This is a genomic window from Streptomyces sp. NPDC059398, assembly GCF_042751845.1.
Classification (GTDB): Bacteria; Actinomycetota; Actinomycetes; order Streptomycetales; family Streptomycetaceae; genus Streptomyces.
The window spans coordinates 27,581-68,182 of the sequence record NZ_JBHYWP010000022.1; the positions used below are offsets into that span (position 1 = coordinate 27,581).

The following is a 40,602-nucleotide window of genomic DNA, read 5'->3' on the forward strand; positions in this document are numbered from 1 at the left end:
CGCACCCCCACCCCCCGAGAGCCCCACACCCACTCCCCGGTCGGGCCCCCCCCCCCCCCCCCCCCCCCCCCCCCCCCCCCCCGCGCCCCCCCCCCCCGCGGTGCGTCCGAGGACGCTTGGTGGTACAACGCCCGGGGAGAGCCCCCGGGGTCAGAACGTCTGGAGCGTCACCAGCGTGACCCGCGGGGCGCTGCCACCGTCACCGCTGCTCTCCGCGGTCTCGATCCGTACGCGCTGTCCGGGCCGCAGCAGTCGCAGGCCCCCCGCGTCGAAGGCCGCGGCGCCGAAATCCACCGGGGTGCCGTCGTCGAGCAGCACACTGCCGCTGCGGGTCTCGGGGTCGTACGTGTACGCGGTCGCCTGCATGTGCGCAGCTTACGGCGTCCGGTCACGGCTCTCCCGGCTGCGGGCGGGGCGGCTGCGGGCAGGGCGGGCACGGACGGATAGGGGCGAGGCGGCTACGCGCGGGCCGCAGGATCCGCCGGGGGCGGCCCCGCGGTCCCGGTGTCCACGGGGCCGCCCGGCGGGCCCGTGATCCCCTGCTCCCCGGTGAACGCCGCGTACCGGCGGGCCGTGTAAGGGCCGAGCCCGAGGGCGGCAGCGGCCAGCAGATCCGCACCGGTGTCCACGTCCTGGCGGACCGAGTGGACGTCCCCGAGCAGAATTTCCACCGCCCCCGACGCGGAATGCCGGGCCCGTGACAGCCCGCCGAATGCCGGGCTCAATTCCGTACCGGGCCGCGCCGTCAGCAAAGTCGTACCGATTCCGGCGGCATCCGTGAGAAATGCACGGGGGAATTCAGCGGCCCGGTCGAGCACCCGCCGCAATTCCGCCGGGCGCAGCGCGGGGAGGTCGGCGTTCAGTGCCGCCACGGCGGCCCCGGGGCGCACCGCGCGGACCGCACGCGCGCCGTGTGCCAGTGCGGGGTTCAGGCCCGGCGCCGCCGTATCCGGCACAATCCGGGCACCCAGCGCGGTCAGTTCGGCGGCGGCCACCGCGTCGTTGGTGACGACGGCCACATCGCGCACGGCGGAACAGGCAAGCGCCGCCGCCACGGTGTCCTGTGCGAAGGCCAGCGCGAGTCCGGGACGCACCGTGTCGGAGGCGGTCGGCGCGAGTCTGCTCTTCGCCAGCGACAAGGGCTTCAGGGGTACGACCAGGGACCAGTTGACGGTCCGCTCCGTGTTCGGCATCGGCCCCATTGTCGCCCGGGCCCGCGATACCGGGCGGGCCGGGCCGGGCGTACGGTGTTCTCGACAGAGCAGGGGCCTGGGGCGACAGACGGTGTCCGGCAGCCAGGCAGCGTTGAGGTTCAAGAGGAAGGTGTCCGAGTGTCCGGCCGCAGAATCGGCTTCTGGTACCGCCTCGCGGCGGTCATTGCTAAACCGCCGCTGCTGGTTCTGTTCAAGCGGGACTGGAGCGGAATGGAACACATTCCGGATGATGGCGGATTCATCACCGCTGTCAATCACAACTCGTATCTCGACATGTTCTCCTACGGCCACTTCCAGTACAACACCGGCAAGGTCCCCCGGTTCCTGGCCAAATCGGCGCTCTTCAAGGTGCCCGTCGTCGGAACGCTGCTGCGCGGCACCGGCCAGATCCCCGTCTACCGCGAGTCCTCCAACGCCTTCGGCGCCTTCCGGGCCGCCGTGACGGCGGTCGAGAAGGGACAGTGCGTCGCCTTCTACCCCGAGGGCACCCTCACCCGCGACCCGGGTCAGTGGCCGATGACCGCCAAGAGCGGGGTCGCACGGGCGGCGCTGCTCACCAAGGCGCCGGTCATCCCGGTGGCCCAGTGGGGCGCCAACCTCGCGATGCCGCCGTACGCCAAGGAGAAGAAGCTCCGGCTCTTCCCGCGGAAGACCCTCCAGGTCAAGGCGGGGCCGCCGGTGGACCTGGCGCGGTTCTACGGCAAGGACCCGACGCCCGAGGTGCTGCGGGAGGCGACCGAGGCCATCATGGCTGCCGTCACCGCCCTGTTGGAGGAGCTGCGGGGCGAGCAGGCCCCCGCCGAACCGTACGACCACCGCAAGGCCCGCGCCGCAGAGCGCCGCAAGGCCGCAGGAGAGGGCACCACGTGACGCGAGCAGCGGTCTTCGGCAACGGATCCTGGGGCACGGCCTTCGCCATGGTCCTCGCCGACGCGGGATGCGAGGTGGCCCTCTGGGGCCGCCGTGCCGCTCTCGCCGACGCCATCAACACCACCCGCACCAACCCCGACTATCTGCCGGGGATCGAACTCCCCGCGTCGGTACGGGCCACCGCCGACCCCGCGGAGGCCGCCCGCGACGCGGAGTTCACCGTGCTCGCCGTGCCCTCGCAGACGCTCCGCGCCAACCTGGCCGACTGGACCGGGCTGCTGCACCCCGGCACCGTCCTCGTCTCGCTGATGAAGGGCGTCGAACTCGGCACGGCCAAGCGGATGAGCGAGGTCATCGAGGAGGTCGGCAAGGTCCCCGCCGAGCGCGTCGCCGTACTCACCGGGCCCAACCTGGCCAAGGAGATCGCCGGCCGGATGCCCGCCGCCGCCGTCGTCGCCTGCAGCGACGAGGCGGTCGCGCAGCGGCTCCAGACCGCCTGCCACACCGCGTACTTCCGCCCGTACACCAACACCGACGTCGTCGGCTGCGAGCTGGGCGGCGCCGTCAAGAACGTGATCGGCCTCGCCGTCGGCATCGCCGACGGCATGGGGCTCGGTGACAACGCCAAGGGTTCGCTGATCACCCGGGGACTCGCCGAGACCACCCGTCTGGGCCTGGCGATGGGCGCGGATCCGCTGACCTTCTCCGGACTCGCGGGTCTGGGCGACCTGGTGGCCACCTGCTCGTCGCCGCTCTCCCGCAACCACACCTTCGGCACCAACCTCGGCCGGGGCATGACGCTCCAGCAGACCATCGAGGCCACCAGCCAGACGGCCGAGGGCGTCAAGTCCTGTGAGTCGGTGGCCGATCTGGCCCGCAGGCACGGCGTCGAAATGCCCATCACGGAAACGGTGGTGGACATCGTCCACCACGGGAAGGCGCCGGTCGTCGCGCTGAGGGAACTGATGTCCCGCAGCGCCAAGGCCGAGCGGCGCTGACTCGGCAGGTACCAGCAGGTACCCTCAACGCGATATGAGCAGCGAGAACTCATCCCAGAGCCCTGAGCAGCAGCGTCGTAAGCCGCGTGTGGCGGTTGTCTTCGGCGGGCGCAGCTCCGAACACGCCATCTCGGTGGTCACAGCGGGCGCCGTCCTGCGCGCCATCGACCGGACGAAGTACGACGTACTGCCCATCGGCATCACCACGGACGGCCGCTGGGCGCTGACCGCGGACGATCCCGAGCGGATGGCCATCACCGACCGCGCCATGCCGTCGGTGGCCGCGATCGCCGAGGGTGCCGAGGGCGCCGTGGTGCTCTCCGTCGACCCCGGCAACCGCGAAGTCGTCTACAGCGAGCCGGGCGCGGTGCCCAAGGCGCTGGGCGAAGTCGACGTGGTCTTCCCGGTGCTGCACGGCCCCTACGGCGAGGACGGCACCCTGCAGGGGCTGCTCGAACTCTCCGGAGTGCCCTATGTCGGCGCGGGTGTCCTCGCCTCCGCCGTGGGCCAGGACAAGGAGTACATGAAGCGGGTCTTCCTCTCCTGCGGGCTGCCGGTCGGCCCGTACGAGGTGATCCGCCCCCGCGAGTGGAGCCTGGACCCGGCCGCCGCCCGCAAGAAGATCGTGGACTTCGCGGGTGAACACGGCTGGCCGCTCTTCATCAAGCCTGCCCGCGGCGGTTCCTCGATGGGCATCACCAAGGTCGACTCACTGGCCGGTCTCGACGAGGCCGTCGAGGAGGCCCGGCGCCACGACCCCAAGGTGCTGGTCGAGGCGCTGCTGCGCGGCCGAGAGATCGAGTGCGGGGTGCTGGAGTTCGAAGACGGGCCCCGGGCCAGCGTGCCCGCCGAGATCCCCCCGGTCACCTCCCACGACTTCTACGACTTCGAGGCGAAGTACATCCCCGGTGAGTCGGCGCAGGGCATGGTGCCCGCACCGCTGACCGCGGAGGAGACCGCCGAGGTGCAGCGGCTCGCGGTCGAGGCGTTCGACGCGGTGTCCTGCGAGGGCCTGGTGCGCGCCGACTTCTTCCTCACCGAGGACGGCGGGTTCGTCATCAACGAGATCAACACCATGCCGGGCTTCACACCGATCTCGATGTACCCGCGGATGTGGCAGGAGAGCGGCGTCGGCTACCCGGAGCTGGTGGACCGGCTGATCCAGGCCGCGGTCAGCCGCTCCACGGGGCTGCGCTGAGACCGTCCGCCGCCCTGCCCTCAGAGGCTGGACGGATCCGTCTTCCTGACGGCCGCCGCGAACTCCGAGAGCGGGGTGGCGTCATGGGCGTACTTCTGCCCGAGGGTCACCTCGACGTACGCCTTGCGGTATGTGGTCGTGAACCGGGGTCCGCTGTCCCGCTGCTCCAGCAGCCAGTTGACCCCGTTCGCGTCCACGGCCTTGGCCTGGGAGTCGTCCATCTCCGCGGGGCGCGGTACCCCGCAGCGCAGTACGATCGCCGCATCCCCCCAGGCGGCGGTCAGTTCGGACGCGGGCTCCGGATCGCCGCGGGTCAGCCCCGCGACGGTCTTCGGCAGCTCCTTGTCGAGCGCCCGGCAGAGCTTCACCTGGGCCGCGGGAGGTTCGGGAACCGCGACGGACGCCCTGTCGTCGGTCGAGGAACAGCCCGCGGCCGCCAGCAGCAGGGCAGCGGCGGAAAGGGACAGGAGCCGGAGGCGACGGAACTTCACCGGCTCAGCGTAGAGGGGGCTACAGATGGACGACCGGGCAGGTCAGGGTGCGGGTGATGCCTTCCACTTGCTGGACTCTGGCGACCACCATGCGGCCGAGCTCGTCGACGGTGTCGGCCTGGGCGCGCACGATCACGTCGTACGGGCCGGTCACGTCCTCGGCCTGGATCACCCCGGGGAGCTTCGCCACCAGCCCGGCGACGGCTGTCGCCTTGCCCACTTCGGTCTGAATGAGGATGTACGCCTGTACCACGGAACCTCCAAGGCGGCCACGAGGATCATGTGGGGGAGAGAAAGGGACGCCACGGTATCGCGTCCTTCCGGGCGGCGGGGAGACCCGCGCACCCGGCAGTCACACGCGTACGGGGCGCAAGGGATACAGAGTTGACGTACCTGATTGACGGTACCCACGGCGGTGGGGGCCCGCGAGCGCAAGCCGACCGGGGCGTACCGGGCACAGGGGCACATCCCCTGGCAGACAGGCCGGCGGGCGGCCCGGACACGAGGTCCGGATCATGAGGAGAGGCGACGGGCGATGAAGGGCACTGTGGGGGAGCTCGGGGAGTTCGGGCTGATCGGAGAGCTCACCTCCCGGCTCACGACGACCCCGGCGGTACGGCTGGGGCCCGGCGACGACGCCGCGGTTGTCTCCGCCCCCGACCGGCGGGTCGTGGCGAGCACGGACATCCTGCTGGAGGGGCGGCACTTCCGCCGGGACTGGTCCACCGCGTACGACGTGGGCCGCAAGGCCGCGGCGCAGAACCTCGCGGACATCGCGGCCATGGGCGCGGTCCCCACCGCGATCCTCCTCGGGCTCGTCGTGCCGGCCGACCTCCCGGTCACCTGGCCCACCGAGCTGATGGACGGGATCCGCGACGAGTGCCAGGTGGCGGGGGCGGCCGTGGTCGGGGGCGATGTCGTACGCGGAGAGACGATCACCGTCTCCATCACCGCACTCGGCGATCTGCGCGGCCATGAACCGGTCACCAGATCAGGCGCCGGGCCGGGCGACGTGGTGGCCGTCACCGGATGGCTCGGCTGGTCCGCCGCCGGGTTCGCGGTGCTCTCCCGCGGATTCCGCTCGCCCCGCGCCTTCGTGGAGGCGCACCGGCGCCCCGAACCGCCGTACCACGCGGGCCCCGCGGCCGCCGGACTCGGCGCCACCGCCATGACCGATGTCAGCGACGGGCTGGTGGCCGACCTCGGGCACATCGCCGAGGCCAGCAAGGTCCGGATCGACCTGCGGGCGGGGCTCATCGACATCCCCACGCAGATGAGCGACATCGGCCAGGCCGTCGGTGTGGACCCGCTCCAGTGGGTGCTCACCGGGGGAGAGGACCACGCGATCGTCGCGACCTTCCCGCCGGAGGTGAAACTGCCCGCACGCTGGAAGGTGATCGGCGAGGTGGTCAACCCCTCCGCGCTGCCCCATGTGACGGTCGACGGTGCGCCGTGGACCAGCAAGGGCGGCTGGGACCACTTCGGGGAGGACCCGTCATGACCGCGCCACCGCTGGTCCTCACCGTCGCCGGATCGGACTCCGGCGGCGGCGCCGGCATCCAGGCCGACCTGAAGACGATGCTGGCACTCGGGGTGCACGGCATGAGCGTGCTCACCGCGGTCACGGCCCAGAACTCACAGGGCGTGCAGGGTGCGTGGGAGCTGCCGGCCGACGCCGTACGCGCCCAGTACCGCGCGGTCGTCGACGACATCGGCGTCGACGCGGTGAAGACCGGGATGCTGGCGTCGGCCGAACTGGTGGAGACCGTGGCCGGTCTGCTGGCCGGGACCCGCGCCCCGGTGGTCGTCGACCCGGTGGGGGTCTCCAAGCACGGCGACCCGCTGCTCGCCGCTTCGGCGCTCGACTCGGTACGGAAGCTGCTGCTGCCGGTGGCCACCGTCGCCACCCCCAACCTGGACGAGGTGGCGCAGCTCACCGGGGTCCGGGTGGAGAGCGAGGCCGATCTGCCGCGGGCGGCCGCGGCCGTGCTCGCCCACGGCCCGGACTGGGTGCTGGTCAAGGGCGGTCATCTCGCGGGTGACGCGGTGGACCTGCTCACCGACGGCAGCGAGGAGCACTGGCTGCGGGCGCCCCGGTTCGACAACCGCCATACGCACGGCACCGGATGCACACTCGCCTCGGCGATCGCAGCGCAGCTGGCACACGGTCTGACCGTGCCCGGCGCGGTGGCCGCCGCCAAGGAGTACGTCACCGGCGCCATCGCGGCCGGATTCCCGCTCGGCTCGGGCATCGGACCGGTCGACCACGGCTGGCGGTTCCGCCGGTGAAGCGCTGAATTCCCCGCACGGGCACGCGAAAAAGCCGGTCCACCGAGGTGGACCGGCTTTTCAAGGCAACCGCAAGGGGCTGCGCTACGACGAAACGTCGGCGGGGCCAGTCCCCGCACAGGCGGGGAGCACCACGAATTAGCGCGAGACCTTGCCGGCCTTGATGCACGAGGTGCAGACGTTGAGCCGCTTCGGCGTCCGACCGACCACTGCACGCACGCGCTGGATGTTGGGATTCCAGCGACGCGGAGTACGGCGGTGCGAGTGCGAAATGTTGTTGCCGAAGCCCGGCCCCTTGCCGCAGACGTCGCAGTTGGCAGCCACGGGTCACTCCAAAGACTTCAGGTGCACTTACAGTGAATTCCGGCGCGCCGGAATCATTGACTGAAGTGGCGGTACCGGAGGAATGGCCCGATTCTCATCGGGCAACCGAAGCAGCATACAACGACTGCGCCGGTGGAACGAAACTACCATGGCCGGCACCGCCCCCTTCCCGGTCCTGGCCCCGTCCCGCCTCCCGGCCGGGGGCTACCCTGCGGTGCAACCCCGCTGCTCAAGGAGGTTCAGGTGCCGCAGCCGCCCGACACCATGGACGCGGTCGTGGTCCGCACCTGGTGCTCACTGGCGCTGGAGGCGCTGGGCAGGGACCGCGAGGAGATCGACGCGATCAACGTCTATCCGGTCGCCGACGGGGACACCGGGACCAACCTCTACCTGACCATGGAATCCGCGGCCCAGGCGGTGGAGGCGGTCTTCGTGGCACACGGGACCGTGGGCGGTTCCGGCACCGCCGACGGTCCCGGCGCCGGAGGCTCGGTCCCCGCACTCGCGGACGCGGTACGGGCGATGGCACACGGCGCGCTCATCGGGGCCCGCGGCAACTCGGGCACGATCCTGGCCCAGCTGCTGCGCGGAATGGCCGAGGTGCTCGGAGCGCCCCGGGGGGAACCCGGGTCCCCGGGCGGTGATGATGATCACGCGGGGCTGCTGGGCGAGGCGCTCCGGCGGGCGGCGGAATCGGCGTACCGGGCGGTCGCGCACCCGGTGGAGGGCACGGTCCTGACCGTGGCCACCGCGGCGGCCGAAGCCGCTGCGGCCGCCGGTACGGGCACCTCCTCCGCCGCCTCCCGTACGGACACCGCCGCCCTCGCCTCTGCCCCCGTCCTTGCTCCCGTCCCTGCTCCTGCGTCCGCTCCCGTCCCTGCTCCCGGGTCCGCTCCCGCACGTACCCGCGCCGGCTGCACGGCGGTGGCGCGGGCGGCGTACGAAGGGGCGCGCACGGCGCTGGAAGCCACCCCCGGACAGCTCGCCGTGCTCGGCCGCGCGGGCGTCGTGGACGCCGGCGGCCGGGGACTTGTGGACGTGCTCGCCGCGCTGGCCGGGGCGTTCTCCGGCGAGACCCCGGCACCCGAGCGGCGGCGCGCCCCCGCCGTGCTGCCCCCGCACTTCACCGACGAGTGCCCGGCCGACGGCGGCCCCGCCTTCGAGGTGATCTACCTCCTGGAGGCCGGCGACGACGCCGTGGACCGGCTCCGCACCCGGCTGGACGGCCTCGGCGACTCCCTCGTCGTCGTCGGCGGCGACGGCCTCTGGAACGTCCATGTCCATGTGGACGACGCCGGGGCGGCTGTGGAGGCCGGAGTCGACGCGGGCCGTCCGTACCGGATCCGCATCACCCACTTCGGCGCGGCCGGGACCCCGGCGCCCGAGCGGGTCCAGCGCGCGGTGGTCGCCGTCGTCCCCGGCGAAGGGCTGGCGGCCCTGTGCCAGGAGGCCGGGGCCGCCACCGTGCTGGCCCGCCCGGGGGAGCCGCCCGCCAGCGGCGAACTGGTCGACGCGATCCGCCGCGCGCACGCCCGCGAGGTGGTGCTGCTGCCCAACGACGCCGAGCTGCGCCACACGGCGGCAGCGGCGGCCGAACAGGCCAGGGCGGAGGGCGTACGGGTGGCCCTCGTCCCCACCCGGGCCGCGGTCCAGGGCGTCGCCGCGCTGGCCGTGCACGAGCCCGAGCGGCGCTTCGACGAGGACGTCGTCGCGATGACCGCGGCGGCCGGCGCCACCCGCTACGCCGAACTGGCCCTCGCCGAGCGGCAGTCCTGGACGTCGGCGGGCATCTGCCAGGCCGGCGACGTACTGGGGCTGATCGACGGCGATGTGGCGGTGATCGGCGCGGACCTGGCCACCACGGCGGAGACCGTCCTCCACCGGATGCTCTCCGCGGGCGGCGAACTGGTCACGCTGGTCCTGGGCGACGGGGTGCCGGCCTCGCTCGCCGACCGCCTTGAGGGGTTCGTTCGCGGCGGGCACCTGGCGGTCGACACGGTGGTCTACGACGGCGGCCGCCAGGCGGCCCCGCTGCTGATCGGGGTCGAGTAGCGGCAATCCGCGGCCGCCGCACCCCCGCTGTCGGACCCATGGTGTGCAATGGACCGCGTGCCCGCGCTCGATGAACCTCTCAAGAACACGCTCGGCGCCCCCACCGCCAAGGTGATGGCCGACCAGCTCGACCTGCACACGGTCGGCGACCTCCTCCACCACTACCCGCGCAGATACGCGGAGCGCGGTGAGCTGACCCGGCTCACCGAACTGCCCCTGGACGAACACGTCACCGTCTTCGCCCAGGTCGCCGACGCCCGGGTGCTCACCTTCAACCAGGGCAGGGGGCGGCGCCTGGAGGTCAACATCACCGACGGCAGCGGCCGGCTGCAGCTCGTCTTCTTCGGCAAGGGCATCCACAAGCCCCACAAGGAGCTGCTCCCCGGCCGCCGTGCGATGTTCGCGGGCAAGGTCTCCCAGTTCAACCAGAGGTTCCAGCTCGCCCACCCCACGTACGAACTGCTGGACGCCGACACCGACGCGGGCGCCGTCGAGGCCTGGGCGAACGAGCTGATCCCCATCTATCCGGCCTGCAAGGGCCTGGAGTCCTGGAAGATCGCCAAGGCCGTCGACGCCGTACTGCCCGCGGCCCTGGAGGCCGCCGACCCGCTGCCGCCCGCGCTGCGCGACGGGCGTGGGCTGACCACACTGCCCGACGCGCTGCAGAAGGTGCACCGCCCGCGGTCGAAGGCCGATGTCGCGACGGCGCGGTCCCGGCTGAAGTGGGACGAGGCCTTCGTCCTCCAGGTCGCGCTGGCCCGGCGGCGCCACGCCGAGACCCAGCTGCCCGCGGTGGCGAGGAAGCCCGTACCGGGCGGGCTGCTCGACGCCTTCGACGCCAGGCTCCCCTTCACTCTCACTGAGGGACAGCGGAAGGTCACCGCGGAGATCTTCACCGGTCTCGCGACCGAGCACCCGATGCACCGGCTGCTCCAGGGGGAGGTCGGCTCGGGCAAGACCATGGTCGCCCTGCGGGCGATGCTCGCGGTCGTCGACGCCGGCGGCCAGGCCGCCCTGCTCGCGCCCACCGAGGTGCTCGCCCAGCAGCACCACCGCTCCATCACCGAGATGATGGGCGAGCTGGCCGAAGGCGGGATGCTCGGCGGGGCCGAGCACTCCACCAGGGTCGTGCTGCTGACCGGTTCCATGGGGGCCGCCGCCCGCCGCAAGGCGCTGCTCGATCTGGTCACCGGCGATGCGGGGCTCGTCATCGGCACCCATGCGCTCATCGAGGACAAGGTCCAGTTCCACGATCTCGGCCTGGTCGTCGTGGACGAGCAGCACCGCTTCGGTGTGGAGCAGCGCGACGCACTGCGGGGCAAGGGGAAGCAGCCGCCCCATCTGCTGGTCATGACGGCCACGCCCATTCCCCGTACGGTCGCCATGACGGTCTTCGGGGACCTGGAGACCTCCGTGCTCGACCAGCTCCCGGCGGGCCGTTCACCGATCGCCACCCATGTCGTACCGGCCAGCGACAAACCCCACTTCCTGGCCCGCGCCTGGGAGCGGGTGCGCGAGGAGACGGAGAACGGCCACCAGGCGTATGTGGTGTGCCCGCGCATCGGGGACGGCGACGACGAGCCCGGGAAGCGGAAGCCCGCGTCCGAGGAGGTGACCGAGGCGCCCGACGCCGGCCCGGACGCCGACAAACGGCCCCCGCTCGCGGTGGTCGAGACCGCCGGGAAGCTCAGGTCCGGGCCGCTCGAAGGGCTGCGCGTCGAGGTGCTGCACGGGCGGATGGCGCCGGACGACAAGGACGACGTCATGCGCCGCTTCGCGGCCGGCGAGGTGGATGTACTGGTCGCGACGACCGTCATCGAGGTCGGGGTCAACGTGCCCAACGCCACCGTCATGGTGATCATGGACGCCGACCGGTTCGGCGTATCGCAACTGCACCAGCTGCGCGGCCGGGTGGGCCGGGGCTCGGCGCCCGGCCTCTGCCTCCTGGTGACCGAGGCCCACGAGGCCGGTCCCGCGCGTGCCAGGCTCGGTGCGGTCGCCGCCACGCTCGACGGCTTCGAGCTGTCCCGTATCGACCTCGAACAGCGCCGCGAGGGCGATGTGCTGGGCCAGGCCCAGTCCGGGGTGCGCTCATCGCTGCGGATGCTCGCCGTCATCGACGACGAGGAGATCATCGCGGCGGCCCGCGAGGAGGCCGCCCAGGTCGTCGCCGCCGACCCGGAGCTCACCGGGCTGCCCGCCCTGCGCACCGCCCTGGACGCCCTCCTCGACCAGGAGCGCGAGCGGTACCTCGACAAGGGCTGAGACACTGGCCGGGACAGGAGCCCCACCAGGAGAGACTCCGCCCCACCGAGAAGGACTGAGATGACCCGCGTGATCGCCGGTACGGCAGGCGGGCGCCGCCTCGCCGTACCGCCGGGCAACGGCACCCGCCCCACATCCGACCGTGCGCGCGAAGGGCTCTTCTCCACCTGGGGAGCGCTGCTCGGCACCCTGGACGGGGCCCGGATCGCCGATCTGTACGCCGGGTCGGGCGCCGTCGGCCTTGAGGCACTCTCCCGTGGTGCGGCGCACGCCCTGCTGGTCGAGGCGGACCCCCGGGCCGTGGCCACGGTCCGCGACAACGTCCGCACGCTCGGTCTCCCCGGGGCCGAGGTGCGGACCGGCAAAGCGGAGCAGATCGTGACGGGACCGGCACCGGAGGCCCCGTACGACGTGGTCTTCCTGGATCCGCCGTACGCCGTCACCGATGACGATCTTCGCGAGATCCTGCTCACACTCCGTGCCCAGGGGTGGCTCACCGAGGGCGCCCTCGGCACGGTGGAACGGAGCACAAGAGGCGGGGAGTTCACGTGGCCCAGGGGATTTGAGCCGCTGCGGGCCCGCCGGTACGGCGAGGCCACGCTTTGGTACGGTCGCGCCGCCTCTCCGTGCGAAGACGCACGATGACCGGACCCGGGAGCGAGGGACTTCAGTTGCGCCGCGCCGTCTGTCCGGGGTCATTCGACCCCATCACCAATGGACACCTCGACATCATCGCCCGTGCCTCCAGGCTGTACGACGTCGTACACGTGGCCGTGATGATCAACCAGTCGAAGCAGGGTCTCTTCTCCGTCGAGGAGCGGATGGACCTGATCCGGGAGGTCACGGCCGACTTCGGGAACGTCGAGGTCGAGTCGTTCCACGGCCTCCTCGTCGACTTCTGCAAGCAGCGCGACATCCCCGCCATCGTGAAGGGGCTCCGCGCGGTCAGCGACTTCGACTACGAGCTGCAGATGGCCCAGATGAACAACGGGCTCTCCGGCGTCGAGACGCTCTTCGTCCCCACCAACCCGACGTACAGCTTCCTCTCCTCCAGCCTGGTCAAGGAGGTCGCGACCTGGGGCGGCGACGTCTCGCACCTGCTGCCCCCGCTGGTCCGCGAGGCCCTCACCCAGCGGCTCCGTGAGAAGCGGGACGCCGGCTGACGGCCGGCGGCGGCCCGGATGACGGCCGCACGGTGAACTGACGAACCGTCACCAGGTGTCGGGCGGGCGCCCACTGGCCGTACAGTCGTCCCCGTCCGTCTCCAGGCCGGAAGAACAGGTGGCGCACACGGTGGACGTGCAGAAGAAGCTCGACGAGATCGTCGACACGGTCGGCAGTGCCAGGTCCATGCCCATGTCCGCCTCCTGCGTGGTCAACCGCGCCGAGCTGCTGGCGATGCTCCAGGAGGTGCGGGACGCCCTGCCGGGCTCCCTGGCCCAGGCCGAGGAGCTGATCGGCGGCCGCGAGCAGCTGGTCGAGCAGGCCAGGGACGAGGCCGAGCGGATCATCGAGGCGGCGCACGCCCAGCGCGGCTCCCTCATCTCCGACACCGAGGTCGCCCGGCAGTCCCAGGACGAGGCCGACCGGGTGCTCGCCGAGGCCCGCAGGGAGGCCGAGGAGATCCGCGCCGAGGCCGACGACTACGTCGACTCCAAGCTGGCGAACTTCGAGGTCGTCCTCACCAAGACCATCGGCTCCGTCGACCGCGGCCGCGAGAAGCTGCTCGGCCGCGGCCCAGGCCTGGACGAGGAGGGCTACGAGGACCCGGAGGCCCCGGAGCGCAGCCAGGACCCCGAGACGCTGCGGCTGCGCGCCGACGAGTACGTCGACACCAAGCTCGGCGCCTTCGAGGCCGTCATGGCCAAGACCCTGGAGGCGGTGGGGCGCGGCAGGCAGAAGCTGCACGGCCGGGTCGCGTCCGACGAACTGGGTCTGCACATGGCCGAGCAGGACGAGATGGGCCGCAGGCACAGCAGCGACGCGGACTTCCTCTCGGACCTGGCCGAGCCGCAGGCCCCGGCCGCCGACCGGCCGCCCGCCCAGGCGCCCGTCCCGATGGCCGCCCAGCTGGAGCCGGACGCGATGGCGCAGCACCCGGCGGACGTACCGGTCCAGCAGTACGATCCGTACGGCTACCAGCAGCAGCCGCAGGACCCGTACGCGTACCAGCAGCAGCAGTACGCCTACCAGCACGACCCGTACGCGTACCAGCAGCACGTCCAGCAGCAGGACGGCTACGGCTACCCGGGGCCCGACCAGCTCCAGCACCAGCAGCAGGCACACCAGCCCCAGCAGCAGGGCGCCCTCGACGAGACCAGCCTCTTCGACACCAGCATGATCGACCTGGATCAGCTGCGCGCGTACGAACAGGGGCGGTAGCCCGGGGCCGAAGGGGCCGATTGGGTCTACGGCGGCCGGTCCAGTATCCTGGCTCTTCGGTCGCCCGTACCTCCGTGATCCGTGCTGCCCGTTCCGACGGTCCCAGGACGGTCCCCGACGCGGCGGCGCCCCCACCCCCAGACCTCAGTGATCCGAAAGCAGGAAGAGCCCTGAACGCGCGCCTCGACCACCGCAACCCCCTCGTGTTCGACACACACGAGCTGGGCCGGCGTCCCGGTGCGCTCCAGCGGCTCACCCGCTCGGTCGCGGCCCCCAAGGACTTCGGTATCGACGGGGTCATCGGAGTGCCGGAGGGCACTCCCGTAGAACTGGAGCTCCGCCTTGAGTCGGTCATGGACGGGGTGCTTGTCACAGGCACCGCCCGTTCGACCGCGAAGGGGGAGTGCGTAAGGTGTCTGGAGCCGCTGGAGCGAGAGCTCGAAGCGGATTTCCAGGAGATGTTCTCGTACCCCGAAGCCGACGACCGGGGCCGCAGCAAGAAGGCGGACCCGGCTGACAGTGCCGACGACGAGGACGAGGAAATCACCCCCCTTGAGGACGGCTTGTTCGACCTCGAACCCGTGCTGCGTGATGCGGTGGTGCTCGCACTGCCGATGCAGCCGGTGTGCCGGGAGGATTGCTCCGGTCTGTGTTCCGAATGCGGGATCAGGCTGGACGACGAACCCGGTCACCACCATGACGCCGTCGACGCACGTTGGGCGGCGCTGCAGGGACTCGTCGGGACCGGCCAGGTCGGCGAGAAGGACAACGTTGACGGCGCCGAACCTGGCGTCGACGAGAAGCAGGAGAAGTAGCCGTGGCTGTTCCGAAGCGGAAGATGTCGCGCAGCAACACGCGCCACCGCCGGTCGCAGTGGAAGGCTGCGGTCCCCACCCTGGTTGCGTGCGAGCGCTGCCAGGAGCCGAAGCTCCAGCACATCGCGTGCCCGAGCTGCGGCACCTACAACAAGCGCCAGGTCCTCGAGGTCTGAGCGGCTGGTGAGAGGCGCAATGTCTGACGTCAACAAGACGGACAATGCCTCGTCCCACACGCTTCTGGAAGGGCGGCTCGGGTACACCCTCGAGTCCGCCCTTCTGGTGCGTGCGCTGACCCACCGGTCGTACGCGTACGAGAACGGCGGTCTGCCCACCAACGAGCGGCTGGAGTTCCTCGGGGACTCCGTGCTCGGTCTGGTGGTCACGGACACGCTCTATCGCACCCACCCCGACCTCCCGGAGGGCCAGCTGGCCAAGCTCCGGGCGGCGGTGGTCAACTCGCGTGCGCTCGCAGGGGTGAGCCGCGGGCTCGAACTCGGTCTCTTCATCCGGCTCGGCCGGGGCGAAGAAGGCACGGGCGGGCGGGACAAGGCATCCATTCTCGCCGACACACTGGAAGCGGTGATCGGCGCCGTCTATCTCGATCAGGGCCTCGAAGCGGCGTCCGAGCTGGTGCACCGGCTCTTCGACCCCCTCATCGAGCTGTCCTCCAACCTCGGTGCGGGCCTGGACTGGAAGACCAGCCTCCAGGAACTCACCGCGAGCGAAGGTCTCGGGGTCCCGGAGTATCTGGTCAGTGAGACCGGTCCGGACCACGAGAAGACCTTCACCGCTGCCGCTCGCGTCGGTGGTGTCTCGTACGGCACCGGCACCGGCCGCAGCAAGAAGGAAGCGGAACAGCAGGCGGCGGAGTCCGCGTGGCGTGCGATCAGCGCCGCGGCGGAAGAGCGCGCGGTGGCGGCCGAGTCCGCTCCCGCGGCTGACGGAGAGGACGCCGACACCTCTTCGGCTCCGGCCGCCGGTACGGCCTCGGCCTGACGCCGGTTTCTTTCCCGCCCGTCCCCTCCGGGGGGCGGGCGGTTCTTTTCATGGTCCCTCCCCGTCCCCTCACCGCCCACCGGTGAGCCACCCCTGATGAACCACCCCTGAGGAGCAGCGTGCCCGAGTTGCCCGAGGTCGAAGTCGTACGGCGCGGACTGGAGCGCTGGGTCGCCGGCCGCACCGTCGCGGATGTGCAGGTGCTGCACCCCCGTGCGGTACGCCGTCACACCGCGGGGGGCGAGGACTTCGCCGCGGCGCTGCGCGGGCACCGGTTCGGTGCGGCCCGCCGCCGGGGGAAGTACCTCTGGCTGCCGCTGGAGGCCGCGGCCGGTACCGGGGCTTGTGCCACCCCGGCCGCCGCGCCTGCCGCACCCGGGGGCGGGGAGCCCGGCGCCGCGTACTCGGTCCTCGGCCATCTCGGGATGAGCGGACAACTCCTGGTCCAGCCCTTGACGGCCCCCGACGAGAAGCATCTGCGGATCCGTATCCGCTTCGACGACACCGAGGGCACCGAGCTGCGCTTCGTCGACCAGCGGACCTTCGGCGGGCTCTCGCTGCATACGAACACCCCTGACGGGCTGCCCGACGTCATCGCGCACATCGCCCGCGACCCCCTGGACGAGGAGTTCGACGACGCCGCGTTCTACACGGCGCTGCGGCTGCGCCGCACCACGGTCAAGCGCGCCCTGCTGGACCAGTCGCTGATCAGCGGGGTCGGCAACATCTACGCGGACGAGGCGCTCTGGCGCGCCCGGTTGCACTACGAGCGCCCCACCGCCACCCTCACCCGCCCCCGGACCGCGGAACTCCTGGGCCATGTACGGGATGTGATGAACCAGGCCCTCGCGGCCGGCGGGACCAGCTTCGACAGCCTCTACGTCAATGTGAACGGCGAATCCGGCTACTTCGACCGTTCGCTCGATGCCTACGGGCGGGAGGACGAGCCGTGCCGGCGCTGCGGCACACCGATGCGCCGCCGCCCCTGGATGAACCGGTCGAGCTACTTCTGCCCGCGCTGCCAGCGCCCGCCCGCAGCGCCGCGCGCCTGAGCGCCGGTGCGGCCGGGGAGCCGGCCGGGGCGGCTCGGTGTGCGTCCAGGCGGCCGGAGCCGGTTCAGCAGCCGTTCAGTAGCCGAAGTCCTGGGTCCACCAGGGGCCGCCGGTGCCGAAGTGGACCCCCACACCGAGCGTCGTGAAGTCGCAGTTGAGTATGTTCGCGCGGTGGCCGGGACTGTGCATCCAGGAGTCCATCACGGCGGCCGCGTCCGCCTGGCCGCGCGCGATGTTCTCGCCGCCCAGCCCCTTCACACCCGCCTTGTCCGCCCGGTCCCACGGGGTGGCCCCGTCGGGATCGGTGTGGTCGAAGAAGCCCCGGGACGCCATCTCGTCGCTGAAGTCCCCGGCCAGTGAGGCGAGATCCGCGTCGGCCCGCACCGGCCGGCAGCCGGCCTGGGCCCGCTCCTTGTTGACCAGGTTCAGGACCGCGGCCGCCGCCGTGCTCTCGGCGCCGGTGGCCGCTTCGGTGTGCGCGGCCTCCGTGCGGGGCGCGGTGGTGGGGGCCGCCCTGTGGGTGGACGGGGTGCCGGCTGATCCGCTCCGTGCGGCGAGTCCGCTCTTCGTACGCTGCGACGGCACGGCGGAGGTCTTCGGCCGGTGCGGGGACGGGGAGGCCGAAGGGGTGTGCGCCCGTGCGGCGGCCGAGCCGGCCGGTGTGGAGGGGGCACCCGGGGTGGGGGTGGCCGATGAGCCACCCTGGGTCTGGAGGTCGGGCACCGGGTCGGCGCGGACCTGGTCGCTGCCGCCCGAGCCGCCCACCGTGTAGGTGTCGCCCCCGGGCAGCAGCCCCGATGCCACCGCCACGGCGCCCACCGCGACGGCCGCCGAGACTCCCAGCAGACCGGTGCGTACGGGAGAGGAGCGCCGGCCTCTGCCGTGCGCCCGGTCCGGGCGCCGGTTCCCGGTGGCCGCCGGATCGTCGGCGGCGTCGGGTCCGGCGGCGGAGCGGCTGTGGCGTCCCATGCGCGGTGCCCTTCCTCGTGCTCGGCGTCGGCGTCGGCGTGACTCACCCGTACGGGTGAAGTTCACTGGCTCGGGACTGTAGCCCATGAGGCCCGGGGGCGAAGTGCCACCGGGGCGATCGGCCGGTTAGCGTGCAGACATGAACGAAGACGTACGGCTCGCGGCCTGGGTGCGCGGCAAGGTCCAGGGCGTGGGGTTCCGCTGGTTCACCAGGGCGAACGCTCTGCGGATTGGCGGGCTCACCGGATTCGCGCTCAATCTGGAGGACGGCAGGGTGCAGGTCGTCGCCGAGGGGCCGCGGGAGAACTGCGACCTTCTCCTGGAGTGGCTGAGGTCGGCCGACACACCCGGACGCGTCGACGGTGTCACTGAGATCTGGGACACTCCCCGCGGTGTCTACCAGAGCTTCGAGATCCGCTGAAAGGGTCGGCCCCTGCGGCGTCCCGGAGGGCCCGCTCATCCGCCCCCGGCCAAGGGGAGAGGCAGAAAAAAGCCTGGTGGTTGCCAATGACGGCGCTCCGTGCCAGGCTGCCGCAGTAGGAATGATCTCCACGCCCCTGGGCCCCGCAGGAGAGCCGCACCGGACGCTGTCCGGCGTGTGCCCCCGGGTCTGCCCTTCGATACGGGCTGTGATCGTGTTGACCGTCAAACTTTTTGGTGAGACTCTGGAAGCCCCGCGCACCTCAGCTGCTCGGCAGCGTGAAACGCAGAGAAAACAGGAAACACAGCAGGGAAACAGAGGCTGCCGAGTTCCGCGGGTGCGATTCCCCCTACGACCCACCACTCTACGGTCGGTCACTCAGTGTGGAGGACCATCCATCATGGCAAAGGCGCTTCTCGGTTACGTCGGCGGTTCCGACCCGCGACTTCTCTCCGAGATGCGACGGCTCCAGCAGCGCGTCCAGGACCTCGAATCCGAGCTCGTACGGATCCAGTCCGAGAACGACGCGCTGGCCGCCGCAGTCCAGCACCACGGAGACTCGTTGCTCGACGGTATCGACATGGACGTACCCCAGGCGGAGCCTGCGCTCACCTGACCCACACCCCACAAGGGTACGGGCGGGCTGATCCGTAAAGCCGCTTGAAATCCAATGCGCAAGGATATGCAAGGGACGCTTCGGCGTCCCTTCTTTCTGTTCCCCCGGCCCGCCCCGGTCCTTCCCCCGGTCACACACCCCCGCCCAGGCTTCCTTTACCGTCTGATGTGCCCTGCACCTTCAGGGGCGAAACCGGCAGTGAAAGGTAGAGTCCGGCGGCGTGCACCTCAAGGCCATGACCCTCCGCGGGTTCAAATCCTTCGCCTCGGCCACCACCCTCCGGTTCGAGCCCGGCATCACTTGTGTCGTGGGGCCCAATGGATCGGGCAAGTCCAATGTGGTCGACGCGCTCTCCTGGGTCATGGGAGAACAGGGCGCCAAATCGCTGCGCGGCGGAAAGATGGAAGACGTCATCTTCGCCGGGACGACGGGACGGCCACCGCTGGGCCGCGCCGAGGTCTCGCTCACCATCGACAACTCCGACGGTGCGCTGCCCATCGAGTACGCGGAAGTCACGATCACCCGGATCATGTTCCGCAATGGCGGCAGTGAGTACCAGATCAACGGCGACACCTGCCGGCTCCTCGACATCCAGGAACTCCTCTCGGATTCCGGGATCGGCCGGGAGATGCACGTCATCGTCGGACAGGGGCAGCTCGACTCGGTCCTGCACGCGGATCCGATGGGGCGCCGGGCCTTCATCGAGGAGGCCGCGGGCGTACTGAAGCACCGCAAGCGCAAGGAGAAGGCGCTGCGGAAGCTGGACGCGATGCAGGCCAACCTCGCGCGGGTGCAGGACCTCACCGACGAACTGCGCCGCCAGCTCAAACCGTTGGGACGGCAGGCCGCGGTCGCCCGGCGCGCCGCCGTCATCCAGGCCGATCTCAGGGACGCGAGGCTGCGGCTCCTCGCCGACGACCTGGTGACCATGCGCCGGGCGCTGCGCAGCGAGATCGCCGACGAGGCCGCGCTGAAGCAGCGCCGGGAGACGGCGGAGGCGGCGCTCAGGGCCGCGCTCTCCCGTGAGGCCGGTCTGGAGGAAGAGGTACGACAGCTCGCTCCCCGGCTCCAGCGCGCCCAGCAGACCTGGTACGAGCTGTCGCAGCTGGCCGAGCGGGTGCGTGGCACGGTCTCGCTCGCCGACGCCCGGGTGAAGAGCGCGTCCGCCGCGCCCGATGAGGAGCGGCGGGGCCGCGACCCGGAGGACATGGAGCGCGAGGCGGCCAGGATCCGGGAACAGGAGGCGGAGCTGGAGGCCGCCCTGGAGTCCGCCGAGCGGGCCTTGGAGGACACCTCGGCGCACCGGGCCGAACTGGAACGGGAACTGGCCGCCGAGGAACGCAGGCTCAGGGACGCCGCACGTGCCATCGCCGACCGGCGCGAGGGGCTCGCCCGGCTGAACGGACAGGTCAACGCCGCCCGCAGCAGGGCCGGTTCGGCGCAGGCCGAGATCGACAGGCTCGCCGAGGCACGGGACGGTGCCCAGGAGCGCGCCGAAGCGGCCCAGCAGGAGTACGAGCAGCTCAGAGCCGAAGTCGACGGGCTCGACGCCGGTGACCGGGAACTCGCCGACCGGCACGGCGCGGCGAAGTCCGCGCTGGCGGAGGCGGAGAGCGGGCTGACCGCGTCCCGGGAGGCGGCCACGGCCGCCGAGCGGGAGCGGGCCGCGCTGTCGGCCAGGCACGAGGCGCTGGCGCTCGGACTGCGCCGCAAGGACGGCACCGGTGTGCTGCTCGGCGCGGACGACCGTCCGGCCGGTCTGCTGGGCCCGGTCGCGGAGCTGCTCACAGTGGCCGCGGGTTACGAGGTCCCGGTGGCGGCGGCACTGGGCCTGGCCGCCGACGCGCTCGCGGTACGTGACACGGCCACCGCGGCGGACGCGATCCGCCGCCTCCGCAAGCAGGACGCGGGCCGCGCGACGCTGCTGCCCGGCACCGCCGCGGCGGTGCCGCGGGATTCCGGCGCCGGGGGGCTGCCGGGCCAGGCGCGTACGGGGGCCGGAGGCCCATCGGGCGACGGGGCTGCGGAGGTGCCGGATGCCCGCCGGGGCGAGGGCGAAGGCGGGGAGGCGGCCCCGGAGATGCCGGGCGCCCGGCAGGGCGGGGACGGTACGGAGGTCGCTTCAGGGGGACCCGGCGCCGGGCACAGCGCGGAGAGCACGGAGCCGCCCGCTTCGGGGGTGCCGGATGCCCGGCGGGGCGAGGGCGAGCAGGCGGCTTCGGAGGTGCCGGATGCCCGGCACGGCGAGGACGGTACGCAGACCGCCCCGGGTGACCGGGCGGACGGGAGCCCGGGGGAGCGGGGGGACAGCGGCACCGGTTCCCGCCGCGCTCAGGGCGGGGGGTCCGGCAGCACGTCCGGTGGGCCGCGGCCCGGCCCGGACCGCGCCGCCGTCGCGCTCGCCGCGCCCTTCGCCGTCGATCTGGTCGGCGGCCCGGCCGAGCTGCTGCCCGGGGTGCACCGGCTGCTGCGCGACATCGTCGTCGTACCCACCCTCGAAGACGCCGAGGAGCTGATCGCCAGGCGGCCCGGCCTCACCGCGGTGACCGCCGAAGGCGACGTCCTGGGCGCGCACTTCGCACACGGCGGGTCGGCCGGTGTGCCCAGCCTGCTGGAGGTGCAGGCGTCCGTGGACGAGGCCGCCGCGGGTCTGGCGGAGCTGGCCGTCCGGTGCGAGGAACTGGCCGGAGCGCAGCGGGCCGCCGCCGCCCGGCGCGCGGAGTGCGCGGCGCTCGTCGACGAGCTGGCTGAGGCGCGGCGGGCGGCCGACCGGGAGAAGTCCGGCGTCGCCCAGCAGCTCGGGCGCCTCGCCGGGCAGGCGCGCGGCGCCGCGGGCGAGGCCGAGCGGTCGGCGGCGGCCGCCGCCAAGGCCCAGGAGGCCCTGGAGCGCGCGACCGGCGAGGCCGAGGAGCTGGCGGAACGCCTGCTGGTGGCCGAGGAGTCACCGGTGGAGGAGGAGCCGGACACCTCCGTACGGGACCGGCTCGCCGCCGACGGCGCCAATGCCCGGCAGACCGAGATGGAGGCCAGGCTCCAGGCCCGTACCCATGAGGAGCGGGTCAAGGGGCTCGCGGGGCGGGCCGAGGCACTCGACTGGGGAGCGCGCGCCGAGCGTGAGGCGCGGGCGCGCGCCGAGCGGCGCCGCGCCCGGCTGCGCCATGAGGCGGCGGTCGCGTCGGCCGTCGCGGACGGGGCGCGTCAGCTGCTCGCCCATGTCGAGGTGTCGCTGGTCCGCGCCGGGCAGGAGCGGACCGCGGCCGATGCGGCGAAGGCCGGGCGCGAGCAGGAGCTGACCGAGGAGCGCAACCGGGGCCGGGACCTGAAGGCCGAACTCGACCGGCTCACCGACTCGGTGCACCGCGGTGAGGTGCTCGGGGCCGAGAAGCGGCTGCGGATCGAGCAGCTGGAGACCAGGGCGCTGGAGGAGCTGGGCGTGGAGCCCGCCGGGCTTGTGGCCGAGTACGGCCCCGATCAGCCGGTGCCGCCGTCCCCGGCCGCCGAGGGCGAGGAGCTGCCCGGCGATCCGGACCATCCGCGGAACCGGCCGGTGCCCTTCGACCGGGCCGGGCAGGAGAAGCGGCTCAGGTCGGCCGAACGGGCGTACCAGCAACTCGGGAAGGTGAATCCGCTCGCCCTGGAGGAGTTCTCCGCGCTGGAGGAGCGGCACAAATTCCTCTCCGAGCAGCTGGAGGACCTGAAGAAGACGCGGGCCGACCTGCTCCTCGTGGTCAAGGAGGTCGACGAGCGGGTCGAGCAGGTCTTCACCGAGGCCTACCGCGACACCGCACGCGAGTTCGAAGGGGTCTTCGCCCGGCTCTTCCCGGGCGGCGACGGACGGCTGATCCTCACCGACCCGGACAACATGCTCACCACCGGAGTGGACGTCGAGGCACGGCCGCCGGGCAAGAAGGTCAAGCGGCTCTCGCTGCTCTCCGGCGGGGAGCGGTCGCTGACCGCGGTGGCCCTGCTGGTGTCGATCTTCAAGGCCAGGCCCAGTCCGTTCTATGTGATGGACGAGGTGGAGGCCGCGCTCGACGACACCAACCTCCAGCGGCTGATCCGGATCATGGAGGAGCTCCAGGAGAGCTCCCAGCTCATCGTGATCACTCATCAGAAGCGCACGATGGAGGTCGCCGACGCGCTGTACGGCGTCTCCATGCAGGGTGACGGGGTCTCCAAGGTCATCAGCCAGCGCCTCCGCTGAGAGCCGTGGCCCGGCGCATCCGCCACGCCGGTCCCGCCCGGGGAGAGCGGTCCCTCGCCCGGCGGGTCCCCAAGTGGTGCGTGCACGGAAGCTGTGCGCAACTGGAGGGGCCCGTACCCCATGGCCGTCATCGAGGACGGGCCCGAGGAGCTCATGTGACCAGCACGGCGCACACACCGCAGGCCGGAGGCGGCCCGGCTGCCCCCGACCACCTCGCGCACGTCATCTTCATCACGGCGGCAGCCGCGATGGGCGGTTTCCTGTTCGGCTACGACAGCTCCGTGATCAACGGAGCCGTCGAGGGCATCCGGGACAAGTACAACGTCGGCTCGGCGACGCTGGCGCAGGTGATCGCCATCGCCCTGATCGGCTGTGCGATCGGCGCGGCGACGGCCGGCCGCATCGCCGACCGCATCGGCCGTATCCGCTGTATGCAGATCGCGTCCGTGCTGTTCACCATCAGCGCCGTCGGTTCCGCCCTGCCGGTCGCCCTGTGGGACCTCGCCCTCTGGCGCATCATCGGCGGTTTCGGCATCGGGATGGCCTCCGTGATCGGTCCGGCCTACATCGCCGAGGTCTCGCCGCCCGCCTACCGCGGCCGGCTCGGCTCCTTCCAGCAGGCCGCGATCGTCATCGGCATCGCCGTCTCACAGCTCGTCAACTACGGCATCCTCCAGACGGCCAACGGAAACCAGCGCGGGAAGCTGCTGGGCGTCGAGGCATGGCAGCTGATGCTCGGGGTCATGGTGATCCCGGCGGTCATCTACGGTCTGCTCTCCTTCGCGATCCCCGAGTCACCCCGCTATCTGATCTCGGCCGGCAAACCGGACCGGGCCAAGAAGGTGCTCACCGAGGTCGAGGGCGACCACATCGACCTCGAAGGACGGGTCCAGGAGATCCGGCTCGCCATGAAGCGCGAACACAAGTCGACGTTCAGGGACCTGCTGGGCGGCGGCTTCTACTTCAAGCGCATCGTCTGGATCGGCATCGGGCTCTCGGCCTTCCAGCAACTGGTCGGTATCAACGTCGCCTTCTACTACTCCGCCACCCTCTGGCAGTCCGTGGGTATCGACCCGTCGACCTCGTTCCTGTACTCGTTCACCACCTCCATCATCAACATCATCGGCACCGTGGTCGCCATGCTCCTGGTCGACCGGATCGGCCGCCGGCCGCTGGTGCTGATCGGCTCGGTCGGCATGGTCATCGGACTCGCCCTGGAGGCCTGGGCGTTCTCGTACCATCTCGTCGGCGGCAAGCTGCCGACCCTCCAGGGCTGGGTCGCGCTGGTCGCCGCCCACTGGTTCGTGTTCTTCTTCGCCATGTCGTGGGGTGTCGTCGTCTGGGTCTTCCTCGGCGAGATGTTCCCGAACAAGATCCGTGCCGCCGCTCTCGGGGTGGCCGCTTCGGCCCAGTGGATCGCCAACTGGGCGATCACCGCCAGCTTCCCGAGCCTCTCCGACTGGAACCTCTCGGCGACGTACGTGATCTACACCCTCTTCGCCGTGCTCTCGATCCCCTTCGTGCTGCTGTTCGTGAAGGAGACCAAGGGCAAGACCCTGGAGGAGATGGGCTGACCCCCCCGGCCCGGTCCGCTGCTCAGTCCCCGATACGGGGCAGCACGCGCTCCGCGAAGAGGTGCAGACTGCGCCAGCCCTCGTCCACCGGCATCCCGCCGCACAGCGGATGCAGTACGAGACTTCCGGCGCCGCCCGCGGCCAGGGCCACGCACTCGTCCGGGGTGACGATCCGGTAGACACCCTCCTTGCGCAGCCCCTCCACCGTCTCCGCCGCCGAACGGACCGCGGAGTGGATGTCGGACGACTGCCAGGAGGCGTAGGTACGCGCCTCGTGCAGGAAGTGCTCGCCGTACTCGGCCCAGGCCCGGTCGGGGTCCTCGGCTATGTGCAGCAGGGGCGTCTCGGCCTCCGGCATCATGCAGAAGCCCTCGGTCCCGTGCTCCGCGCGCTGCTCGTGGTAGTACGTCTCAAGTTCCGGCAGATACGCGCTCGGGAAGAGCGGCAGCCCGAGCCGGGCCGCCCGGCGCGCCGCCGCCCGGGACGAGCCGCCGACGAGCAGCAGCGGGTGCGGGGTGGTGTACGGGCGCGGGGTGACCCGGACGGTACGCCCCCGGTACTCGAACGCTTCGCCGGTCCACGCCGTCAGCAGGGTTTCGAGCAGCTCGTCCTGGAGCCGCCCGCGCCTGCTCCACTCGACGCCCTGCTGCGCGTACTCCTCCGGCCGGTAGCCGATGCCCGCGACCGTGGCCAGCCGGCCCGCGCTGATCAGGTCCAGTACGGCGATGTCCTCGGCGAGGCGCAGCGGATCGTAGAGCGGGCCGATGATCGCGGAGACGGTGACCGCGATCCGCCGGGTGGCCCCGAAGACGGAGCCCGCGAAGACGAAGGGGGAGGGCAGCCAGTTGTTTCCGGCGCCGTGGTGTTCCTCGGTCTGGACGGTGTCGACGCCTCGGTCGTCGGCGTACGCGGCCATCTCCAGGGCGGTGCGGTAGCGGGCGGAGAGCGATTCGGGGGTCGCCCGCGGATCGACGAGATTGAACCTGACGACTGTGAAGGCCATGACGGGAAATCCCCCTTCGCCGGGTGGGAGCTGGCGAAGGGGGACGGTAGCTGACGCGGCGTCAGATAGGTAGGGGTGCGGCCTCGCGGTCCGCGTCCGGGCCGGGTCCCTGCGTACCGGACCGCGCCTTCGGCTTCGGCAGTACGGCGTAGAGCACGCCCGAGACCAGGATGGTGACCACCCAGCCGAGGCCGTTGCGGCCGAGCCAGCTGTCGGCGAAGGGGCCGCTGAACCAGGCGGAGTCCGCGGTGCCCGCCGTGGTGAACAGCAATCCGGTGACCAGCGCGGCCAGCCAGGCGATGACGGCGGCGGGGCTGAAGCCGCCCCGGTACCAGTAGGCGCTGGTCCTGGTGGTGTCCATCAGGGCCACCGGGTCGTAGACGCGGCCGAGCAGCATGTCCGCGCCGAACACCCCGATCCAGGCGGAGAAGGCCACCGCGAGCAGCGAGAGGAACGCGACGAAGGAGCCGAGGAAGCTGGTCGCCGCGAGCATCAGGATCAGCCCGAGCACCACGCTGATCACCGCGTTCACCGAGACCGCCCAGGCCCGCGGCACCCGGATGCCGAGGGTCAGCGCGGTGAAGCCGGCCGAGTACATCGACATCGCGTTGATCAGGACCATGCCGACCACGGCGATCAGCAGATACGGCACCGCGATCCACATCGGCAGCACCTTGCCCAGGAAGGAGACCGGGTCGGCGGCGTGCGCGAGGTCCGGCGTGGAGACCGCCATCACCGCGCCCATCAGCACCATCGGCAGGACGACGATGCCCGCACCGCCGATGGACGCCCCGATCATGCCCCCGCCCGATGAGCGCCGCGGCAGATACCGCGCGAAGTCCGGCCCTGACGGGACCCAGCTGAGACCGCCGGCCGCGATCAGGCCGATGCCCGCGACCAGGGAGGCCGTGGTGCCGGCCGGCTTGGCGAAGACGGCGGACCAGTCGGTGTCGGCGATCAGATAGACGAGGACCAGGACGGAGAAGATCCCGAAGAGATAGGTGGACCACTTGTTGCACAGGTGCAGGGCGTTGATGCCGAGGCCCGAGATCAGGAAGGTGGCGGCGACGAACAGCAGCAGGGTCACGATGATCAGCGGCGTGCTGCTGTGGATGGAGAAACAGATGTCGAGGACGGTCAGCAGCGCGTACGCGCCGGTCACCGCGTTGATCGTCTCCCAGCCCCAGCGGGCGATCCAGATCAGTGAGCCGGGCAGCAGATTGCCGCGCTGGCCGAAGACCGAGCGGGACAGGGCCATGCCGGGGGCGCCGCCGCGCTTGCCCGCGATGGAGATGAAGCCGACCAGCCCGTAACTGATGACCGGGGCGGCGAAGGCGGCGATCAGCGCCTGCCAGAAGTTCAGCTTGTCGGCGACGACCAGACTCGCGCCCATCGCGAGCAGCAGCACACTGATATTGGCGGCAACCCAGGTCGGGATCAGGTCGCGGACACGGCCTTTGCGTTCATTGTCCGGGACCGGTTCGAGACCGCGGGTCTCCACCGCGCCTTCGACGTCGGAGGCGTGGGGCATGGGGTACTCCGTGCACGTGTGAGGGGAGTTGGGGACGGGGCGAGAAGTGATGTGACGCGCGTAGACAGCGACATCATGGTAGGGGCGGCGGGAAAATTTCAAATAGAGGATTTAGTCCCTTGTGCGAACCCACGAAGGTGCGCACGGCCGGGCTGTGACCGAACGCCGAGCCGTGACTGATACTGGGTGGGTTATGGAAATCGTGATCCTTGCTGTAGTCATCGCCCTGGTCGCTGTCGGCGCGATCAGCGGGCTCGTGGTCAGCAGCCGCAAGAAGAAGCAGCTGCCCCCCACAGCACCGCCGAGTGCGCCGACCATCACAGCGCCTCCCGCCGAACCCCAGGTCGGCGAGGACGCTGCCCCACCGCGCGACGAGTCGCGCCGCACCATCGAGGAGGTGGATCTCCCGCCCGCCGACGAGGCCGTGGGCGCCCCCGTCGCCGTCGAGGACCCGGTGGTCGCGGAGCCGGCCCCGCCGCGGATCGAGATCCCGGAACCGGCCGAGGGCCGTCTCGTACGGCTGCGTGCCCGGCTCGCCCGTTCGCAGAACTCGCTGGGCAAGGGACTGCTCACCCTGCTCTCCCGGGACAACCTCGACGAGGAGACCTGGGAGGAGATCGAGGACACCCTGCTCACGGCCGATGTCGGAGTCGCGCCGACCCAGGAGCTGGTCGAGCGGCTGCGTGAGCGGGTCCGGGTGCTCGGCACCCGCACCCCGGAGGACCTCCGCGTCCTGCTGCGCGAAGAGCTGCTGAATCTGCTCGGTACGGACTTCGACCGCGCGGTCAGAACCGAGGGCGGTCTGGAGACCCCGGGCGTCGTCATGGTCGTCGGGGTCAACGGCACCGGCAAGACCACCACCACCGGCAAGCTCGCCCGGGTCCTGGTGGCCGACGGCCGCAGTGTGGTGCTCGGCGCTGCCGACACCTTCCGGGCGGCCGCCGCCGACCAGCTCCAGACCTGGGGCGAACGGGTCGGGGCGCGCACGGTCCGCGGCCCTGAGGGCGGCGACCCGGCGTCGATCGCGTACGACGCGGTGAAGGAGGGCATCAAGGAGAGCGCCGATGTCGTCCTCATCGACACCGCCGGTCGGCTGCACACCAAGACCGGCCTGATGGACGAGCTCGGCAAGGTCAAGCGGGTCGTGGAGAAGCACGGCCCGCTGGACGAGGTGCTGCTCGTGCTGGACGCGACGACCGGGCAGAACGGCCTGGTGCAGGCGCGGGTGTTCGCCGAGGTGGTGGACATCACCGGCATCGTGCTGACCAAGCTGGACGGTACGGCCAAGGGCGGCATCGTCATCGCGGTCCAGCGCGAACTGGGCGTACCGGTCAAGCTGGTGGGCCTCGGTGAGGGCGCCGACGACCTGGCCCCCTTCGAGCCCGAGGCGTTCGTGGACGCGCTGGTCGGGGACTGACCCCGGACCGGTATCCGGCGGTGAGCCACCGCCGGACGACCCCGTACCACGCGAAGGGCCCCGCCACACGGTGCAGCTGTGGCGGGGCCCTTCGCGCTCTCCCGCACCGGCGCCGGCCGGCACGGAAGGCGGGTCAGGCGGGTACGTGACGGTGGCAGATGTAGGCGAGAGTGCCGAGCAGTAGCCGGGCCTGGGGCGGGCCGCCGGCCGTCCCGGGCGACGGGGGCCGCAGCCAGCGGGCCGGGCCGAGGCCGCGGTGGTTCGACGGCGGGGCGGTGATGTGCTCGCCGGGGCCCAGGCCGTGCAGGTCGAGGTCCGCGTCGTCCCAGCCCATCCGGTAGAGCAGCTCGGGCAGTTCGCGGGCGGCGCCGGGGGCCACGAAGAACTGCGCCCGGCCGTCCGGGGTCGCGCTCACCGGGCCCAGGGGGAGCCCCATCCGCTCCATCCGGATCAGGGCCGTGCGCCCCGCGGGCTCCGCGACGTCGATGATGTCGAAGCAGCGGCCCACCGGCAGCAGGACCGCGGCGCCCGGCGTCAGCGACCAGGCTCTTGCGGCCTCACCGAGGGTGGCCCCCGCGGGCACCTCGGGCGCGAACCCGAGGGGATGGGCGCCCGGGGACGCGCACCCGGCCTCTCCGCAGGAGCAGTTGCCCGCCGCCGCGCGCGCACCGGGCACCACGTCCCAGCCCCAGAGTCCGGTGAACTCGGCCACGGTCGTGCTCTCCGATGTGCGGCCGCGACGCCGGGTGCCGGAGCGGATGTCCCGGATGCCGCCGATAGTGAAGCCCATGCCCCCTCCAACGGGTCGTACGCGCCGGTGGTTACGACCTGGAGCCTCTCCGTCACCCTGTGTCGCAAACACCCTGGTCGGGGAGGCGTGGGGGGACGTTGGGGGTGGTGCGGAACGGTTCACGCGCCCCGGCGTGCATCGCTCCACCCGATCCTGATCGTCGAGTTTCCAGTGAATCGCGCCTGGCGGCAGGCGCGTTCATGTGAAGGGGTGGCGAATGGTGGCGTTTCCGGGATCGCCTCGCCAGGCGCGTGATCGTAGGATTACTTTCAGTGCACGAACCCTCGGGTCGGATGCGTTCACGGGTATGCCGGGGGCAAGCCGGTTCTCTGTTCGACAGGGTGCGAAGTGCCGGACAGTAGACCTCAACTCACGGCATTCTGATATGGGTTGGCGTAACGAGGCTTCAGCGGGATGGGGGCGTTCCAGTGGGCGGCAGTGGCGACGGCGAGACGGGTGCCGGCAAACGCCCGAACGAGAAGCTCGGTTCGTGGTTCGTGCGCAGCGGATGGTCGAAGGGCGAGCTGGCGCGCCAGGTGAACCGACGGGCGCGGCAGATGGGCGCGCACCACATCAGCACCGACACCTCGCGGGTGCGGCGCTGGCTCGACGGTGAACAGCCGCGTGAGCCCATTCCGCGCATCCTCTCGGAGCTGTTCTCCGAACGCTTCGGCAGTGTGGTCGCCGTCGAGGACCTGGGGCTGCGTGCGGCGCACCAGTCGCCGTCCGTCTCCGGCGTCGACATGCCCTGGGCGGGCCCGCAGACCGTCTCGCTGCTCAGTGAGTTCTCCCGCAGCGACCTGATGCTCGCCCGGCGCGGCTTCCTGGGCGCCTCGCTCGCCCTGGCCGCGGGCCCCACGCTCATCGAGCCGATGCAGCGCTGGCTGGTGCCGACGCCCCCGGGCGAGACCGCCGCCGAACTCCCCGCCGACCACGCACGGCGCCCCTCCCGGCTGTCGCGGCCCGAGCTCGAACTGCTGGAGTCCACCACGGTGATGTTCCGCCAGTGGGACGCCCAGTGCGGCGGCGGGCTGCGCCGCAAGGCGGTCGTCGGGCAGCTGCACGAGGTGACCGACCTGCTGCAGGAACCGCAGCCGGGGGCCACGTCGAAGCGGCTGTTCCGGTGCGCCGCCGAACTGGCCGAGCTGGCCGGGTGGATGAGTTACGACGTAGGTCTCCAGCCCACCGCCCAGAAGTACTTCGTGCTCGCCCTGCACGCGGCCAAGGAGGCCGGGGACAAGCCGCTCGGCTCGTACATCCTGTCCTCGATGAGCCGCCAGATGATCCATCTCGGCCGCCCCGACGACGCCCTGGAACTCGTCCACCTCGCCCAGTACGGCAGCCGCGAGTGCGCCACCCCCCGCACCCAGGCGATGCTGTATGCGATGGAGGCCCGCGCCTACGCCAACATGGGCCAGCCGAGCAAGTGCAAACGAGCCGTGCGGATGGCCGAGGACACCTTCTCCGACGCGGGCGTCGACGGCGAGCCCGAGCCCGACTGGATCCGCTTCTTCTCCGAGGCCGAGCTGAACGGCGAGAACGGCCACTCGTTCCGCGACCTCGCCTATGTGGCGGGCCGCAGCCCCACCTACGCCTCGCTCGCCGAGCCGGTACTCGACAACGCGGTCGCGCTCTTCGAGAAGGACGAGGAGCACCAGCGTTCGTACGCCCTGAACCTCGTCGGCATGGCCACCGTCCATCTGCTGAAGCGGGAGCCGGAGCACTCCACGTCGTTCGCCGCCCAGGCCCTGGACATCGCCACCCGTGTCCGCTCCGAGCGGGTCAACACCAGGCTCCGCAAGACCGTCGACACGGCGGTCAGGAACTTCGGCGAGGTCCCGGCGGTCATCGACCTCACCGAGCGGCTCGCCGCGCAGCTGCCCGAGACCGCCGAGGCGGTCTGAGGCGGGCGGCGGTACACGACTGCGGGACACCGCAGGAGTACACGACTGCTGGACACCGCCGCAGGACACAACAGCAGAGCGCCGCAGCAGGACCCCAAGGCCCCGGCCGCGACAGTCACCCCGTGATGCCCGACTCGGCTCCCCCATGCCAGGTCAACAGGGTGACCGTCGTGGCCGGTTCTCCACCCCGGGGCGGGGGGATACGGCAGGGCCTCCGATCACCCGTCCGGCCCCGCGCTTCATCCGGGCGTAACACGCCGCGCCTCTTCGTCACCGCGGTGAAACATCACGGGGCGCCCGCCGAAACCGCGCGGCGTCAGTCTCTGAGGCATGACCCTTGCTGCAGAAGCCTCGAAGCTGTCCCCCGCCAACACCGGGTTCATGCTCATCTGCTCGGCCCTGGTGATGGTCATGACCCCGGGCCTGGCCTTCTTCTACGGAGGCATGGTCCGGGTCAAATCGACCCTCAACATGCTGATGATGAGCTTCATCAGCCTCGGGATCGTCACGGTCCTCTGGGTGCTGTACGGATTCAGCGTCGCCTTCGGATCGGGCAACGGATTCCTCGGCTGGTCCAAGGGGTACATCGGACTCAGCGGCATCGGACTCACCCAGCTCTGGCCGGGCTACACCATCCCGGTCTATGTCTTCGCCGTCTTCCAGCTGATGTTCGCGATCATCACCCCGGCCCTGATCAGCGGGGCGCTGGCCGACCGGGTGAAGTTCACCGCCTGGGCGCTGTTCATCGTGGGCTGGGTGACCGTCGTCTACTTCCCGGTCGCGCACTGGGTCTGGGCGTCCGACGGCTGGCTCTTCACGAAGGGCGTCATCGACTTCGCCGGCGGTACGGCGGTCCACATCAACGCGGGCGCGGCCGCGCTCGGCGTGATCCTGGTGACCGGCAGGCGCATCGGCTTCAGAAAGGACCCGATGCGCCCGCACAGCCTCCCGCTGGTGATGCTCGGCGCTGCGCTCCTGTGGTTCGGCTGGTTCGGGTTCAACGCCGGATCGTGGCTGGGCAACGACGACGGCGTCGGCGCGGTGATGTTCATCAACACCCAGGTCGCCGCCGCGGCGGCGATGCTCGCCTGGCTCGCGTACGAGAAACTCCGCCACGGCTCCTGCACCACGCTCGGAGCGGCCTCCGGGGCCGTGGCCGGACTGGTGGCCATCACCCCGTCCGGCGGCGCCGTCAGCCCGCTCGGCGCGATCGCGGTCGGTGCCATCGCGGGGGTGCTGTGCGCCATGGCCGTCGGCCTCAAGTACCGCTTCGGTTTCGACGACTCGCTCGACGTGGTGGGCGTCCATCTGGTCGGGGGCGTCGTCGGATCCCTGCTCATCGGCTTCTTCGCCACCGGCGGAGTGCAGTCCGACGTGGCGGGCGTCTTCTACGGCGGCGGCTTCCACCAGCTCGGCATCCAGGCCGTCGGGGTCTTCTCGGTCCTCGGCTACTCGCTCGCCGTATCGGCGGGACTGGCCTTCCTGATCGACCGGACCATGGGGATGCGGGTCACCGACGAGGTCGAGGTCGCAGGCATCGACCAGCACGAACACGCCGAGACGGCGTACGACCACAGCGGAGCGGGCGGCGGCTCCAGGACAGCCGCGACCGCCCCGGGCCAGGGAACCGGCCGGCCGGCCGATGCGGGCCCCCCGGCCGGACCGGGCCCCACGGACAGGAAGCCGACCGGGTCGGGCCCCGCGAACAAGAAGGTGGACGCATGAAGCTCATCACCGCGGTCGTGAAGCCGCACCGGCTGGACGAGATCAAGGAGGCCCTCCAGGGCTTCGGCGTCCAGGGCCTCACGGTCACCGAGGCCAGCGGCTACGGCCGCCAGCGCGGCCACACCGAGGTCTACCGGGGCGCCGAGTACACCGTGGACCTGGTCCCGAAGATCCGGATCGAGGTCCTGGCCGAGGACGCGGAGGCCGAACAGCTCATCGATGTGGTGGTGCAGGCGGCCAGGACCGGCAAGATCGGCGACGGCAAGGTCTGGAGCGTCCCGGTCGAGACCGCGATCCGGGTCAGGACCGGCGAACGCGGCCCTGACGCGCTCTGACGACGAGAGCCTGACGCGCTCTGAACGACGAGAGACGGGAACTGCCGGGTGACGAGTGCCGACGACATGACCGACACGACCGGTCAGCAGGACGACGACCGGGAATCCGGCGGTTACGCGGCGGCCCGGCTCCGCCTCCTCCAGGAGAAGACGGACCCGGGGCCGCCCCGCCGCGCGGCCCTCGCCCGGCTCACCGACGCGTGGACGGCCGCGCTCTTCACCCCGGCCGCAGAGGCCGCCGGGGTGCGCGGCGCCGCCCTGGTGGCCGTCGGCGGGTACGGACGCGGTGAGCTCTCCCCGCGCAGCGACCTGGACCTGCTCCTGCTGCACGACGGGAAGGCCGAGCCGGGCGCCATCGCCTCGCTCGCCGACCGGATCTGGTACCCGGTGTGGGATCTGGGGCTGGACCTCGACCACTCCGTACGGACCCCCGCCGAGGCGCGCAGGACGGCGGGCGATGACCTCAGGGTTCAGCTCGGTCTCCTCGACGCCCGGCATGTCGCGGGCGACCCGGGGCTCACCGCCGGGCTGCGCACCGCCGTACGCGCCGACTGGCGCAACCAGGCCCCGAAGCGGCTGCCCGAGCTCTACGAGCTGTGCCAGGAGCGCGCCGGACGCCAGGGCGAGCTGCGGTTCCTCCTGGAACCCGACATCAAGGAGGCCAGAGGCGGACTCCGGGACGCCACGGCGCTGCGGGCCGTCGCCGCGTCCTGGCTGGCCGACGCGCCCCGCGAGGGGCTCGACGGCGCCCGCAGACAGCTCCTCGACGCCCGGGACGCGCTGCATCTGGTGACCGGGCGCGCCACCGAACGCCTCGCCCTCCAGGAACAGGACCAGGTCGCGGCCGAGATCGGCCTGCTGGACGCCGACGCCCTGCTGCGCGAGGTGTACGAAGCCGCGCGGACCATCTCGTACGCCGCCGACGTCACCTGGCGCGAGGTCAACCGGGTGCTGCGCGCCCGCTCCGCACGTCCCCGGCTGCGCGCCCTGCTCGGCGGTGGCGCGGGCAGGACCGCGGCGGCCCCGCGGACCCCGCTCGCCGAAGGCGTGGTGGAGCTGGAGGGCGAGGTGGTGCTGGCCCGCACCGCGCGACCCGAGCGCGACCCCGTACTGCCGCTGCGGGCGGCAGCGGCGGCGGCCCAGGCCGGGCTGCCGGTCTCCCCGCACGCCGTACGCAGGCTGGCGGGCGGCGCACGCCCCCTGCCGGTGCCCTGGCCGGCCGAGGCACGTGAACAGCTGGTGACCCTGCTCGGCGCCGGCCCGTCCACGGTGCAGGTCTGGGAGGCGCTGGAGGCGGAAGGGCTGATCAGCGGGGTGCTGCCGGACTGGGAGCGGGTGCGGTGCAGGCCGCAGCGGAACGCCGTGCACACCTGGACGGTCGACCGGCACCTCGTCGAGACCGCCGTGCGGGCCTCCGCGCTGACCCGCCGGGTGGCCCGGCCCGACCTGCTGCTCGTCGCCGCCCTGCTGCACGACATCGGCAAGGGCTGGCCCGGCGACCACGCGGTGGCGGGCGAGACCATCGCACGCGACATGGCCGCCCGGATCGGCTTCGATGCCGCCGACACCGAGGTGCTCGCCACGCTCGTACGCCACCATCTGCTGCTGGCCGAGACGGCCACCCGGCGCGACCTGGACGACCCGGCGACCGTGCGCGCGGTCGCCGCGGCGGGGGAGTCGCGCCCCCCCCGGGGGCGGGGGGCCGCGGGGTCAGTGGGGGGGCCCCAGGGGACCGCGCCCCCGCCCACCCCCCCCCTGGCGCGGCCCCCCCCCCCCCCCCCCCCCCGCCCCCCCCCCCCCCCGCCCCCCCCCCCCCCCCCCCCCGCGGCGGTGAAGTCCGCCGCCACCCTGGAGCTGCTGCACGCGCTGACCGAGGCGGACGCACTGGCGACCGGCCCCGCGGCCTGGTCGTCCTGGCGGGCCTCGCTCGTGGCAGAGCTGGTCGCACGGGCCGCCGCGGTCCTGGCGGGGGAGGAACCCGAGGAACCGGAGACCGGAGCGCCGGGCGCCGAGCACGAACGGCTGGCCGTCGAGGCCCTGCGCACCGGCGGTCCCGCGCTGGCCCTGCACACCAGGGCCGAGGAGCCGCAGGAGGACGGCGCACCGGAGCCGGTGGGCGCGGAGCTGCTCATCGCGCTCCGCGACCGGCCCGGCGTCCTGCCCGCCGTCGCCGGGGTCCTGGCGCTGCACCGGCTGACCGTACGCGCGGCCGATCTGCGCACCGTCGAGCCGCCCGCCGGCCCCGACGACGGCCGGTCGGCGGTGCTGCTGCTGACCTGGCGGGTGGCGGCCGAGTACGGGTCGCTGCCGCAGGCCGCCCGGCTGCGCGCCGATCTCGTACGGGCGCTGGACGGCTCACTCGACGTACGCGCCAGACTGGCCGAACGCGAGGCGGCCCACCCGCGCCGCCGCGGCATCCAGGCCCCGCCGCCCAGCGTGAGGGTGGCCCCGGCGGGGTCCCGGCTGGCCACGGTGATCGAGGTCCGCGCCCAGGATGCCCCGGGCCTGCTGTACCGGATCGGCCGGGTACTGGAGGCGGCCGGGGTGACGGTGCGCAGCGCACATGTCTCCACGCTGGGGGCGAGCGCGGTGGACGCGTTCTATGTGACGGGACCCGACGGGGGCCCGCTCGGGGCGGACGCCGCGGCCGGTCTTGCCCGGGAGGTGGAGGCCGGGCTGCGGAAGTGAGCGGCGGGGCGGCGGCAGCCACGGTGGCCCCGGTCCACCCGCTGGTCACCCTGGTCCCGCCCCGGTTCCGCCCCCTGCTCAGGACCCCGGTCGGGGGCAGGGGCAGACCCGACCCGCCGCGTCCGGATACCCTGGGGTCCAACCGTCCCCCCGCCCCCGACCCGAGGATCCGCGACCGCCGTGTTCGATACCCTCTCCGACCGCCTTGCCGCGACTTTCAAGAACCTCCGGGGCAAAGGGCGCCTCAGCGAGGCGGACATCGATGCCACCGCGCGCGAAATCCGTATCGCCCTGCTTGAGGCCGATGTCGCGCTGCCCGTCGTCCGTGCCTTCATCAAGCAGATCAAGGAGCGCGCGGCCGGCGCCGAGGTCTCCCAGGCGCTGAACCCGGCCCAGCAGGTCATCAAGATCGTCAACGAGGAGCTCATCGGCATCCTCGGTGGCGAGACCCGCCGCCTCCGCTTCGCCAAGCAGCCGCCGACCGTGATCATGCTCGCGGGCCTCCAGGGCGCGGGCAAGACGACCCTCGCCGGGAAGCTCGGCCTCTGGCTCAAGGGCCAGGGCCACACCCCGCTGCTGGTCGCCTGTGACCTCCAGCGTCCCAACGCCGTCAACCAGCTGAGCGTGGTCGCCGAGCGCGCCGGCGTCGCCGTGTACGCCCCCGAGCCGGGCAACGGCGTCGGCGACCCGGTGAAGGTCGCACAGGACTCGATCGAGTTCGCCAAGTCCAAGCAGTACGACGTCGTCGTGGTCGACACCGCGGGCCGTCTGGGCATCGACCAGGAGCTGATGCAGCAGGCCGCGGACATCCGCGACGCCGTCAGCCCCGACGAGGTCCTCTTCGTGGTCGACGCGATGATCGGCCAGGACGCGGTCAACACCGCCGAGGCCTTCCGCGACGGCGTCGGCTTCGACGGTGTGGTGCTCTCCAAGCTCGACGGTGACGCACGCGGTGGTGCGGCGCTCTCCATCGCGCATGTCACCGGCCGGCAGATCATGTTCGCCTCCAACGGCGAGAAGCTGGACGAGTTCGACACGTTCCACCCGGACCGCATGGCGTCCCGGATCCTCGGCATGGGCGACATGCTCAGCCTGATCGAGAAGGCCGAGCAGACCTTCAGCCAGGCCGAGGCCGAGCAGATGGCCTCCAAGCTGGCGAGCAGCAAGGGCGGCAAGGACTTCACGCTCGACGACTTCCTGGCTCAGATGGAGCAGGTCAGGAAGATGGGCAGCATCTCCAAGCTGCTCGGCATGCTGCCCGGCATGGGACAGATGAAGGACCAGATCAACAACATCGACGAGCGGGACGTGGACCGCACCGCCGCGATCATCAAGTCGATGACCCCGGCCGAGCGCCAGGACCCGACGATCATCAACGGCTCGCGCCGGGCCCGGGTGGCCAAGGGCTCGGGTGTCGAGGTCAGCGCCGTGAAGAGCCTGGTCGAGCGGTTCTTCGAGGCACGCAAGATGATGTCGCGGATGGCCCAGGGCGGCGGCATGCCGGGGATGCCGGGGATGCCGGGCATGGGTGGCGGCCCCGGCCGCCAGAAGAAGCAGCAGAAGCAGGCCAAGGGCAAGCGCAAGAGCGGTAACCCGATGAAGCGCAAGGCGGAGGAGCAGGCCGCCGCGGCCCGCCGGGAGCAGGGGAGCGCGCCGGGCCTGCCGTCCGGTGAGGATGCGAAGAACTTCGAACTCCCCGACGAGTTCAAGAAGTTCATGGGCTGACCCGTCCCGGACGCCGAAGCGGCCCGTACTTCCCGGACATCCGGGGGCACGGGCCGCTTCCGCGTGGTGCGACGGTGGTGGGGCGGCTACGGGGAGGTGCCCCGGCGTCCGGTGGTCAGGCGGTCCGGGCGACCACGTAACGGAAGATGTTCGGCAGCCACACCGTGCCGTCGCGCCGCAGATGGGGGTGGAGCGCCTCGGCGACCTCCTTCTTCACCTGGTCCTGGCCGGTCGCCCGTATCGCCGCGTCGAACAGCCCGGTCGACAGCAGCCCGCGTACCGCGCTCCGGATGTCCGCGTAGCCGAACGGGCAGGCCACCCGGCCCGATCCGTCGAGCTTCAGCCCGGCACGCGCCGCCACCTCCTCCAGATCGTCCCTCCGCGGCCTGCGCACGGCATCGGCCAGTCGGGTGGCGACCCGCAGGACGCCCGCCGCCGCGCAGCGCTCGGGCGGCCCCCAGCCGGTCAGCACCACCGCACTGCCGCGCTCCATCAGCGGCACCGCGTCCTCGACGGCCGGCACCGGCCCGTCCGGGTCGTCCGTGACGCCGCCCATCGGCTCGAAGGCGGTCAGCAGGTTGTACGGCGCCGCCATGCCGCCGGAAGCGTCGGCGGGGCTGCCGTGCACCAGCCGGGCCCGCCCGCGCGGGGCGCCCGGCGCGGCATCGGTGCTGTTCGTGCTGTCGGGGCCTTCGGGCAGCAGCCGCTCGCGGGCCAGCGCGATGCGCTCGGCGTGCGTGTCCACACCGGTGACGCTCGCGCCGCGGGCGGCGGCCATGAGCAGGGCGAGCCCCGAGCCGCAGCCGATACCGAGCAGCCGGGTGGCGCTGCCCGCGTCAAGGCGCTTGTAGACCGCTTCGTAGAGCGGCACCAGCATCCGTTCCTGGATCTCGGCCCAGTCGCGGGCGCGTGCGACCGCTTCCTCCGGGGAAGTCGCAGCCACGGACCGGTGGTTCCGGACGAGTGTTGATGACATCGAAGCGCCCCAATTCGCCGAGAGATCAGTTGTGCCCTGTGTGCCAAACCCCCGTGCAGATGTGCGCGCACTGTCCCGTTGCCAGAGAACTCCGCATCCGCGCGCAAGTCCAGGGGTGGCGAGGCAATGCTTGCGTTCCCGGAATATGCGGTCCGGCCGTGCGCCTCCGGGCGAGCGGATGCGGCAGGAGCCGGACGCCCGCATCAAGGCGGCGGGCCCTCGGAACGCCTGCGTCCACGCCCCGCTCCCGGCCCCCAGTCTTACCCGACTCGCGCGCTCGGGCATGTCGGGAGATCCGTGCCACCGGGCGCCCCGTTGAGCCGGACGGGTGATCCCGGCGAGGGGCCGACGGGCACGGCGGGGCAGAGGAACGCGCTCGGCTCCGGGCCGGTCCCGCCTCAGGTCTGCCGGCGGAGGATGGCGACGAACGTGATGTACGAGAGGGCGGCGGTCGCCAGCAGCCAGTAGTACGGATCACCGCTCCGCCCGGAGGCCAGGTCACCGATGAACGCGCAGAGGTTCCCCAGGGTCAGCACCACGCCCGTGCCCGCCCAGGCGCGCCGGCCGATCAGGGCGAAGCGCTCGTCGGGCTCCTCGGTGAGGCCCCGGTAGGTCTCGCTCCGGCGGCGCAGCACGACCAGGACAAGGCTGCACACCGCCATCACCCCGAAGACCGCCAGGCCGACTCCGAGGTGGCCACCGACGGTGGCGGTCACCAGGCAGACCACTCCGATCCCGAGGAAGAAGGCGGGGATCGACCCCTTCGCCGGGGCTCTGTCCATCCGCTGGTCACCTGTCGACATGGAACATCTCCTCAACGCTGACTTCGAAGAACCTGGCCAGGGAGATGGCGAGCGGCAAGGACGGTGTGTACCGCTCGGTCTCGATGGCGTTGACCGTCTGACGCGAGACCCCGAGGGCCGTGCCCAACTGCCCCTGGGAGAGCCCTCGTGACGACCGCAGTGCTCTGACCGTGTTTCTCACCTGTCAAGCTTACTTGTCACCCATCGGCGAATGTCAAGCCTGCTTTACACGCATACCGGGCCGGTCGATCGTGCGAGCCATCCGCGGTTCCGTCCCGCGTGGCCGGGCCGGTGCCGGACCCGTGCGGTGCTCCCGGTACGGTCGCTGTGGCGGGCCGCGTGTACGGGCGGCGGCCCGGATCCGGCCGGACCGCGGTGCTTGTGTACGGCGGCCGGCGTGAACGGCGGCAGGTGGGAACGGTGGCCGCCGATGACCGGCCGATCCGGCCGTCGAATCGGCCGAAACGCCCCTTGCGCGGCGGCCGGTGCGATGCGGCAGGCGCGGTACCCCTGGCTACGCGCCGGGGCGCACGCGACCCTACGTACCACCTTGGTGCGAGCTGTGAGGCTTCTCCGCAGATCAGCGCACCCGCCCTCGTCCGGACGCATCAAGGGCAACTGACGGGTACGTGCAAATTATTTGGGATGCCCCGGAATAGGAACACAGCGGTACCCCGGCTCGTTGTCACGACGTGAGCACGACACCAACTGTCCTCGCCGCAGAGCTGGCGCAGGCGTGGGCCGACATTCAGCGGTACCACCCCGAGCTGCCGGATCTAGCCGCGCCCGAGTCCCTGATCGGTGAGTCCTCGTCCGCCTGCGGCGCTGAACTCTCCTTCGAGCGACTGCTCCATGAGGCAGTCCACGGCATCGCCGCAGCGGGGGGGGGGGGGGGCGCCCCCCCCCCCCCCCCCCCCCCCCCCCCCCCCCGGACAGGCGGCGCCCGCGCGCAGGCTGGGCCACGCCCCCCCC

36 protein-coding genes and 1 pseudogene are annotated in these 40,602 nt (G+C 71.9%); 25 read left to right on the plus strand and 12 right to left on the minus strand.

Annotated features, from left to right (window positions below):
• Positions 1-150 precede the first annotated feature (150 nt).
• Both ACFXBC_RS10980 and cofC read right to left on the minus strand, forming a co-directional pair.
• Complete coding sequence (locus ACFXBC_RS10980; protein ID WP_385021627.1) at positions 151-366, minus strand: hypothetical protein; 216 nt, start codon at positions 364-366, stop codon at positions 151-153.
• A gap of 92 nt (positions 367-458) precedes the next feature.
• The gene (cofC, locus tag ACFXBC_RS10985) at positions 459-1,193 is read right to left on the minus strand and encodes a 2-phospho-L-lactate guanylyltransferase (RefSeq protein ID WP_385021630.1); all 735 of its coding nucleotides are present in this window, start codon (positions 1,191-1,193) and stop codon (positions 459-461) included.
• A gap of 138 nt (positions 1,194-1,331) precedes the next feature.
• Between cofC and ACFXBC_RS10990 the strand changes: the two genes are divergently transcribed.
• From ACFXBC_RS10990 to ACFXBC_RS11000, 3 genes are read left to right on the plus strand one after another with little or no spacing between them, the layout of a single operon-like run.
• Positions 1,332-2,084 (plus strand): lysophospholipid acyltransferase family protein, encoded by a 753-nt coding sequence (locus ACFXBC_RS10990; RefSeq protein WP_385021633.1) that lies wholly within the window; start codon positions 1,332-1,334, stop codon positions 2,082-2,084.
• Entirely contained in the window at positions 2,081-3,082 is a 1,002-nt protein-coding gene (locus tag ACFXBC_RS10995) for an NAD(P)H-dependent glycerol-3-phosphate dehydrogenase (RefSeq protein WP_385021636.1), read from the plus strand. The genes ACFXBC_RS10990 and ACFXBC_RS10995 overlap by 4 nt, the downstream gene beginning before the upstream one ends.
• 34 nt (positions 3,083-3,116) lie before the next feature.
• The gene (locus ACFXBC_RS11000) at positions 3,117-4,280 is read left to right on the plus strand and encodes a D-alanine--D-alanine ligase family protein (protein ID WP_385021639.1); all 1,164 of its coding nucleotides are present in this window, start codon (positions 3,117-3,119) and stop codon (positions 4,278-4,280) included.
• A gap of 20 nt (positions 4,281-4,300) precedes the next feature.
• Here ACFXBC_RS11000 and ACFXBC_RS11005 read toward each other — a convergent pair whose 3' ends face one another.
• Together ACFXBC_RS11005 and ACFXBC_RS11010 are read right to left on the minus strand one after the other, a co-directional pair.
• Entirely contained in the window at positions 4,301-4,771 is a 471-nt protein-coding gene (locus tag ACFXBC_RS11005; protein ID WP_385021643.1) for a DUF3515 domain-containing protein, read from the minus strand.
• A gap of 19 nt (positions 4,772-4,790) precedes the next feature.
• Positions 4,791-5,024, minus strand: a complete 234-nt coding sequence (locus ACFXBC_RS11010) for an Lrp/AsnC ligand binding domain-containing protein (RefSeq protein ID WP_385021646.1) — start codon at positions 5,022-5,024, stop codon at positions 4,791-4,793.
• 282 nt (positions 5,025-5,306) lie between these two features.
• Here ACFXBC_RS11010 and ACFXBC_RS11015 point away from each other — a divergent pair, with 282 nt between their 5' ends.
• Positions 5,307-6,272 carry a thiamine-phosphate kinase gene (locus ACFXBC_RS11015; protein ID WP_385021649.1) on the plus strand — a complete coding sequence of 322 codons (966 nt, stop codon included), beginning with the start codon at positions 5,307-5,309 and terminating at the stop codon, positions 6,270-6,272.
• A complete protein-coding gene (gene thiD, locus ACFXBC_RS11020) occupies positions 6,269-7,060 on the plus strand; it encodes a bifunctional hydroxymethylpyrimidine kinase/phosphomethylpyrimidine kinase (RefSeq protein WP_385021652.1) in 792 nt (263 codons plus the stop codon). Before ACFXBC_RS11015 ends, thiD begins: the two co-directional genes overlap by 4 nt.
• 138 nt (positions 7,061-7,198) lie before the next feature.
• Here thiD and rpmB read toward each other — a convergent pair whose 3' ends face one another.
• On the minus strand, positions 7,199-7,384 hold the full coding sequence (gene rpmB, locus ACFXBC_RS11025; protein WP_015036441.1) for a 50S ribosomal protein L28: 186 nt from the start codon (positions 7,382-7,384) through the stop codon (positions 7,199-7,201).
• A 243-nt stretch (positions 7,385-7,627) separates the two neighbouring features.
• Between rpmB and ACFXBC_RS11030 the strand changes: the two genes are divergently transcribed.
• From ACFXBC_RS11030 to mutM, 9 genes are all read left to right on the plus strand, one after another.
• A complete protein-coding gene (locus ACFXBC_RS11030) occupies positions 7,628-9,436 on the plus strand; it encodes a DAK2 domain-containing protein (RefSeq protein WP_385021655.1) in 1,809 nt (602 codons plus the stop codon).
• Between the two features lie 48 nt (positions 9,437-9,484).
• On the plus strand, positions 9,485-11,701 hold the full coding sequence (recG, locus tag ACFXBC_RS11035; protein ID WP_385021658.1) for an ATP-dependent DNA helicase RecG: 2,217 nt from the start codon (positions 9,485-9,487) through the stop codon (positions 11,699-11,701).
• Between the two features lie 60 nt (positions 11,702-11,761).
• The gene (gene rsmD, locus ACFXBC_RS11040; RefSeq protein WP_385021661.1) at positions 11,762-12,346 is read left to right on the plus strand and encodes a 16S rRNA (guanine(966)-N(2))-methyltransferase RsmD; all 585 of its coding nucleotides are present in this window, start codon (positions 11,762-11,764) and stop codon (positions 12,344-12,346) included.
• Positions 12,347-12,372: 26 nt separating this feature from the next.
• Positions 12,373-12,864 (plus strand): pantetheine-phosphate adenylyltransferase, encoded by a 492-nt coding sequence (coaD, locus tag ACFXBC_RS11045; RefSeq protein WP_385021758.1) that lies wholly within the window; start codon positions 12,373-12,375, stop codon positions 12,862-12,864.
• 130 nt (positions 12,865-12,994) lie between these two features.
• Positions 12,995-14,083 (plus strand): ATP synthase F0 subunit B, encoded by a 1,089-nt coding sequence (locus tag ACFXBC_RS11050; protein ID WP_385021761.1) that lies wholly within the window; start codon positions 12,995-12,997, stop codon positions 14,081-14,083.
• A 170-nt stretch (positions 14,084-14,253) separates the two neighbouring features.
• Positions 14,254-14,898: a YceD family protein gene (locus tag ACFXBC_RS11055; RefSeq protein ID WP_385021763.1), complete on the plus strand. Its 645-nt coding sequence runs from the start codon at positions 14,254-14,256 to the stop codon at positions 14,896-14,898.
• A gap of 2 nt (positions 14,899-14,900) precedes the next feature.
• Positions 14,901-15,074, plus strand: coding sequence for a 50S ribosomal protein L32 (gene rpmF / locus ACFXBC_RS11060; RefSeq protein ID WP_030753522.1), 174 nt, complete (start codon positions 14,901-14,903; stop codon positions 15,072-15,074).
• Between the two features lie 19 nt (positions 15,075-15,093).
• Entirely contained in the window at positions 15,094-15,897 is an 804-nt protein-coding gene (gene rnc / locus ACFXBC_RS11065; protein ID WP_385021665.1) for a ribonuclease III, read from the plus strand.
• A gap of 119 nt (positions 15,898-16,016) precedes the next feature.
• Entirely contained in the window at positions 16,017-16,949 is a 933-nt protein-coding gene (gene mutM / locus ACFXBC_RS11070) for a bifunctional DNA-formamidopyrimidine glycosylase/DNA-(apurinic or apyrimidinic site) lyase (protein ID WP_385021668.1), read from the plus strand.
• Between the two features lie 75 nt (positions 16,950-17,024).
• On the opposite strand, the gene ACFXBC_RS11075 is transcribed toward mutM, so the two are convergent.
• Positions 17,025-17,918, minus strand: a complete 894-nt coding sequence (locus tag ACFXBC_RS11075) for a CAP domain-containing protein (RefSeq protein WP_385021671.1) — start codon at positions 17,916-17,918, stop codon at positions 17,025-17,027.
• A gap of 139 nt (positions 17,919-18,057) precedes the next feature.
• Here ACFXBC_RS11075 and ACFXBC_RS11080 point away from each other — a divergent pair, with 139 nt between their 5' ends.
• From ACFXBC_RS11080 to ACFXBC_RS11095, 4 genes are all read left to right on the plus strand, one after another.
• Positions 18,058-18,339: an acylphosphatase gene (locus tag ACFXBC_RS11080; RefSeq protein WP_385021674.1), complete on the plus strand. Its 282-nt coding sequence runs from the start codon at positions 18,058-18,060 to the stop codon at positions 18,337-18,339.
• 400 nt (positions 18,340-18,739) lie between these two features.
• Entirely contained in the window at positions 18,740-18,955 is a 216-nt protein-coding gene (locus ACFXBC_RS11085) for a hypothetical protein (protein WP_164267867.1), read from the plus strand.
• Positions 18,956-19,175: 220 nt separating this feature from the next.
• Positions 19,176-23,159, plus strand: a complete 3,984-nt coding sequence (locus ACFXBC_RS11090; protein ID WP_385021679.1) for an AAA family ATPase — start codon at positions 19,176-19,178, stop codon at positions 23,157-23,159.
• Positions 23,160-23,314: 155 nt separating this feature from the next.
• Positions 23,315-24,733 carry a sugar porter family MFS transporter gene (locus ACFXBC_RS11095; protein WP_385021682.1) on the plus strand — a complete coding sequence of 473 codons (1,419 nt, stop codon included), beginning with the start codon at positions 23,315-23,317 and terminating at the stop codon, positions 24,731-24,733.
• Between the two features lie 22 nt (positions 24,734-24,755).
• On the opposite strand, the gene ACFXBC_RS11100 is transcribed toward ACFXBC_RS11095, so the two are convergent.
• Together ACFXBC_RS11100 and ACFXBC_RS11105 are read right to left on the minus strand one after the other, a co-directional pair.
• A complete protein-coding gene (locus tag ACFXBC_RS11100; RefSeq protein ID WP_385021686.1) occupies positions 24,756-25,736 on the minus strand; it encodes an LLM class flavin-dependent oxidoreductase in 981 nt (326 codons plus the stop codon).
• A gap of 61 nt (positions 25,737-25,797) precedes the next feature.
• Positions 25,798-27,267 carry a purine-cytosine permease family protein gene (locus ACFXBC_RS11105; protein ID WP_385021689.1) on the minus strand — a complete coding sequence of 490 codons (1,470 nt, stop codon included), beginning with the start codon at positions 27,265-27,267 and terminating at the stop codon, positions 25,798-25,800.
• A gap of 193 nt (positions 27,268-27,460) precedes the next feature.
• On the opposite strand from ACFXBC_RS11105, the gene ftsY reads away from it, so the two are divergent.
• Positions 27,461-28,684, plus strand: coding sequence for a signal recognition particle-docking protein FtsY (gene ftsY / locus ACFXBC_RS11110; protein WP_385021692.1), 1,224 nt, complete (start codon positions 27,461-27,463; stop codon positions 28,682-28,684).
• A 133-nt stretch (positions 28,685-28,817) separates the two neighbouring features.
• Here the strand turns inward: ftsY and ACFXBC_RS11115 are convergent, their stop codons facing one another.
• Positions 28,818-29,474 carry a bifunctional DNA primase/polymerase gene (locus ACFXBC_RS11115; protein ID WP_385021695.1) on the minus strand — a complete coding sequence of 219 codons (657 nt, stop codon included), beginning with the start codon at positions 29,472-29,474 and terminating at the stop codon, positions 28,818-28,820.
• A gap of 428 nt (positions 29,475-29,902) precedes the next feature.
• Between ACFXBC_RS11115 and ACFXBC_RS11120 the strand changes: the two genes are divergently transcribed.
• The 5 genes from ACFXBC_RS11120 to ffh all read left to right on the plus strand — a co-directional run bounded on the left by ACFXBC_RS11120 (position 29,903) and on the right by ffh (position 37,851).
• Positions 29,903-31,378 (plus strand): hypothetical protein, encoded by a 1,476-nt coding sequence (locus tag ACFXBC_RS11120; RefSeq protein ID WP_385021698.1) that lies wholly within the window; start codon positions 29,903-29,905, stop codon positions 31,376-31,378.
• A 330-nt stretch (positions 31,379-31,708) separates the two neighbouring features.
• On the plus strand, positions 31,709-33,103 hold the full coding sequence (locus ACFXBC_RS11125; protein ID WP_385021701.1) for an ammonium transporter: 1,395 nt from the start codon (positions 31,709-31,711) through the stop codon (positions 33,101-33,103).
• The gene (locus ACFXBC_RS11130) at positions 33,100-33,438 is read left to right on the plus strand and encodes a P-II family nitrogen regulator (protein ID WP_385021704.1); all 339 of its coding nucleotides are present in this window, start codon (positions 33,100-33,102) and stop codon (positions 33,436-33,438) included. The genes ACFXBC_RS11125 and ACFXBC_RS11130 overlap by 4 nt, the downstream gene beginning before the upstream one ends.
• A 66-nt stretch (positions 33,439-33,504) precedes the next feature.
• Entirely contained in the window at positions 33,505-36,126 is a 2,622-nt protein-coding gene (locus ACFXBC_RS11135; RefSeq protein ID WP_385021707.1) for a [protein-PII] uridylyltransferase, read from the plus strand.
• A 180-nt stretch (positions 36,127-36,306) separates the two neighbouring features.
• Positions 36,307-37,851, plus strand: coding sequence for a signal recognition particle protein (ffh, locus tag ACFXBC_RS11140; protein WP_385021710.1), 1,545 nt, complete (start codon positions 36,307-36,309; stop codon positions 37,849-37,851).
• Between the two features lie 115 nt (positions 37,852-37,966).
• On the opposite strand, the gene ACFXBC_RS11145 is transcribed toward ffh, so the two are convergent.
• The 3 genes from ACFXBC_RS11145 to ACFXBC_RS11155 form a co-directional block, all read right to left on the minus strand.
• Complete coding sequence (locus tag ACFXBC_RS11145) at positions 37,967-38,827, minus strand: methyltransferase domain-containing protein (RefSeq protein WP_385021713.1); 861 nt, start codon at positions 38,825-38,827, stop codon at positions 37,967-37,969.
• Positions 38,828-39,225: 398 nt separating this feature from the next.
• Positions 39,226-39,630: a hypothetical protein gene (locus ACFXBC_RS11150; protein WP_385021716.1), complete on the minus strand. Its 405-nt coding sequence runs from the start codon at positions 39,628-39,630 to the stop codon at positions 39,226-39,228.
• Positions 39,617-39,811, minus strand: coding sequence for a helix-turn-helix transcriptional regulator (locus ACFXBC_RS11155; RefSeq protein ID WP_385021719.1), 195 nt, complete (start codon positions 39,809-39,811; stop codon positions 39,617-39,619). The genes ACFXBC_RS11150 and ACFXBC_RS11155 overlap by 14 nt, the downstream gene beginning before the upstream one ends.
• A gap of 464 nt (positions 39,812-40,275) precedes the next feature.
• Between ACFXBC_RS11155 and ACFXBC_RS11160 the strand changes: the two are divergent.
• Positions 40,276-40,517 (plus strand): annotated as a pseudogene (locus tag ACFXBC_RS11160) (hypothetical protein); the annotation flags it as partial.
• Between the last annotated feature and the right edge of the window lie 85 nt (positions 40,518-40,602).

Excerpts from the sequence above, each read along its gene's own strand:
- ACFXBC_RS11015 (WP_385021649.1), top strand. The coding sequence starts at position 5,307 with ATGAAGGGCACTGTGGGGGAGCTCGGGGAGTTCGGGCTGATCGGAGAG.
- ACFXBC_RS11080 (WP_385021674.1), top strand. The coding sequence starts at position 18,058 with ATGAACGAAGACGTACGGCTCGCGGCCTGGGTGCGCGGCAAGGTCCAG.
- ACFXBC_RS11135 (WP_385021707.1), top strand. The coding sequence starts at position 33,505 with ATGACCGACACGACCGGTCAGCAGGACGACGACCGGGAATCCGGCGGT.
- ftsY (WP_385021692.1), top strand. The coding sequence starts at position 27,461 with ATGGAAATCGTGATCCTTGCTGTAGTCATCGCCCTGGTCGCTGTCGGC.
- rnc (WP_385021665.1), top strand. The coding sequence starts at position 15,094 with ATGTCTGACGTCAACAAGACGGACAATGCCTCGTCCCACACGCTTCTG.
- ACFXBC_RS10980 (WP_385021627.1), bottom strand. The coding sequence starts at position 366 with ATGCAGGCGACCGCGTACACGTACGACCCCGAGACCCGCAGCGGCAGT.
- recG (WP_385021658.1), top strand. The coding sequence starts at position 9,485 with ATGGACCGCGTGCCCGCGCTCGATGAACCTCTCAAGAACACGCTCGGC.
- ACFXBC_RS11125 (WP_385021701.1), top strand. The coding sequence starts at position 31,709 with ATGACCCTTGCTGCAGAAGCCTCGAAGCTGTCCCCCGCCAACACCGGG.
- thiD (WP_385021652.1), top strand. The coding sequence starts at position 6,269 with ATGACCGCGCCACCGCTGGTCCTCACCGTCGCCGGATCGGACTCCGGC.
- ACFXBC_RS11150 (WP_385021716.1), bottom strand. The coding sequence starts at position 39,630 with ATGTCGACAGGTGACCAGCGGATGGACAGAGCCCCGGCGAAGGGGTCG.
- ACFXBC_RS11000 (WP_385021639.1), top strand. The coding sequence starts at position 3,117 with ATGAGCAGCGAGAACTCATCCCAGAGCCCTGAGCAGCAGCGTCGTAAG.
- rsmD (WP_385021661.1), top strand. The coding sequence starts at position 11,762 with ATGACCCGCGTGATCGCCGGTACGGCAGGCGGGCGCCGCCTCGCCGTA.
- ACFXBC_RS11085 (WP_164267867.1), top strand. The coding sequence starts at position 18,740 with ATGGCAAAGGCGCTTCTCGGTTACGTCGGCGGTTCCGACCCGCGACTT.
- ACFXBC_RS11115 (WP_385021695.1), bottom strand. The coding sequence starts at position 29,474 with ATGGGCTTCACTATCGGCGGCATCCGGGACATCCGCTCCGGCACCCGG.
- ACFXBC_RS11130 (WP_385021704.1), top strand. The coding sequence starts at position 33,100 with ATGAAGCTCATCACCGCGGTCGTGAAGCCGCACCGGCTGGACGAGATC.
- ACFXBC_RS11075 (WP_385021671.1), bottom strand. The coding sequence starts at position 17,918 with ATGGGACGCCACAGCCGCTCCGCCGCCGGACCCGACGCCGCCGACGAT.
- cofC (WP_385021630.1), bottom strand. The coding sequence starts at position 1,193 with ATGCCGAACACGGAGCGGACCGTCAACTGGTCCCTGGTCGTACCCCTG.
- ACFXBC_RS11145 (WP_385021713.1), bottom strand. The coding sequence starts at position 38,827 with ATGTCATCAACACTCGTCCGGAACCACCGGTCCGTGGCTGCGACTTCC.
- ACFXBC_RS11105 (WP_385021689.1), bottom strand. The coding sequence starts at position 27,267 with ATGCCCCACGCCTCCGACGTCGAAGGCGCGGTGGAGACCCGCGGTCTC.
- ACFXBC_RS11100 (WP_385021686.1), bottom strand. The coding sequence starts at position 25,736 with ATGGCCTTCACAGTCGTCAGGTTCAATCTCGTCGATCCGCGGGCGACC.